The following is a 54167-nucleotide window of genomic DNA, read 5'->3' on the forward strand; positions in this document are numbered from 1 at the left end:
CGAACACCCAATGAGCGTTCGGGAAAGCCGCCACTGCCGACCTGACCCACGAGGGGTGGCGGCCGACGTCGACCACCACGTCGTACGCCGCCGCAGCGAGCTCGGCCGGCACCGGCTGCGACCGGTCCCACGCCACCAGCTCGGCGCCGTCGGGCACGGACCCGGACGTGCCGCGGTTGGCGCACGTCACCTCATGGCCGCGTCGCAGCGCCTCCTCCGCGACCGCCTTCGAGAGGAACACCGAGCCGCCGAGCACCAGGACCTTCATGACTCCACCTCGTCGTCGAGCCCGTGCTCGATCGCGTAGCGGGTCAGCTCGACCCGGTTGTGCATCTGCAGCTTGCGGAGCGTGTTCTGCACGTGGTTCTGCACGGTCCGGTGGGAGAGCACGAGCCGCTCGGCGATCTGGCGGTAGGACAGCCCCTTCGCGACCAGCTTGAGGATCTCGGTCTCGCGCTCCGTGAGCGCCGACTCCCCGGGCGGCGTGGGCGCCTCGGACATCCGCTGGAACTCGCCCAGCACCAGTCCTGCCAGGCCCGGGGTGAAGACGGGGTCGCCGTCGGCCACGCGGCGTACGGCGGCCAGCAGCTCGTCGCGCGACGCCGACTTCACCAGGTAGCCGGTCGCGCCTGCCTTCACCGCGGCCAGGACGTCGGCGTGCTCGCCGGACGCGGAGAGGATCAGCACCCGCACCGACGGGTCCTGGCGGACCATCTCGGCGGTGACCGCGACCCCGTCGGGCTCCGGGATCTGCAGGTCGAGCACCACGACCCGCGGCCGCACGGCGGGGAAGCGGGCCAGCGCCTCGCGCCCGTCGGACGCCACCGCGACCACGTCGAGCCCGGCCTCGATCAGGTCGCGCTCGACGGCGTCGCGCCACAGCGGGTGGTCGTCCACGACCATCACGCGGATCGTCATGACCCCGACCCTAGGCCCGACGTGCTCCGGGGCACGACGAACTCCCACTCGGTGCCGAAGGACCCGGTGGCCAGCTCGGCGGTGCCGCCGAGGTCGGCGATCCGGCCGCGGATCGACTCGCTCACGCCGAGCCGTCCCTGGGCGACCGCCTCCTCCAGCCGGCCGGCCGGGATGCCCGGACCGTCGTCGCGCACCGACAGCTCGACCCGGTCGGGGAAGTCCTGCAGGAGCACCCACGCCGGCGCGTCCTCACCGACGTGCGACCGGACGTTGTCGAGGCAGGCGCGGGCCACCGCCGCGAGCTCCAGGGCGGTGGCGGCCGGCAGCTCGACGGGCGTCGCCGGGGTGGCCACGGTGACCGACGCGCGCCGCTCCAGGCGGGCCAGCTCGGACGCCAGGTCGAGGGTCTCGCCCTCGTGGACGGTGGTGACGGCGTCCTGCGCCCGGATCAGCTCCCGCAGCACCCGCTCCTGCTCGCCCGCGAGCCGACCGAGCTCGGCCGCCTCCCCGCCGAGCTCGGGACCGCGTCGCTGGACGAGGGCGAGCACCTGCAGCACGCCGTCGTGCACGACCCGCGCGAGGCGTGCCCGCTCGGCCGCCATCGCGGTCTCGCGCTCGGCGACGTCGCGCTCGGTGGCCATCTGCTGCAGCGAGTCGCAGAGGAAGCCGACGGTCGCGCCGCCGACGACCAGCAGGAACGCGTTGCCGTAGTCGGACTGGCCGATGTGCTCCCGCAGGGAGAGGTCCGCCACGGCGAGCAGGACGCCGGCGATCAGTCCGCCCAGCGCGCGGTAGTGGATCGCCCAGGCGAACAGCGCGCCCATCACCCAGAAGCCGGGCAGGCTCGCGCTGAAGCCGTCGCCCTTCACCAACGGCGTCACCAGCAGCATCGCGACGGCGATGGCCAGGTCGGCTGCGAGGAGTCGGAAGGTACGCCGGCGCTTGTCGGCGTACGCCCAGATCGCGAAGCCGGTCCACAGCACCATCACGACGACACAGGCCGCCCCCGCGACCGGTCGCGTGAAGCTGTCGGCCCGGTAGAGGTTCAGGGCGACCGTGTTGACGAGCAGCACGCTGCGCAGGACCGCGAGCGCGCGGAACATCCGGTCCTTGATGGCGATCGACGCCGGCGACGTCCACGAGCTCACGGCCGCAGTGTCGCACCCCGTCCGACCGGGGCGCCGATCTGAGTACCCGTACCGATGGCCGGTCCCGGACCCGTCACCAGACTCCTCGGCATGGAAACCCACACTCCCTCGTCCAAGAACACCACCGCCTTCTTCGCCCAGTCGGCCCTCGCCTTCGGCATCGCGCTGCTGACCATGCTGGTCGCGATCTTCTACCTGCCGGCCGAACCGTGGCCCAAGGCGTTCCTCGCCCTCGGCACGCTCTTCCTCACGACCTCGTCGTTCGCGCTCGCCAAGTGCGTGCGCGACGCGCAGGAGAACCAGTACGTCGTGTCCCGGCTCGACCAGGCCCGCGTCGACCGGATCCTCGCCGACCACGACCCGTGGAAGGAAGCCAGCTGAGCCTCAGCCGCGGTCGGGCGTCGTGTCCGACATCAGCCAGTCGTCGAAGAACCCGGTGAGGTCCTCACCGGTCTGCTCCGACCACCAGGCCGTGATGTCGTCGTAGCCCGCGTTGCCGTAGGCGTGGCTGGCCGGCCACTCGCGGACCAGCCGCCAGAACTCGTCGTCGCCGATGCGCTTGCGCAGCTCGTCCCACATCACCGCCGGGATGTAGTAGACGTTGCCGCCCCCGAAGGACTCCGGGCGGTAGTCCGCCGGCGGGCCGTCCTGCGAGCGCAGCTGGTCGTCGTACGCCGCCCACTCGTCGACCATCGCGTCCAGCGACTGGTGCGTGGCCTCGGCCGTCCAGACGCCCTGGAGGTAGGTCGCCATCCCCTCGTTCATCCACACGTCGCGCCAGTCGGTCGGCGTGACCTCGTCGCCGTACCACTGGTGGGCGGCCTCGTGCACGAGCACCGCGGGTGACGTCGCGTAGCGGGTGTCGCCGAGGGTGATCATCGTCTGCGTCTCCATGCCGCTCTTCGAGTCGACGACGAGGTAGCCGAGGCTGTCGAAGGGGAACGGGCCGAGCTTGCTCTCGAGCCAGTCGACCGCCGCGGGTGCCTTGCGCATCCGGGCGACCAGGTCGGGTCGGCCGGTCGGCGTCCAGTAGGTCATCGGCAGGTCCGAGGCCGCGTGGTCCCTCGTCATCGTGAAGTCGCCGATCGCGATCGTGACGAGGTACGACGACGCCGGGTCGCTCAGCCGCCAGCGGGTGACCGTGGCGCCGTCCTTCTCGGTCCGCGAGAGCAGCGTCCCGTTGGCGACGCCGACCGCGGGCGGCACGCTCGTGATCCGGAACGAGTAGAGCGCCTTGTCGGACGGCTGGTCGTTGACGGCGTACCACGTGTAGGCGCCGTACGGCTCCTGCATGGTCCACACCTGACCGGACTTCGCGACCGTCCACCCGAGGTCCTCGATGTCGGAGCGCTCGGACGGCGCGTGGACGGGCTGCGGGGTGCCGGAGTAGCCGATCCGGACGGTGTAGCGCTCGTCCTCGCGGACCTGCTGGTGGACGACCAGGTCCTTGCCGTCGTGGTCGAAGGCGGTGCGGTCGCCGTCGACGGTCAGGTCGCCGACCTCCAGGGGCGCGCCGAGGTCGAGCTGGAACTGGTCCGCGTCGGACGTGGCCCGGAAGGTCATCGTCTCGGTCGCGGTGAGGGTCTGGCTCTCAGGACCCCACGCGAGGTCGAGGTGGTAGCGCAGCGCGTCGACGCCGGGGTCGCCGACGTCGGGGTAGACGCGGTCCTCGACGGGGTCGTCCGCTGCCGCGGCGGGAGCGGACGTCGGGGTGCTCGACGCCGAGACCGGCGAGCCCGCCGTCGGGCTCGGCTCGGGCTCGTCGGAGGTGGAGGTGCAGCCGGCGAGGAGCAGGACGCCGATCGCCAGCAGCGGGACTGCCGTCCGCCTCACTCCGAGCCCCGGAGCAGCGGCCGGGCCAGCTTGCGCCCGTGGTGGATCTGCGCCTTGACGGTGCCGAGAGGGATGCCGATCTGCTGGGCGATCTCCTCGTACGACAGGCCGTAGACGTCGCGCAGGAGGAGCGGCTCGACGAACTGCGGGTGCTCCTTCTCGATCGTCTCCATCGCCTCGAGCAGGTCGAGGCGGGTGCCGGCGATGACGCTGGTGGTGCGCGGGTCCGGGCGGTCTCCGAGCGGTCCGTGCTCCTGCGGGTCGGCTGCGACGGCCTGGTTCTTCATCCGGCGGTACGTCGAGCGTGCGGAGTTGACCGCCACCACGTGCATCCAGGTGGTGAAGCGGCCCCGGCCGCCCCAGCTGCCGATCTTGTTGGCGATGTTGATCAACGCCTCCTGGCAGGCGTCCTCCGCGTCGGGGAGGTGCGGCAGCACCCCACGGCAGACGTTGAGCGCGCGCGGGCGGATCGCCGCGAGCAGCGCCTCCAGCGCGTCGCGGTCGCCGTCCTGCGCACGCCGGGCGAGGTCGTCGATCTCGTCCGGCGTCAGTGCCTCGGTTGTCATGGCAGCACCCTTCCCCGTCGCCAAGACCCTAGTCAGGCGACGGGAAAGGGTGACCAAGGCGTTACTCGATGCGGCTACTTGATCTCCGACCGCATGACCAGCCGGACGCCGATGGCCAGCGGGATCACCAGCCACACGATGCTGGTCACGCCGAGCTGGGCCCACATCTCGCCGTCCATCACCCCGTTGAAGAGGTTGCCCTGGGCGTAGTTGAAGTCGACCCACGGCTGGAGCTTGTCGAACCAGTCCTGGCTTGCGGCCAGCAGCATCGCCAGCGGAGGCAGCACGAAGCCGTAGACGAAGTAGCCCACGATCGCGCCCGGCGAGTTGCGGAAGAGCAGGCCGAGCATGAAGCCGACCAGCATGCCGAGCACGTTGCCGAGCACGATGTAGAAGAGCTCGGCGCCGCTGATGTTCCAGATGGTGTCGGTGCCGGTGATCGCCGTGCCGACGATGTTGCCGAGCGCGCCGATCCCCGCGGCGAGCAGCATCGAGACGACGCCGATGCCGAGGGTGACGATCAGCTTGGCGGTGATCACCCGGCTGCGGTGGGGGACCAGGGTGAACGACGTGAGGCCGCTGCGCTGGCTCCACTCGCTGGTGATGGAGAGCACCGCGATCACGGGGAGGATGACGGCCATCGGGAAGCCGATCGCGCTGGCGAAGGCCTCGTAGTCGAGCTCGTCGGTCGGCGCGAACAGGATGGTCGCGATGGTGGCGATCAGCGCCAGGGCGCCGATGCTCACCATCAGCCAGAAGCCGGAGCGGGTGTCGAACGACTTGCGCAGCTCGACGGCCACGATCCGGGACATGGGGATGCGTGCGGGGGTGGGACGCGCCGTACGCACGACCTCGGTCTCTACTGCGACGGCAGTCATGCCGCTACTCCTTCTCGCTGGGTGTCTGCGGTGAGCTCGAGGAACATCTCCTCGAGGCCGGCGCCGTCGGCGGCGCGCAGCTCGGTGAGGGCCACGCCGGCGCTGAGCGCGACCTGGCCGACCACGTCGGCGTCGGCGTCGACGCGGATCGCGTCGGTCATGTGGGAGAACTCCAGGTCCGCGTCCACGAGGGCACGGGCCAGGGTGGGCACGTCGCGGGTGCGGACCAGGGTGCCCGCGGAGGCGAGCAGCTCGGCCTTGGTGCCCTGGGCGACGATCCGGCCGTTGCCGATCACGACCAGGTCGTCGGCGATGACCTCGATCTCGTGCAGCAGGTGGCTGCTGAGCAGGACGGTCCCGCCCTGGTCGGCGTAGCCGCGCAGCAGGTCGCGCATCCAGCGGATGCCGGCCGGGTCGAGCCCGTTGGCGGGCTCGTCGAGGATCAGGACCTCGGGGTCGCCGAGCAGCGCGGTCGCGATGCCGAGCCGCTGGCGCATGCCGAGGGAGTAGTTGCGCACCCGTCGGCTCGACTCGCTCGGGGTCAGGCTGACCCGCTCGAGCATCTCGTCGACCCGGCTCGCCGGCAGGCCCATGGTGCGCTGGGCGATGGTGAGGATCTCGCGGCCGGTGCGGCCGGCGTGCTGCGCCGAGGCGTCGAGCAGGACGCCGACCTCGAGGCCCGGGTTGGGCAGGTCGGCGAACCGGCGGCCGCTGACCTCGGCGTAGCCCGAGGAGGCCGGCGTGAGACCGACCATGATCCGCATGGAGGTGGACTTCCCGGCGCCGTTCGGGCCCAGGAAGCCGGTGACGCGGCCGGGCCGTGCCGTGAAGGAGACGTTGTCGACGGCGGTGAAGCCGCCGTACTTCTTGGTGAGGGACTCGACCTTGATCATGTCGATGAGCCTCGCGGCTCGGCCGGGGTCGGCACATCGGGGAAGTGCGTCGTCCCATCCCTGGTCCGACCCCGAGTCGTCTAGGGGTCGACCCCTGGCACCCTGATAATGGGCCGGTGCCCATGCCCTCCCGACTCGGTCGCTACGCCGTGCGCCGCCGGATCGGCTCCGGTGGGTTCGCGACCGTCTGGCTCGCGTACGACGAGCAGCTGGACTCGCCCGTGGCGGTCAAGGTGCTCGCGGACAACTGGACCGAGGACCAGCCGGTGCGGCAGCGGTTCCTGGAGGAGGGCCGGTTCCTCCGCAAGGTCGAGTCGCCGTACGTCGTCACGGTCTACGACGCGGGCGAGCTCGAGGACGGTCGCCCCTACCTGGTGATGTCGTACGCCGACCAGGGCACCCTCGCGGACCGGCTCGAGGTCGAGGGGGTGACCCCGTCGCAGGCGCTCGAGGTGGTGCGCCAGATCGGCACCGGTCTCCAGACGCTCCACGAGCGCGGCGTCCTGCACCGCGACATGAAGCCGGCCAACGTGCTCTTCCGGACCGTCGACGGGCAGGTCCGCGCCATGGTCGCCGACCTCGGTCTGGGCAAGTCGCTCGACATGTCGTCGCGGCTGACCATGATCGGCGGGACGCCGTCGTTCGTCGCGCCCGAGCAGGCCCAGGGCGAGCCGCTCGACCCGCGGGCCGACCTCTACTCGCTCGCGGCCATCACCTACCTGCTGCTCACCGGCACGGCGCCGTACTCCCACGCCTCGCTGACCGCCGCCGCGTCCCCGGGTCCGCCGCCGCCGCTGTCCTCGCCCGTCCGGGAGTTCCCGCCGGAGGTCGAGACGGTGGTCACCCGCGGGCTGGCCGTGGACCGCGAGGAGCGGTGGCCGGACATCGCGTCGTACGTCGCTGCCCTCACGGCCGCGCTCGGGCCGCTGGTCGGCCCGAACACCCAGCCGTGGCTCCCGATCGACCCGCAGCTGACCCAGCCCGGCGCGCGGCCGACGCCGCTCTCGTCCTACGACCCGCTGCCCGACCCGGTGCCGCCGAGGCGCACCCTGCGCCGCGTCCTGTGGAGCCTCGCGGCGCTGGTAGCCATCGTGGGCGGCGCGGGCGCCGGCTACGCCGTGGCGGCCCAGGAGCCGGACGACGTCGGGGTCTCCGACTCGACCGGGTCGCTCAGCGTCACCGTGCCCGAGACCTGGGACCGGTCGGTCGCGCCGGACCCGTGGCAGCCGCCCCGGCAGAAGTCCGACTTCCCGGCGCTGTCGGTCGGGACCAGCGACGACTGGGCGTCGGCCGACGACGGGCAGGGCGTGTTCCTCGGGATCCTGGCCGGCACGGACCTGCCCAACCAGGTGCCGCAGCACCCCGAGTGCACCGACGCCGGCGAGCCGGTCATGGTGTCCTCCGCAGAGGGTGCGTCGGTGACGGTCACCTACACCGGCTGCCCGGGTGGGCTCACGGTCGAGCGGGTCGTCCAGATCACCGAGAACCGGCTCCTGTGGGTGCAGGTCCGCAGCGCCAGCTCCGCCACGGCCAACCGGGTGCTCGACTCGGTGGAGACCCACGGCTACCGCTAGCCGTCAGGGTCCGGCCTCGGCCGCCAGTCGCGTCAGCAGGTCCTCGAGCCCGGCCCGGTCGCGCTCGCGGCCGATGACCGCGATCGACGCGTAGACGAGCTCCGAGTCCGGCGACCCGATGAACCGCTCGAGGTCGACACGCCGGTGGCCGCCGGCGACATAGGTCGACGTGAAGCCGTCCGCGTCGCGCGAGTCGATGTGCAGGTCGGCGACGTCGCCGGCGTTCTCGAGCGCGGTGATCCGCTGGTCGGTGGCGTTGGACACCGTCACGTAGCTGTTGCCGAGCAGCTTGACCCGGATGAAGTAGGTGTTGGGCACGAACTCCGGCGGCGCGTGCCAGTGCCACTCACTGGTCGTCGGGTTGGTGCGCACCCAGCCGCGCGGGATCGGCAGGTGGAAGTCGAAGGGCGGCGTGCCGACCACCGCCGGGTGCAGCGGCAGCCCCGGCTGCAGCGCCGGGAAGTCGGGGTCCGGCAGCACCGGCACGGGGGCCGCCGGATAGCTCGGCGAGACGGCGACGACGGGCCCGGCCGTGAAGGTCGTCGGCTCGCTGCGTCGGAGCACGCCGACGCCGTACCCCACGACGGCTGCGACCAGTGCCAGGGCGAGCACCAGCCCGGTCCAGCGCACCCTCATGAAGTACACGGTATCTGTGTCGATCCTGTGCCAGAGTGTGGCTGCTTGCGACACCTCGGGAGGTTCCATGAGCACCGGTCTCTTCGAGACCCACCGGCCGCGGCTGGACGCCGCGGTCTCCGCCAGCGCGTCGCGGACCTGGTACTCCGCCTTCGACGAGTCGCCGTCGCCGCGGGTCTACGGCGAGCAGGCCGCCGCCGAGGGCAGGGCGGCGTACGACGCGTGGCTGGGCGGCGCCTTCCCGCTGACCACGCCGGGAGCCGAGGGGACGGTCGCCACCGAGCGGTCGCCGTACGGCTTCGACCTCGACGTCGCCTACCCCCACGTCCGCAACGTCAGCGGCCTGATGGCGGCTGCCGAGTCGGGCATGCGGGCCTGGCGCGTCGCCGGGCCGGACGGGCGCACGGGTGTCTGCCTGGAGATCCTCGACCGCCTGCACGCCCGGGTCTTCGAGCTCGCCAACGCCGTCCAGCACACCAGCGGCCAGGCCTTCGTGATGGCCTTCCAGGCGGGTGGTGCCAACGCGCTCGACCGGGCGCTCGAGGCGATCGCCTACGCCTGGGTCGAGATGACCCGCACGCCAGAGACGGCGATCTGGGAGAAGCCGGCTCGCGGCGAGCCGCTGCGGATGGAGAAGACGTTCACCGTGATGCCGCGCGGGGTCGCGCTGGTGATCGGCTGCAACACGTTCCCGACCTGGAACTCCTGGCCCGGCCTGTTCGCCTCGCTCGTGACCGGCAACCCGGTCGTGGTCAAGCCGCACCCGAACGCCGTGCTGCCGCTCGCGATCACGGTCCAGGTCTGCCAGGAGGTGCTGGCCGAGCAGGGCTTCGAGCCCAACCTCGTGATGCTCGCGGCCGAGGCGCCCGGCGACCGGCTCGCGGCGGTGCTCGCGGTCCGGCCCGAGGTGCGCGTCATCGACTTCACCGGGGGCACGGCCTTCGGCGACTGGCTCGAGCAGCGGGCCCACCAGGCCGTGGTGTTCACCGAGAAGGCCGGCGTCAACTGCATCGTCGTCGACTCGACGTCCGACTTCGCCGGCATGTGCCAGAACATCGCCTTCTCGCTCGCGCTCTACACGGGCCAGATGTGCACCTCGCCGCAGGACATCTTCGTGCCGGCCTCGGGCGTCGAGACCGACGAGGGCCGCAAGGCGCCGGCTGACGTCGCGGCCGGCATCGCGGCCGCTCTCGACCGGCTGCTCGGCGACGACGCGCGGGCCGTCGAGATCCTCGGTGCGGTCGTCACCCCCGACGTACGCGCGCGGCTCGAGAAGGCCGCCACGGTCGGCGAGGTCCTGATCCCGAGCCGGGACATCGCGCACCCGGCGTACCCCGACGCGACCGTGCGCACCCCGCTCCTCGTCGGCCTCGACGCGGTCGACGCCGACACCTACGCCGCGGAGTGCTTCGGCCCGGTCTCCTACCTGATCCGGACCGCCGACATCGAGGAGGCGATCGCGCTCTTCGCGATCACCGTGGTGCGCCACGGTGCGATGACCGCCTCGGTCTACTCGACCTCCGAGGACGTGATCGAGCAGATGCGGTGGGCCGCGCTCGAGTCCGGCGTCGCGCTGTCGGAGAACCTCACGGGTGGGGTCTTCGTCAACCAGTCGGCGGCGTTCTCGGACTTCCACGGGACCGGGGCCAACCCGGCGGCCAACGCGACGTACACCGATGGTGCGTACGTCGCTTCGCGGTTCCGGGTTATCCAGTCACGTCGCCACATCTGAGCGATGATTCGAGCAGTTTCGGCGGGTCTGTCGATTTCGTAGCCCCTGATTCGTGGAACAGGTGACCGCACCTTCCACCGAGGAGATCGAGATGACTGATCGCAACCGCTGGCTCGCGCTCTACGTGCTGTGCCTGGGCGACCTGATGATCGTGCTCGACTCGAGCATCGTGAACGTCGCCCTGCCTTCGATCCAGGACGACCTGGGCTTCTCCCAGTCCGCGCTGGCGTGGGTGGTCAACGCCTACCTGCTGACCTTCGGCGGATTCCTGCTGCTGTCCGGGCGCCTCGGTGACCTGCTCGGCAACAAGCGGGTCTTCCTCGGCGGAGTCGTGGCCTTCACCACGGCATCGATCGCCTGCGGCCTGGCCCCGACGTCCGGGCTCCTGGTCGTCGGCCGCGCCGTGCAGGGCCTCGGCGGCGCCGCGGTCTCGGCGGTCGCGCTGTCCCTGATCATGGGGCTCTTCACCGAGCCGGGGGAGCGCGCGAAGGCGATGGGCTTCTTCGGCTTCGTGATGTCCGGCGGCGGGGCCGTCGGCGTGCTGCTCGGTGGTGTCCTCACCGGTCTCTTCTCGTGGCACTGGATCTTCCTGGTCAACGTGCCGGTCGGCATCGGGGTGCTGCTCGCCGCCCGCCGGATCCTGCCGTCCGACGACGTGGTCGGAGCCCGCGGCCGGGTCGACGTGCTCGGTGCCGTGCTGGTGACCGCTGCGCTGATGCTGTCGGTCTACGGGATCGTCCAGACCGACGCGTGGCTCATCGCCGGCAGCCTGGTGCTGCTCGCGGTCTTCGTGCTCTGGGAGTCGCGGGTCGCCGAGCCGCTCGTGCCGCTGCGCCTCTTCAAGCTCCGCAACGTCGTGGTCTCGCAGGTCGTCGGCGTGCTGTGGGCGGCCGCGATGTTCGCCTGGTTCTTCCTCGCGGCGCTGTACCTCCAGCAGGTGCTGGCGTACGACGCCCTCGAGGTCGGCCTCGCCTTCATCCCGACCAGCGTCGTGATGGCCTTCTGCTCGCTGCGCGTGTCCGACCGGCTGGTCATGCGTTTCGGCATCCGACCGCCCCTCGTGGTCGGGCTCTCGCTCGCCGCAGTCAGCCTCGGGCTCTTCTCCCGGGCGCCCGTCGACGGCACCTTCCTGATCGACGTCCTGCCCTCGATGCTGCTGCTCGGCGCCGGCGCGGGCATCGCCTTCAACCCGGTGCTCCTCGCTGCGATGGGCGACGTCGAGCCGCACGAGTCCGGTCTCGCGTCCGGCGTCGTCAACACGTCGTTCATGATGGGCGGCGCGCTCGGCCTGGCCGTCCTGGTCAGCCTGTCGACCTGGCGCACCGAGTCGCTCACCGACTCCGGAGGTGCACCGCTCGACGCGCTGAACGGCGGCTTCCAGCTGGCCTTCGCGGTGGGTGCGGCCGCAGCCCTGCTCGCAGCGGTCGTCGGCGGCACGCTGCTCCGCCCCAAGCCGATGGTGATGGACGCCCCCGATGCCGACCCCGAGGGGTCGGCGCCGCTAGCGTCTGCCGGGTGACGAGCCACCTGATCCGCAACGCCCGACTCGTCCCGCTCCACGAGGGGGACGAGGCACCCGACCACCCGGTCGACATCCTGGTCGAGCGCGGCACCGTGACCGCGGTCGGACCGGACCTCGACCGGCCCAACGGCGTCGACGAGTCCGACGCCGCGGGACGCTGGGTGATCCCGGGCCTGTGGGACCAGCACGTGCACATGGCGCAGTGGACGCTCAGCTCCGGACGTCTCGACCTCGCCCCGGCGCACTCGCCCGAGCAGGCGCTGGTGATGGTCGCCGAGCGGGTGGCGGAGTATCCCGACCTCCCGGTGATCGGCTGGGGCCACCGTTCCGCGGGGTGGGAGCGTGACGTCACCGTCTCCGAGCTCGACGCCGTGAGCGGGGGAACGCCCGTCGTGCTGATCAGCGGGGACGGGCACCACGCCTGGCTCAACACGCTCGCCCTCATGCACCTCGCGATGCCGGTGCGCGACTCGGTGGTCCGTGAGGCGGAGTGGTTCGCGGCCTACCCCCGTCTCTCCAGCCTGGTCGGCACCGACGGCACCTCGCCCGAGGCCTACCGGCGCACGCTCGACACCGCCGCGTCGCTGGGCATCGTCGGGCTGACCGACTTCGAGTTCGGCAGCGGTCCGCTCGACTGGGTCGAGCGCTGGGGTGAGGGCGCGGACGTGCTCCGGGTGCGCGCCGCGACGTACGAGATGCACCTCGCCGACGTCATCGCGCTGGGCCTCCGGACCGGCGACACGCTGCCCGGCTGCGACGAGCGGGCGACCATGGGCCCGCTGAAGATCATCAGCGACGGGTCGCTGAACACGCGCACCGCCTGGTGCTGCGAGCCGTACGGCGACGCGCACCGGCTGGAGTACCCGTCCGGTCAGCCCAACCTCTCGGGCGACGAGCTGCGGGAGCTGCTCCGGGTCGCCCACGAGGGCGGGCTCGAGATCGCCACCCACGCGATCGGCGACGCCGCGGTGGCCGAGGCGCTCACGTCGTACGCCGCGACCGGGGCACGGGGGTCGATCGAGCACGCGCAGATGGCCCGGCGCGAGGACGTGCGCCGGATGGCCGAGCTCGGCATCCGGGCCAGCGTGCAGCCCGCGCACCTCCTCGACGACCGCGACCTCACGGACAAGATCTGGGGCGAGCGGTCCGAGCGGTGCTTCGCGTTCCGCTGGATGCTCGACGACGGGGTGGAGCTGGCGCTCGGGTCGGACGCACCGGTGTCGCCGCTCGACCCCTGGCTGGCGATGGCCGCGGCCGTGCACCGCAGCGCCGACGAGCGCGGACCGTGGCACGGCGAGCAGGGCATCACCGTGCGCGAGGCGCTGGCCGCGTCCGTCGACGGGCAGCCGATGGTGGGCACCGGATCGCGCGGGGACCTGGTGCTCCTGGACCGCGACCCGTTGCTGCGCGACCTGGACGCCGCAGACACCTCGGTGCTGGGGACGGCGCTGCGCGAGATGCCGGTCGGCTTCACGCTGGTGGCCGGGATCCCGGCCCACTCGGCGCTGTAGGGCCTACTGGACCTGCGTCAGCAGCAGGTCGGCGACGGCCTGCTGCTCGACCGCGAACGGGTGGTAGGCGGCGGCCGCACCGGTCGTGAGCCGGCCGTTGATCCAGGGCTCGGAGCTGCAGATGTCGTGTCCGGCGCTCGGGCCCCAGAGGTCGAGGAACTCGGCGCCCGCGTCGGTCGCGCCGAGCCGGACGGCGTCCGAGAGCCCCTGGTTGACCTTCCGCACGAACGCGTAGTCGCCGGCGGCGAGGGGCAGCGCGTCACAGCTTCCCGACTCCGGCGCGATCTGGGGATAGCCGACCACGATGATCCGGGCATCGGGCGATCGCTCGCGCACCCCGCGGACGACGCCGGCGAGGTTGGCCCGGATGTCGGCGAGTGCGGGGTCGAGGACGTTCTCCCGCGCGGCCGCGTCGGCGCACGGTGACCCGGTCGGATCGCTCGACGCGAGCTGCGTGCAGCCGCCGAGCGTCGAGACGAAGAGCCCGTCGTCGTTGCCGCCGAGCCCGATGGTGACCAGGTCGGTGGTGGGCTTCAGCGCGTCGAACTGCGGGGGCACCGACCCGAACTGACCGGTCTGGCGGCCCGTCATGTCGGCCGTGCGCGCGCCGCTGCAGCTCACGTCGGTGAGCGTGGTGCCGGGCATCGCCTTCGTGAGCTGAGCGGGGTAGTTGACCCCCGACCGCAGGCAGATGGTGCTCGTGTCCGTGGGTGGCACGAGCGGCGCGGCCGTGTAGGAGTCGCCCAGCGCGACGTACGTGTCGTACGTCGTGGCTGCTGCGATCGGCGAGCCCGTCTCTCGCGCCGGCGTGGGCGTCGGCTGGTCGCTGCCACCGTCGCTCGAGCACCCGCCGAGCAGGGCCAGGGCAGCCAGGCAGGCGGCAGCGAGGATCCGAGACATCTCTCGACCGTACGTGGGTGCTGTACGAAGGGGGTATGACGAACGTCGCGGAGCCCGAGGACACCCAGGCGTCCGACTCACTGCTGACGGTGGTCGTGGCGCTGGTGGCCAACGGGCTGCTCGCCGCCGCGAAGACCGCCGCCGCGGTGATCACCGGCTCGGCCGCGATGGTCGCCGAGGCTGCGCACTCGTGGGCCGACACCGGCAACGAGGTCTTTCTGCTCATCGCGGAGCGCAAGGGCGACCGGCCCCGCGACGCGGAGCACCCGCGCGGCTACGGCCGGCAGACCTACATCTGGTCGCTGGTCGCGGCGTTCGGGCTCTTCTCCGCCGGCGCCGTGGTGTCGATCTGGCACGGCCTGACCTCGCTCGCCTCGGGCGAGGAGGACACCAGCTTCCTGGTCAACTACGTCGTGCTCGGCATCGCCTTCGTGCTCGAGGGCACGTCGTTCCTCCAGGCGTCGCGGCAGGTGCACGGGGCGGCCCAGCGCTTCGGCCTGCACCCGCTGCGCTTCGTCGCCCAGACGTCCAACCCGACCCTGCGCGCGGTCTTCTTCGAGGACTTCTCGGCGCTCCTCGGCATCCTCTTCGCCGGCGTCGGGATCGCGCTCCACCAGTTGACCGGCAACGCGGTCTTCGACGCCCTCGGCTCGATCGCCATCGGCGTGCTGCTGGCCTTCGTCGCCGTCTTCCTGATGCGTCGCAACATGGACTACCTGCTGGGGGAGGCGCCGACCCCGGAGACCCGCTCGCGGGTGATCGCCGGCATCCTCGAGCACCCGCAGATCGAGCGCCTGACCTACCTGCACATCGAGTACGTCGGCCCGCAGCGGCTCTTCATCGTCGCCGCGGTCGACCTGGTCGGCGACGACACCGAGTCGCACCTCGCCGTACGCCTGCGCGACGTGGAGACCGACATCGAGGAGCACCCGCTCATCGAGGACGCCGTGCTCACGCTGTCACTGCCGGACAAGCCGTCGCTGCGGCCCTGAGGCGTGGCCGCTGGAATACCCGGTGAACCGGGTGTTCCAGGACTTCTCGGCTGTTGCAACACCCCAGAAGTCCATGAGTACCCGGTGAACCGGGTATTCCAGCACGCACGAATTTCCCGGAAACGCTTGACGCGGAATAAGTAAGTGCGCTGAACTAACAAACGTGACGACGATCTCCTCCGTGGGCAAGCCCCTGCGGCCCCGCGGCAAGCTCCTCCAGGAGGACACCCGCCGCCACCACCGGTCGCTGCTGCTCCAGCAGCTGTTCCGGGAGGGATCCGCCAGCCGGGCCGACCTGGCCCGCACCACCGGGCTGACCCGCGTCACCGTCTCCGACCTGGTCAACGAGATGGTCGCCGAGGGTCTCGTCGAGGAGCTCGGTGCTCCCGCGGAGAGCCGGGTCGGCAAGCCGCCGATGCTGGTCGGGCTCGCGGTCGACTCGGCCCACATCATCGGCATCGACCTCTCGGCCACCGACCGGATGACCGGTGCGGTCATCAACCTCGCCGGCGTCGTCGTGGCCCGTCACGAGCTCGAGCTCGTCGGCGCCAAGGGCGCGGACGCGGTCGCCCTCGTGCACCGGCTCGCCTCCGAGCTGATCGCGATGACCGACCGCCCCGTCCTCGGTGTCGGCGTCGGCAGCCCCGGCGTCGTCGACGCCGCCGGCACCGTCATCGACGCCCCCAACCTGGCCTGGACCGACACCCCGCTGGCCCAGAGCCTGGCCGACGCCCTCGACCTCCCGGTCTTCGTCGCGAACGACGCCAACACCGCCGTCCTCGGCGAGCACACCTTCGGCCAGACCGGTGACGGCGGCCTGATGGTGCTCCGGGTCGGGACCGGTGTGGGTGCCGGCCTGGTGCTCGAGGGCTCGCTCCTCCACGGCCACCGCGGCGCGGCCGGCGAGATCGGCCACGTCGTCATCGACCCCGACGGCGAGCGCTGCGCGTGCTCCCGCCAGGGCTGCCTCGAGACGATCCTCGCCGTCCCCCACCTGCGCCGCCGCCTCGACGAGCCCGGCGCCGACCGCACTGAGATCCTGACCCGGGTCGGCGAGCAGCTCGGGGCTGCGCTCGCCCCGGTCGTCGGCACGCTCAACCTCCACGAGCTGGTGCTCAGCGGACCGCAGGAGCTGCTCGACGGCCCCCTGCGCGAGGCCGCCGACCGCAGCATCCGCGCCCGGACCATGGCGGTCAGCGCGGAGGGGCTCGTGGTGCGCACCTCCACCCTCGGAGAGGACGTCGTGCTCGTCGGAGCAGCCGTCCTCGTCCTCTCCGGTCAGCTCGGCGTGTCCTGACAAGCGTCTCGGAACCAGCACCACCCACCAACCCCAGCAAGTGAAGCTCGACGAGAGGAAACAGCGGTGCGCATCAAGAAGACTTTGGCGGTCCTGGCCGTCAGTGCCATGGCCGTGGCGACCCTGGCCGCCTGTGGCAGTGACAGCGACGGCGACAGCCCGTCGAGCGACAGCGGTCCGAAGACCGCCGACATCCGCGTCTGGCTCAACGGCACGGACACGCCCCAGGACGCCCGTGACTGGCTGAAGAAGACCTTCGAGGAGCAGAACCCCGGCTCCACGCTGACCATCGAGCAGCAGGAGTGGGACGGCCTCGTCGAGAAGCTGACCACGTCGCTCTCCAGCGAGTCCGAGACCCCCGACGTGGTCGAGATCGGCAACACGCAGGCCCCGACGTTCACCTCGGCCGGCGCGTTCTCCGACATGACCGACCAGCTGGGCGACCTCGGCGGCGACGACCTGCTCCAGGGCTTCGTCGACGGCGCCACGGTCGACGGCAAGACGTACGCCGTGCCGTACTACGCCGGCTCGAAGTACATCTTCTACCGCAAGGACCTCTTCAAGGACGCCGGCATCACCGCGGTGCCGACGACGATGGACGAGTTCATCGACGACGCGATCAAGCTCAAGCAGGCCAACCCCAAGCCGGCCAACTTCTCCGGCTTCTGGTTCCCCGGCCAGGACTGGCGCAACGGTGCCGCGTTCATCTGGGACGCCGGCGGCGACCTGGCGACCGACGCCGACGGCGAGTGGACGGGCTCCCTCGACTCGCCCGAGTCGATCCAGGGGCTCGAGACCGCGCAGAAGCTCTTCACCGAGGCCTCGGGTGCGGCCAAGGACGGCAACGAGGCCGACTCGTGGACGCCGTTCTGCGCCGGCGAGATCGGCATGGTCTCGGCCCCGGGCTGGATCAACGGCCTGATCAACGACCCGAAGACCGGGTGCCCCGACACCTACGGCAAGCAGATCGGCGTCTTCGCCCTGCCCGGCACCGACGGCCAGCCCGCCCCGGTCCTGCTCGGTGGCTCCGACATCGCGATCGCCGCGAAGTCGGCCAACCAGGAGCTCGCCTCGAAGGCCGTCGCCCTGATGCTCAGCGACGACTACCAGACCATCCTCGCGAAGAACGGCCTCACCCCGGCCAAGACGTCGCTGGCCCCGCTGCTCGGTGACGACGAGTTCGCCCAGGCGACCATCGCCGCCGCGTCCAACGCCAAGCTCACCCCGGCCGCGCCGGGCTGGGCCAACGTCGAGGGCTCGCGGGTGCTCGAGGACCTCTTCAGCGCGATCGCCCAGGGCGGTGACGTCGAGGAGCTGGCCAAGAAGGCCGACGACCAGATGAACTCCCAGCTCAACGGCTGAGGATTCATCCGCAGGACCAGCACGACACGGCCGGGGTGGTGCGAACCGCCACCCCGGCCGTGTCATGCCCAATGATCGAACCGAGAGGAGGAACCATGACCGACACGGCACCCCGTCCACGCCGTACGCCGCTGCCGTACGTGCTCCTGCTCCCGGCGGTCGCCGCCCTGGTCGTGGCCCTCGGCTACCCGCTCGTCCGGCAGGTGGTCCTGTCCTTCCAGGACTTCGGCCTCGCCCAGCAGTTCGGCCGGCCGCCGGAGTGGATCGGCGTCGACAACTACCGCGACCTGCTGACCGACCCCTACCTGTGGCGGGTCACCTTCCGCTCGCTGGTCTTCTGCGCCGTCAACGCCACCGTCACGATGGCGATCGGCGTCGGCCTCGCGCTGCTCATGCGCCACATGGCCAAGCCCGTGCGGATCCTGCTGCAGAGCGGCCTGCTGCTCGCGTGGGCGATGCCCGTGGTCGCGGCGCTGACCGTGTGGGAGTGGCTCTTCGACACGCAGTACGGCGTGGTCAACTACCTGCTCACCCAGCTCGGGGCGGACTACGAGGGCCACTCCTGGCTGCTCCAGCCGCTCTCCTTCTTCTTCGTGGCCACGGTGATCGTGGTGTGGATGAGCGTGCCGTTCGTGGCGTTCACCGTGTACGCCGCTCTCACCCAGGTGCCCGAGGAGCTGGTCGAGGCCGCCGAGATCGACGGAGCCGGACCCGCGCAGCGGCTGCGCCACATCGTGCTCCCGAGCATCCGGTCGGTGCTGCTCGTCGTCGGCCTGCTCCAGGTGATCTGGGACCTGCGGGTCTTCACGCAGATCTACATCCTCCAGCAGGCCGGTGGCAGCACCCACGACACCAACCTGCTCGGCACCTACATCTACCGGCTCGGCATCGGCGGCGGGAAGTTCGGCATGGCCGCGGCCGTCGCGATCTTCATGCTCGTGCTGACCGTCGTCCTCACCGCGCCGTACGTCCGCGCGATGCTCAAGCAGGAAGGGACCGACTGATGGCACGGCCCACTGCCCGTCCGCTGCGGGTCACCGCCAACGTGATCGGCGTCCTGGCCTTCCTGGTCGCGGCGTTCCCGGTCTACTGGATGGTCAACAGCTCCTTCCTCGACCGCAACGAGATCCGCAACCCGGTGCCGACCTGGGTGCCGTTCGGCGGCGACCTCGACAACTACCGCACCGTCTTCGAGACCGACCAGTTCGTCAACGCGCTGAAGATCAGCCTGATGGTGACCGTGCTGACGATCGTGGTCTCGCTGCTCTTCGCCTTCATCGCAGCGGTCGCGGTCTCGCGGTTCCGCTTCCGCGGCCGCGTCTCCTTCATCGTCGTGCTGCTGATCATCCAGATGATCCCGGTCGAGGGCCTCTTCATCTCCCAGTACAAGATGCTCGAGGCGATGGACCTCCTCAACACCGTCATCGGCCTCTCGCTCGTGTACGTCGCGGGCGTGCTGCCCTTCACGATCTGGACGTTGCGCGGCTTCGTGTCCGGCGTGCCCTACGAGCTCGAGGAGGCCGCGATGATCGACGGCTGCTCGCGCACGCAGGCCTTCTTCAAGATCACCTTCCCGCTGCTGGCGCCCGGCCTCGTCGCCACCGGTGTCTTCGGGTTCATCCAGGCCTGGAACGAGTTCACGCTCGCGCTGGTCGTGATGACCAAGGAGGACCACCGCACCCTGCCGCTGTGGCTCTCGACCTTCACCGACGTCAACCGCGGCACGGACTGGGGCGGGATCATGGCCGGCTCCACGCTGATCGCCATCCCCGTCGTCGTCTTCTTCCTCGTCGTCCAGGGCCGGATGGTCGCGGGCCTCACCGCGGGCGGGGTGAAGGGCTGATGACCTCGATCGAGGAGCTCGCGCTCCGCGTCCAGCTCCCGGCCTTCGCCGGCACGACGCTGCCCGGCGACTACGCCGCGCTGCTGGCCGAGGGCCTCGGCGGCATCTGCTACTTCGGCAGCAACACCGCGGACGGTCCGGGAGCGGTCGCCGCGCTCAGCGCCGCGATCCTGGCGGCCAACCCGCGCGCCGTGATCGCGGTCGACGAGGAGGGCGGTGACGTCACGCGCCTGCACGCGATGGACGGCAGCCCGGTCCTGGGACCCGCCGCCCTCGGTGCCGCCGACGACCTCGACCTGACCTACGAGACCGGCCGCCTGATCGGCGCCGAGCTCGCGGCAGCCGGCATCAACCTCGACCTCGGGCCGGTCGCCGACGTCAACACCAACCCCGACAACCCGGTGATCGGCACCCGCAGCTTCGGCACCGACCCCGAGCGGGTCGCCGAGCACGTCGCGGCCTGGGTGCACGGGCTCCAGGACGCCGGTGTGGCCGCGTGCGCCAAGCACTTCCCGGGCCACGGCGACACCGCACAGGACAGCCACCTCGCCCTCCCGGTCATCGACGTGGACCTCGACACCCTCGCCGCTCGGGAGCTGCTGCCCTTCGCGACCTCGGTGGAGGCGGGCATCGCCTCGGTGATGACGTCGCACATCGTGGTCTCCGCGATCGACCCGGAGCTCCCCGCCACGCTGAGCAAGCCGGTGCTCGACCTGCTCCGCGAGCGGCTGTCCTACGACGGCGTCATCGTCAGCGACGCCCTCGACATGGCGGGCGCGTCCGCCGGCCGGGGCATCCCCGAGGCCGCCGTGCTCTCTCTCGCCGCGGGCGCCGACCTGCTCTGCATCGGCCCCGACAAGCCGGTCGCGCTCGTCCGGGAGACCCAGGCCGCGATCGTCGACGCGGTCCGCACCGGCCGGCTGTCGGAGGAGCGGCTCCGCGAGGCCGGAGCCCGGATCGCCCAGCTGCGGGGTCTCGACAGTCGTCAGCTCGAGGGCGCCCGACGCTCGATCAGCGTCGAGGGCGAGCTGCCCGACCTGCGCGGCGCGGTCGTCGTCAGCGTGGCCACCGCGGCCAACATCGCCGTCGGCGAGGTCCCGTGGGGTCTGCTGCCCGACCGCGTCGTCGCTCCCGGCGAGCCGCTCACCTCCGACCGCCCGATCGTCCTGCAGGTGCGCGACGCCCACCGCCGGCCGGAGATCGACACGACCGGTGCCGCAGTCGTCGTCGAGTGGGGCTGGCCCGGTCCGTACGACGGATCCGCACCCCGGATCTGCACGCGCGGCTACTCTCGCCCCGGGGCGGCTGCCGTGACCGAGCTGCTCCGAGAGGCAGGGTGGGACCGGTGAAGCTCGGTCTGGACATCGGTGCGACCAAGACCCTCGGGCTGGTCCTCGACGACTCCGGGGCGATCTGTGCCGAGGTCCGTGAGCCGACCGAGCCCGGCGCCGACGGTGTCGTCCGCACCGCCGCACGCGTCGTCGAGGCGCTGCGTGTCGCCACCGAGGGCCCGCTGGACGGACCGGTCGGGATCGGCATCCCGGGCCTGGTCGACGTCGAGCGCGGCGCGGTCAAGCACGCGGTCAACCTCGGTCTCGACGGTGACTGGGTGCTGCTCGGCGACCTCCTCGGCGAGCGGCTCGGCGTTGACGTCGTGATCGAGAACGACGTCAACGCCGCCAGCCTCGGCGCCGTCGCCCTCAGCGGCCAGGACGACCTCGTCTACCTCAGCATCGGCACCGGTCTCGCGGCCGGGCTGGTCCTCGACGGCCGGCTCCGTCGGGGCGTCCACGGCGCGGCCGGGGAGATCGGGCACGTGCCCGTCGACCCGTCGGGAGCCCTGTGCCAGTGCGGGCAGCGCGGCTGCCTGGAGACCATCGCCTCGGGCTCGGCACTCGCAGCAGCGTGGCCGTCGGGCGACGTACCTCCCGCGCAGGCGATGTTCGCCGCCGCGCAGTCCGGTGACCCGAAGGCGATCGACGCACGCAGTCGCTTCGCCGCCGGCGTGGCCGAGGCGATCCGGGTGCTCTGCCTGGCCGTCGACCCGCGCACCGTCGTGCTCGGCGGCGGCGTCGCCCAGCTCGGCGAGCAGCTGCGCGTCGTGGTCGGCGCGGCCCTGGACGACCAGGCCGCGACCTCGCCGTTCCTCGCGTCGCTCGACCTCGCTGGCCGGCTCCGCGTCGTCCCGTCCGACTACCCGGTCGCTGCCGTGGGCGCGGCCCTGCTGCGACGATGAGGCGGCGCCGATGATCGTCTCCGGACTCGTCGACGCCCAGGTCAACGGCGCGGCCGGCATCGACCTCACCGCGGAGCCGCACCGGCTCTGGGACGTCGCAGCCGCGCTCCCGGCGTACGGCGTGGTCGCGTTCGTGCCGACCGTGATCACGTCCGACCCGGCGGCTCGCGACCAGGCCCTGGCCACGCTGGCCGCCGGTCCGCCTGCCGGGTGGAGCGGGGCCGAGCCGCTCGGGCTGCACTTCGAGGGGCCGATGATCGCGCCGACCCGCAAGGGCGCGCACCCCGAGCACTGGCTGCGTGCGCCGTCGCTCGACCTGGTCGACGGCTGGTCGCGGGAGGCCGGAGTGGTGATGGTGACGATCGCCCCCGAGCTGCCCGGTGCGCTCGAGGTCATCGAGCGGCTGGTGTCGCGGGGCGTCGTGGTGTCGGTCGGGCACACGGCCGCCGGGACCGCCGAGGTCGCTGCTGCTGTCGCGGCCGGTGCCCGCTGCGTGACCCACGTCGGCAACGCGATGGCGCCGCTGCTGCCGCGCGAGCCCGGGCCGGTCGGCGCCGCGCTCGGGGGAGATCTCGTGGCCGGGGTCATCGTCGACGGCCACCACCTCGACCCCTACTTCGTGCGGGCCGCCTGGCGGGCGCTGGGTCCGGACCGCTTCCTCTCCGTCTCCGACACGACCGCCGCCCTCGGGCTCCCCGACGGCGCGACCCGGCTCGGCGACCAGGACGTCGTCGTCGCCGACGGCACCGTCCGTCTGGCCGACGGCACGCTTGCCGGCTCCGCGGCCTCGCTGCTCGACTGCCTGCGGGTCCTGGTCGAGCAGACCGGCTGCTCGGTCGAGGACGCGCTCGCCACCGCGACCTCGACGCCGCTCACCCTGCTCGGTCTGCCGCCCCGTGAGGAGCGGATCGAGCTCACCGACGGCCTGAGGCTGGTGGGCTGATGGAGGTCGTCCCGCTCGCCACCGCCGCCGACATCGCGGTGCTCGCCGCCGACACGATCGAGGCCCAGGTCCGTACGAACCCGCGCACCGTCCTGGGTCTCGCGACCGGCTCGAGCCCGCTGCCGACGTACCAGGAGCTGATCCGGCGCCACCGCGAGGGCACGGCTCCGTCGTACGACGAGGTCCGCTGCTTCACGCTCGACGAGTACGTCGGGCTGCCCGCCGGTCACCCGGAGAGCTACCGGGAGACGATCTTCCGCGAGCTCACCGACGAGCTCGGCATCCCCCGCGACCGGGTCTCCAGCCCGGACGCGAGCGACCCGCAGCACGCCGGATCCCGTTACGAGGAAGCGATCCTGGCCGCCGGCGGGGTCGACCTGCAGGTGCTCGGCATCGGCGCCGACGGTCACCTCGCCTTCAACGAGCCCGGCTCGTCGCTCGCGTCGTCGACCCGGATCAAGACCCTCACCGAGCAGACCAGGCAGGACAACGCGCGCTTCTTCGGCTCGGTCGACGAGGTCCCGCGTCACGTCCTCACCCAGGGGCTCGGCACCATCCTGCGGGCGCGGCACCTGCTCCTCGTCGCCACCGGCGCCGCCAAGGCCGAGGCGATCGCCGCGGCCGTCGAGGGCCCGCTCTCGGCGTCCTGCCCCGCGTCCGTGCTCCAGCTCCACCCGCACGCGTCCGTGCTCCTCGACGAGGCCGCTGCCTCCGGTCTCGCCCGGGCCGCCCACGACCGTGAGGTCTACGCCGCCAAGCCGGAGTGGCAGGGACTCTGAGCCGATCTGGTAGGCAGGAGCCATGCGACGCATCGGCCTGATCGGCGGGATGAGCTGGGAGAGCTCGGCGCTGTTCTACGACCTGCTCAACAAGGGGGTCGTCGCACGACTCGGCGGACTGCACTCCGCGCGGGTGCTGATGAGCTCGGTCGACTTCGCCGAGATCGAGGAGCTCCAGCGCAGCGGTGACTGGGACCGGGCAGGCGAGCTGCTCGCCGACGAGGCCCGTCGGCTCGAGGCGGCCGGCGCCGAGCTGCTGGTGCTCTGCACCAACACCATGCACAAGGTCGCGCCGGCCATCGAGGCTGCGACCACCGTCCCCTTCCTGCACCTCGGCGACGTGACCGCCCACGCCGTCCGGGCGGCCGGGCTGAGCCGCGTCGGCCTGCTCGGCACTCGCTTCACGATGGAGCAGGACTTCTACGTCGACCGCGTCGCCAGCCACGGCATCGAGGTGCTGGTCCCGCCGCTCGAGGACCGCGACACCGTGCACCGGATCATCTACGAGGAGCTGGTGCTCGGGGTCGTGCTGGACGAGTCGCGTACGGCGTACCGCGACGTCATCGACCGCCTGGTCGCCGGCGGCGCCGAGGGGATCGTGCTCGGCTGCACCGAGATCGAGCTGCTGGTCGGCGCCGACGACAGCCCGGTGCCGGTCTTCCCGACCACCCAGCTGCACGTCGACGCCGCGCTCGACGCCGCCCTAGCCGACTGAGTCGCGCAGCCGCGCGCCGAGCGCGGCGACGGCGGTCGCCAGCTCGGGGGAGTCGACGACGGTGAAGGTCACCGGGATGACTGCCAGCTGGCGGGCGTACCAGTCCGGGTCCTCGGTCGTCGCGACCATCCGGGTGCGGTCGCCCTCGACGGGTTCGAGCCGGGCGAGGCTGCGTGGCACCCATCGCCGCACCCACTCCGGCGGCGCGTCGACGAGCACCTCGACCGGATGGCGCCAGCCCTGCGAGAAGTGCTCCTCGATCACGGCCAGCGCGTCGAGGTCGGCGGGCCGGGTGAACGTCTCGGGCAGCGACGCGACCTCCTCGACGCGGTCGATCCGCAGCACCCGCTGGGCGTCGCGGCTGCGCGACCAGCAGAGGAGGTACCAGTGGCTGTGGCGGAGCACGACCGCCCAGGGCTCGACCACCATCTCGGACGTGCCCTCGCCGACCCGGTAGGTGAGGTGCTGCACGCGACCGGCGTTGCACGCCGCCAGCAGGGGGTCGAGGTGCTCGTGGCGGGTCGCGTCACCGGTCGCCTCCGGGGCCGGTGGCGTGACCCGGTCGGGCAGGGCGCGCAGGATCTTGGCGAGGGCGCCGCCGACGACGTCGGCCGGGTCGGCCGCGCCGCGGTGGCCCTCGAGGGTGGCCATCACCAGGCCGGCCGCCTCGGCCGCGGTGAACATCAGCGGCGGGAGCCGCAGCCCCCTGCCGACCCGGTAGCCGCCGTACGGCCCGCTCACCGACTCGATCGGGAGGTCGGCCTCGCGCAGGATCGCGACGTACCTGCGAGCCGCGCGGCCGGTGACGCCGAGCGCGGCGCCGAGCTGGTCGGCGGTGATGCCCGGGCGCGCCTGGATCAGCTCGAGCGATTGCAACGCGCGAGCAGTCGGGGAAGTAGATCGTCCGGGAATGCTCCTAGTGTGCCGCACATGACGACTCTTCATCTCGCTCAGGAACCCCCGCTCGCTGGCGACGAGGTCGCCGCGATGATCGGCTCGCTCAACCGCATGCGCGGCTACCTGCTGTGGAAGTGCAGCGGCCTCGACGCCGACGGCATCCGGGCCACGATCCCGTCCTCGACGCTCTCGCTGGGCGGCCTGCTCAAGCACGCGGCCGTCGTCGAGGCGACCACGCTCTGCTGGAAGCTGCACGGCCGCCGACCGTTCCCGCCCTTCGACCAGGCCGACTGGGACGACGAGGACTGGCACCTCCGGGTCGAGGACGACGACACGCCCGCGTCGCTGGAGCGGCTCTTCGTCGAGTCGGTCGCGCAGGGGCAGGCGCTGCTCGACGAGGCGATCGCGAGCGGTGGCCTCGACTTCCAGGCAGACCTCCACGACGACGAGGGCCGCCACCCGAACGCTCGCAGGCTGGTCTACGACCTCATCGAGGAGTACGGCCGGCACGTCGGCCACGCCGACCTCATCCGGGAGTCCGTCGACGGGCTCGTGGGCGAGGACCCGGCACCGGGCAGCTTCCCGGGCGTGTACGAGGTCTAACCCAGCGCCACCGTCAGGGCGAGCACCGTCTCGGGGTCGTCGAGGCGGTCGCCGTACAGCTCGCGCAGCTGCCCCATCCGGTAGCGCACGGTCTGCGGGTGCACGAAGAGCGACTCGGCGACGTCCTCGCGGCGACCCTGGTGGAGCAGCCAGGAGCGGAGGGTGTCGGTGAGCTTCTCGGCGGTGCCGGGGCGCAGGTCGGCGAGCGGCGCGAGCAGCTGGGTGCGCAGGTCGTCGCGCGCGTCCTCGTCGGCGCTCAGGACGAGAGCGACCAGGTGGGCCTCGGTGTCGAGCTCGATGCCGGCGGCCCGCGCGCGCAGGGCCCGGTCGTACGACGAGCGCACGTCGAGCCACGGACGCGCCGGCCCGGCGAGCGACCCCCGGTCGGCCAGCACCCGGATCAGGGCAGCCCGGCGACGACCGTGGGCGTCGGGCACGAGCAGCAGCACCCCCTCGTCGAGGTCGGGTGCGTCGGCCGCCTGGAGGGTGCCGGGGCCGACGGCGCTCAGCACCTGTCGCACCTGGGACTCGGGGACCAGCACCGCGGTCAGCGTGCGCGGCGGCTCCCAGTCGGCCCGCTCGGCTGCGGCCACGACCTGGTCGACCGGCGAGCCCCGGAGCAGGTGGTGGGCGACGCGCTCGAGCATCCGCGCGCGGACCCGGCCCGTCGTGGCGAGCTCGTCGGTGTGGCCGGCGACGGCCGCCGCCGACTGCTCGTCGATGTAGGCGAAGACCAGCTCCGCGAAGTCTGCGAGCACCTCGGCGCTCAGCCCGTTGCGGACCGCGGTGGTGGAGAGCTCGCGCCAGGCGACCCGGGCGCCGATGCGGTACGCCGAGAGCAGCGCGTCGGTGGTCCGGCCGCTGCGAGCCTCGCCGCGCCCGAGCTGGTAGGAGCCCTCGACCGCCGGTGCCGAGCTGAGGTCGATCGCGCGACCGTGGCCGGCCAGCGTCAGGAAGCCGCCCAGCGCGAGCTCCACCGCGTTGCTGATCGTCTCGCCCATCGGTCCGGAGAAGGCGTCGCGATAGCTCGGCACCTCGTCGACGATCGCGGCGACCACGTCGTCGGCGAGCGTCGAGAGCTGGGCGTGCATCGCCTCGACCGCGGCGGGCGGCAGCTCGTGGTCGAGGCCGGTGGTGCGCCGCACTGACTCCATTTTGTCTCCTGCGAACAAATGTGACGCAGATCTTCACGTCTGGCGGTCATGATATTACGCCGGAGGCGCAGCACACTGAAGTGCATGAGCATCGCCATCCCCTCTCGGGGCGCCCGGTCGCAGGGCCGCACGCTGCGCGAGCGGCTGCGCAGCCTCGCCGACGCCGCGGTCACCCCCTTGGACCTCGACGACGTCCTCGACGTCTTCCACCCGTTGCGCTCCGGCGCCGAGCTGCGCGGCAAGATCGTCGACGTCCGCCCGGAGACCCTCGAGGCGACCACGATCGTGATCAAGCCCGGTCGCGACTGGGCCGGCCACGTGCCCGGTCAGTACGTCCGGATCGGGGTCGACGTCGACGGCGTCCGCCTCTGGCGCACCTACTCGCTCACCCACGGCCCCCGGCCCGACGGCCACATCAGCCTGACCGTGAAGGCGATCCCCGGCGGCGTCGTCTCCAACTACCTCGTCCACCGCGCCCGCGCCGGCCAGATGATCCAGCTCGCGCAGGCCCAGGGCGAGTTCGTGCTGCCGATGCCGGTCCCCGGCAAGCTCCTGCTCGTCACCGCCGGCTCCGGCATCACGCCGGTGATCGGCATGCTGCGCAACCTCTTCTCGCGGGCCACCCCGGTCACCACCGACATCGTGCTGCTCCACTCCGCGCTCTCGCGCTCCGAGGTCATCTTCGGCGCCGAGCTGCGCAGGTACGCCGACGAGGGCCGGATCCGCCTCGTCGAGCTGCACACCGACGTCCACGGCCTGCTCGAGATGGACGAACTCGACGAGATCGTCCCCGACCTGGCCGAGCGCACGTCGTACGCCTGCGGGCCGGCCGGCCTGCTCGACGCCCTCGAGGCCCACTACGACGCCCGCGGCCTGACCCTCAACACCGAGCGGTTCCGCCCGGTCACCGTCGAGGCCGGCGAGGGGGGCACCGTCTCGTTCGAGTCGGGCACCACCCTCGAGGTCGACGGCGCCACCCCGATCCTCGACGCCGCCGAGAGCGCCGGCGTCCTGATGCCCAGCGGCTGCCGGATGGGCATCTGCATGGGCTGCGTGCTGCCGCTGCGCTCCGGCGCCGTCCGCGACCTGCGCAACGGTGCGCTGACCGTCGCGGTGCCCGGCGAGACCGGCCCCGGCGGCGTCCCCATCCAGACCTGCGTCAACGCGGCCGCCGGCCCGTGCCACCTCGACCACTGAATCTCGATACGCCGCTCGTTCCTCGCGGCTACTCGATCACCGAAAGAGGATGAGATGACTGTCATCACGAAGAAGCCCGTCAACCCGACCGCGCACCTGACCCCCGAGGACATCGAGCAGCTCGGTATCGAGCTCGACGCGATCCGCCAGGACGTCATCGACACCCGGGGCGAGAAGGACGCGGCGTACATCCGCAACATCGTCACCGTGCAGCGTCGCCTCGAGCTCGCCTCGCGCGCCGTCCTGCTCGGCTCGGCGCTGCCGCCGCTGTGGCTGCTCGGCACCGCCGGCCTGTCGGTCGCCAAGATCCTCGAGAACATGGAGATCGGCCACAACGTCATGCACGGCCAGTGGGACTGGATGCGTGACCCGAAGATCCACTCGACCACGTGGGAGTGGGACAACGCCTCGACGGCCGAGGGCTGGAAGCACTCGCACAACGAGATCCACCACACCTACACGAACATCGTCGGCAAGGACAACGACCTCGGCTACGGCATCATGCGCGTCGACGAGGACCAGCGCTGGCACCCGATGTACCTCGCGCAGCCGCTGTGGAACTTCATCAACGCCTGCTTCTTCGAGTACGGCATCGCGGCGTACGACCTCGAGCTCGGCAAGAACCTGGCGGTCCCGAAGGAGAAGCGCAGCGAGACCTTCAAGGCCAACGCTCGCAAGACGCTCAACAAGATCCGCAAGCAGGCGACCAAGGACTACGTCGTCAACCCGGCGCTCGCCATCCCGTTCGGCGGGTTCCTGCCGACGCTGGCCGCCAACTTCACCGCCAACCTGGTGCGCAACGTCTGGTCCCACTCCGTGATCATGTGCGGTCACTTCCCCGAGGGCGTCGAGACCTTCGAGCGGAAGTCGATCCCCGAGAACGAGACCCGCGGCGAGTGGTACCTCCGCCAGATGCTCGGCTCGGCCAACATCTCCGGCTCCAAGGCGATGCACCTGATGAGCGGCAACCTGTCCCACCAGATCGAGCACCACCTCTTCCCCGACCTCCCGTCCAACCGGTACGCCGAGGTCGCCCCGAAGGTGCAGGCGCTGTTCGAGAAGTACGACCTCAACTACCACACCGCGCCGATGCCGCAGCAGGTCTACTCGGCCTGGCACCGCGTCGTCCGGCTCTCGCTGCCCAACGGCTGGCTCGCGACGACCAACGTCAAGAACCTGCCGGAGCAGACCAAGCTGCTCTGGGCGATGAGCACCAAGGGCCCGAAGATCCGCCGGGCCGCCGCCGCCCGCCTGCAGCAGCAGGCGCGCCGGATGACGACGGCGGCCTGACCTCAGCGACCGATCGCGTCGAGCTCGGCGAGGTCCTCCGCGGACAGCGACAGCCCGGCGCCGGCGACGTTCTCGCGCAGGTGGGCGACCGACGAGGTGCCCGGGATCAGCAGGATGTTCGGCGAGCGCTGGAGCAGCCAGGCCAGGGCGACCGCCATCGGCGTCGCCTCCAGCCGGGCGGCGACGGCCGAGAGCGCTGACGACTGCAGCGGGCTGAAGCCGCCGAGCGGGAAGTACGGCACGTAGGCGATGCCCTGCTCGGCCAACGAGTCGACGAGGTCGTCGTCCGCGCGACGCGCGACGTTGTAGAGGTTCTGCACGCACACGATCGGCGCGAGGGCCTGGGCCTCGGCGACCTGCTCGGCGTTGACGGTCGAGAGACCGAGGTGGCGGATCAGCCCCTCCTGCTGCATCTCCACGAGGGCGGTGAAGGGCTCCTCGAGCGAGCCGGGCTCCGGTCCCTCGACCGCGCCGAGCCGCAGGTTGACGACGTCGAGGGTGTCGACGCCGAGGTTCTCGAGGTTGTCGAGCACGCCCTGCCGCAGCTCCTGCGGGGACCGGGCGTGCGGCCAGCCGCCCTCGGCGTCGCGACGGGCACCGACCTTCGTGACGAGGGTGAGGCCGTCGGCGTACGGGTGCAGCGCCTCCTTGATCAGCCGGTTGGTGACGTGCGGGCCGTAGAAGTCGCTGGTGTCGATGTGGGTGATCCCGAGCTCGACGACCTCGCGGAGGACCGCGAGCGCGCCGTCGTGGTCGGCGGGCGGTCCGAAGACGCCGGGTCCGGCGAGCTGCATGGCGCCGTACCCGACCCGGGTGACGGTGAGGTCGCCCATCGTCCAGGTGCCGCCGGGAAGAGTCGTGGAAGTAGTCATGGCTCCAGCGTGCGTCGCGCGAGCGAGGGCACCCAGACCCCTGTCGCTCCTGGGAATGACAGGACCAGGGACGTCCCGGCGGGCGAGGCTACGGTGGAGGGATGACCGAGGAGAACCGGCTGGGGGAGTACCTCCGCGCCCGCCGCGAGCAGGTGACCCCGGCCGACGTCGCGCTCCCGGTCCACGGCGTACGACGGGTGCCCGGACTGCGCCGTGAGGAGGTCGCGATGCTCGCCGGGATCAGCTCCGACTACTACCTCCGGCTCGAGCAGGGGCGCGACCGCAACCCGTCGGTCCAGGTGCTCGAGTCGATCGCCCAGGTGCTCCAGCTGGACGCGACGGCCACCGACTACCTCCTGCGTCTCGGCGCACCGAAGCCGCGTGCCCGTGCCCGTCGTCCGCGCCCGGAGACCGTCCCGCCCGCGACCGCCGAGCTGCTGACCGTGATCGGGCTGCCCGCGTTCGTCGAGGGCCGCTACCTCGACGTGCTCGCGGCCAACCCCCTGGTCACCGCGCTGTCGCCCAACGTCCGCGTCGGCGAGAACCGGCTGCGCTCGATGTTCCTCGACCAGGCCGAGCGCGACCTGCACCCGGACTGGGCGCGCACCGTGCCTCGCCTGGTCGCAGGCTTCCGCAACCGCATCGGTGACCGCGTCGACGACCCCCGCGTCGTCCAGCTGGTCGGTGAGCTGTCGCTCGGCAGCGAGGAGTTCCGGCAGGGCTGGGCGCGCCACGACGTCAAGCCGATCCAGAGCCGCACGATCCGGATGGACCACCCCCAGGTCGGCGAGCTCGAGCTCGCCCTGTCGAAGCTGGCGATCGAGGGCACCGACGGTCAGATGCTCGTCATCTACCACGCGACGCCCGGCAGCGACGCGGCCGACAAGCTCGCCCTGTTGACGTCGCTGGCGGCGGGCGAGGCCGCCGTGGCGACACCCGCGCGTCAGGAGACGCCGGGCCGGTAGGTCGTCTGGCTGTGCGGGTCCTTGCCGAAGGCGATGACCTTGGCCGGGCGTACGACGTAGACCCACGGACTGGTGCCGTCACCTCCGGTGAAGCCGTCGTCGTCGGCCTCCCAGGCCCAGTCCTGGCCGTACTTCAGCAGCCACGCGTCGGCCAGCGGCCAGAGCCGCTCGCGTCCGGTGACCCGCGCGGCCGCGCCCTCGACGACCACGTCGGTCCCGGACCGCCACCCGTTGGTGCCGGTCGTGACCGTGACCAGCGGGGAGTGCTCGAGGTTGACGTGCTTCTGCTCGCGGGTGCCCGTGCAGAACGCGAAAGCACGCTCGTGCCAGACCCCGACCAGCGGCGTCGTGTGGGGTCGGCCGTCGGCGCGGACCGTGGTCAGCCAGTAGAGCTCGGCGCCGTGCAGGAGCTGCTCCACCTCGGCCCAGGTCGGCGCGGTGGCCGCTGGGTCGCCGAAGCGGACGTCGATGGATCCGGTCGTCATGACACTTCGACCGCCCCGGGTCGTCGTACTCATCGCTGGAGCGGGGAGGATGTGCTCATGCGTTTCACCGAGCACGAGCTGACGGCGGCCCTCACCGGCGTGGCCAAGAACGTCCTGGCCGTGCAGGACAAGCAGGTGCGCAAGGGCAGGGTGAGCGTCGACGAGGCGTGGGACGCGCTGACCCGGTTCGAGCGGTTCCAGATGCTCGACGGTCTCGGCGACCAGCTGCTGGCGACGCTGGTCGCGCTGCCGGACGTCGAGGTCGCGACCGGCTCGCGGCCGACCTACACCGACGCGCAGATCACGGCCACCGTCGAGGAGCAGCTCGGCGACGCGTCCGGTCTGCGCCGCAGGGCCCTGCTCAGCGCCCGGGTGGCCCTGATCAAGCTCGCCCTCGAGTGCCTGCCTCCGCGCCAGGACCCCGATGCGCTGACCGTGCCCGACCACCTCTGACGACTACGGTCGGGACATGTTCTCGTCCGTGGCCGCGACCGCCGCTGAGGTCGCCGAGCCGATGCCGGGCGACGACCTGGTCCCTGGTGCCGACGTCGTCATGGACCGGGCGTTCTCCGTGGCCGCGCCGGTGGAGGACCTGTGGCCGTGGTTCGTGCAGCTCGGCAAGAACCGCGCCGGCTGGTACCTCCCGCGCGCGGTCGAGCGCCTCGTCCCCCGCCGCCGACGCGGGCTCCGCACCATCGACCCCGACCTGCAGCAGCTCGAGGTCGGGCACGTCATCGACGACTGGGGCGGACGCGACGCGACCTTCGAGGTCGCCGTCCTCGAGCCGCCGACGACGATCGTCCACACCTCGACCCGGGGTCACGTCCGACTCAGCTGGGCGATCGTGCTGCGGCCTCAGGACGCAGGGACGCGGGTCCGGCTGCGGCTGCGCCTGTCCGGCGTACGACGACCGTGGCTGGCCACGACGTTCGGCGAGCCGTTCGACGCGTTGACCGTCGCCGGGCTGGCGGCCGGCCTGCGCGAACGTCAGTCGCCGAGGTAGGGCTCAGCTGGCCAGCAACCGCCGACCGGTCACGTGGTCCGTCTCGATGACGACGTGGAGTGCGTGCGCGCCGGAGGGCCAGGTCTCCGCGCCGGGCCAGGTGCGCGGCAGTCGGGTGGCGTCGTAGACGACCCGCGCGGTGCCGCGCACCAGCACGCTCCACCCGGACCGGGTGAAGTCGTCGACGTCGCCGACCTGGAAGGCGACGGGCAGGTCGTCGATCTCGCGGGCGAACGACGAGTGGGCCGTCGTGCGGAACCAGACCTCGGTGCCGTCCACGGCGAAGTTCACCGGCAGCACGGTCGGCCCCTCGGGCCCGGTCCACGCGACACGTCCGACGGCGCGGGCCGCCAGGAGCCGCCAGCACTCCTCGGCCGGGAGGTCGATGAGGCCGCCGTGCGACCAGGCGAGCTCGTCTGCAGCCATGGCGCTCACCACCCCCCGCCGGCGTGCACCGGCACCAGGGCGACCGGGCAGGTCGCGTGCTCGAGGACCGACACGGACACCGAGCCGCCCAGCAGCGTGCCGAGCGTGGCGTGCTCGCCGGCGTGGTCGACGCCCAGCACGACCAGGTCCATCCGTTGGGCCGCCCGCGCGAGGCTGCTGTCCGCCGGTCCGCGTGCCAGCTCGACGCGCGCGCGGACGTCGGGGTACTTCTCGCCGAGCCCGCTCATCGTCTCCGACACGACGAGTCGCAGCTCGTCGTCGGAGTCCGGAAGCAGGTCGCGGGAGCAGTGCAGGACCGTCAACGGCAGCCGTCGCAGAGACGCCTGCAGGTAGGCGAACTCCAGCGGGACCAGGGAGTGCTCGGTGCCGTCGACACCGGCGAGCACTCCGTGACGCACGATCCCCCGGTGGCCGGGCCGGACGACGACCGTCGGGCAGGACGCGTGCCGGGTGACGGCGACGCTGACCGACCCGAGCACCAGGCTGGTCACCGGGCCGCGTCCCCGCGATCCGACGACCAGCAGGGCGGCCCGCTCGGCGAGGTCGAGCAGCACCGTCCTCGGGTCCGTCATGGCGGTCACCTCGTACACCGCGACATGCGGTGCTCGCTCGTGGATCCGCGCCCAGGCCTCGTCGAGGACGGCGCGCACGTCGTGCCCGCCATCCAGGTCGGCGTGCGCCAGGGTCAGCGGCCGCTGCTCGAGCCGGGCTTGTTCGATCGCCCAGTCGAGGGCCAGTGCGGCGGACGGCGAGCCGTCCACCCCGACGACGACGGTCCCCGACGGAATCACTGTGGTCTCCATGTCCCTCACCGTCGCCCCGGCTGGGCGGCGCCGGTAGCGCCGAAGGCCTCAGATGTCGGGACCAACGGCCCTGAGCGACGAGCCGCGGGCTGCGCAGGATGGGGAGAGGTGAACAAACCGAGGAGGACACAGTGCACGAGTCGATCGACCTCTCGCTGGACGAGTGTCGGCAGCTGGTCGCCGCCGGCGTCGGCGGGCGCATCGCGCTCTCCTCGCCGAACGGCCCGCACATCGTGCCCATCAACTACGCGGTGGTCGACGACGCGATCATCGTGCGGACCTCGCCGTACAGCGTGCTCGGGACCTACGGCCGCGGCAACATGTTGGCCTTCGAGGTCGACCAGTTCGACTACCAGCGCCAGCGTGGCTGGAGCGTGGTCGCCCGCGGTCGTGGCGAGGCTGTCGTGGACCGTGACGAGCTCGACCACATCCGCAGCAGGTGGGAGCCACGGCCCTGGGCGGCCTCGGCCGCGCGCGGGCTGCACCTCCGTCTGCGGTGGACCGAGCTGACCGGTCGTCGGATCGGCGCCGGCTGGGACATCCGGGACTCGCTCCCGATCCGCCGCATGGTCTGACGCGGTCGTGCACACTGGCCGCGTGCAAGCCGACCAGCCCGAGGACCTGCCCGCCTCGTCCCGAGCACTCCTCGAGGCGGTCACCGCGATCTCCTCCGACCTCGACCTGCACTCCGTGCTGACCCGGATCGTCGAGGCGGCCACCCAGCTCACGCAGGCGCGGTACGGCGCACTCGGGGTCGTGGGCGACGACTCGTTGCTGATCGAGTTCGTCACGACCGGGCTCGATGACGCGGAGCGGGCGGCGATCGGCGAGCTCCCGCACGGTCGCGGCATCCTCGGGCTGCTCATCCACGAACCGGAGCCGATCCGGCTCGACGACCTGACCCAGCACCCCCAGTCGACCGGCTTCCCGCCCCACCACCCGCGGATGGGGTCCTTTCTCGGCGTACCGGTCCGGATCCGCGGCACCGTCTTCGGCAACCTCTACCTGACGGAGAAGGCGGACGCCCGGTCGTTCACCCGCGAGGACCAGCTCCTCGTCGAGTCACTGGCGACCGCGGCCGGCTTCGTGATCGACAACGCGCGCAGCTACGGGCTCAGCGAACGACGCCGCCAGTGGCTCGAGGCGTCCGCCGAGCTCTCCGACGTGCTGCAGCCACCGATCGAGCTCGACCGGGCGCTGTCGGAGGTCGGCCGCGCGGCTCGGGCGTTCTCGGGGGCGGTCGCGACCGCCGTCCTCCGGCTCGAGAACGGCTCCCGGGTGCACACCATCGCCGCTGAACCGGAGCTCCTCGCCGAGGTCGAGTCGGCCCTGGCCGTCCTCGACGACGAGCCGTGGCCGCAGTCCGACTCCGCTCCGGTCGACCTCCGGCTCGGCGGTCTCGACGCCACCCTGGTGCCGCTGCGGACCCACCTGATCGGCAGCGGGCTGCTCGTCGTGATGTTCGACCGCGCCGCGCCGCCGCTCGACTACGACGAACGGGTGCTGCTCGCGTCCTTCGCCGACCAGGCCGGCCTGGCCATCGACCGGGCCCAGGCGATCGAGGACCGCGCCGAGCTCGCGGTGACCTCCGATCGCGAGCGGATCGCCCGCGACCTCCACGACCAGGTGATCCAGCGGCTCTTCGCGACCGGCCTGCAGCTGCAGGGCGCGGGCGCGCTCGTCACCGACCCGGTCCTGGCGGACCGTCTCAACCAGGCGGTCGAGGCGCTGGACCTGACCATCAAGGACATCCGCGGCACGATCTTCGAGCTCCAGCGCCGTGACAGCGGTCCGTCGCTCCGCGCCGACATCCGCCAGCTCGTCCGCGAGTACGCCCCGCTCCTGCGGTCGGCGCCGGTGGTGCACACGGAGGGCCCGGTCGACACCGTCGTGCTGGCGGAGGTCCGCGACCAGCTGCTGCCCGTGCTGCGCGAGGCGCTCTCCAACCTCGCCCGGCACGCGAACGCCGAGCACGCCGAGGTCTCGCTGGTCGTCGACGAGCGCGAGGTGCGGCTGACCGTGCTCGACGACGGTGTCGGTGTCGGCGACCTCGCGCCCGAGAGCGGGCTCCGCAACGCCCGGCGGCGTGCGTCGGCACTCGGTGGGTCGCTGGAGCTGAGCCAGCGGGAACCCCGCGGCACGTCGCTCGTGTGGCGGGTCCCGCTCCGCTAGAGCTCGCCCGCGGACGACCTCAGCGCTGCAGGAGCTTGCTCGCCAGGACGGCGGCCTGGGTCCGTCGCTCGAGACCGAGCTTCGCGAGGATGCTCGAGACGTAGTTCTTGACCGTCTTCTCGGCCAGGAACATCTGCTCGCCGATCTGCCGGTTGGTCATGCCCTCCGCGATGTAGCCGAGCAGCTTGAGCTCCTGCTCGGTCAGCTGCGAGAGCTCAGGTGCCAGCGTCGGTGGGTGACGGACCCGCTCGAGGACCCGAGCGGTCAGGGTCGGGTCGATCAGCGAGTTGCCGGCAGCCACCTCACGGACGGCGTTGACCAGGTCCGAGCCCTTGATCTCCTTGAGCACGTAGCCGGCGGCGCCGGCCATGATCGCGGCGAAGAGCGCCTCGTCGTCGTCGTACGACGTGAGGATCAGTGCACCGATCGAGGGATCGACGGCGCGCACCTCGCGGCAGACCTCGATGCCCGAGCCGTCGGGCAGTCGTGCGTCGAGCACCGCCACGTCGGGGCGCAGCGCCGGGATGCGGTGCATGGCGTCGACGGCCGAACCGGACTCGCCGACGACCTCGATGTCGCCGGCGCTCTCGAGCAGTGCTCGCAGACCCTGACGGACGACCTCGTGGTCGTCGAGCAGGTAGACCCGGATCGTGGGGGCGTCATCGGTCATGTCCCCGTTCTACCAGCGACACCGAGGCCATGGGGGCGCGTCGTCGAGGTCGGGCCGAAGGTCCCGTGGGTCCGTGACCGACGGCACCCGGGCCGGGGGAGTCCGACCCTGCCCGTGGCGTGGGCCCGCTCCTAGCGTCGGAGACAACAACTTCCCACGAAGACGGCGGGACCCCCGCCCCCACCAAGGAGTCACCGATGCGCACAGCATTCGACAAGTTGATCTCGTGGACGGGTCTGGCCGTGGCCGCCGTCCTCATCGTCGCCGGAGGTCTGCTCACCTGGGCGAACACCTTCATCGGCGACCAGGTCCACGACCAGCTCTCCATGCAGGGCATCACGATGCCCGAGGGCGACGCGCTCAGCGCCCTGCCCCAGTCCGACCAGGAAGCCCTCAAGCCCTACGCCGGAAGCCCCCTGGACACCGGCCCCGAGGCCAAGGCGTACGCCGACCACTACATCCTCGTCCACATGAACGAGGCCAGTGACGGCCAGACCTACGCCGAGGTCAGCGGACAGTACGTCTCGATGACCCCGGAGCAGCAGGCGTCCGACGAGGGCCAGGCGCTCGGCGGGCTCCGCCAGACGCTCTTCATGGGCAACACCCTGCGCGGTCTGCTCCTCTACGGCTACGCCTTCGCGACCATCGGCACCATCGCGGGGATCGCCGCCATCGCGGCCTTCGTGGGTGCAGGGGCGCTGCTGGTCCTCTTCGCGCTCGGCATCTGGCACGCCAGGCGGGCCGCCTCGTCGGCCGAGGTCGGCGCCGGCGCAGGAGTGCCTCAGCTGGTCTGACCCCCCCAGCCGTGTCCCCGGGATCCGCGCGGATCCCGGGGACTCGTGCGTCCGCGTCAGCCCAGGTAGCGGACGTCGACCTCGTCCTCGACCACGGTGGCGCCGTCGAGGTGCACGTGGAACGCCTGCGCCTCCGCCCGCTCCGAGACCCCCTCGACCAGCTCGCCGTCGCGGAAGACCAGCGCGCAGTCGTCCTGGATCGCGAAGCCCCCGTCGAGCGCGCCGGAGCCGACCAGCTCGAGGTAGGTCGGGCGCCGGTCGACCTCGCCGTCGTAGTGCGGGCAGCCGCTGCCGGACAGGAAGCCCAGCCCGTCGGGCAGGGCGGCGAGCGGGCCGTAGGAGTCGGTGACCGAGCCCTCGAACCAGCAGTTCATCCCGGCGCTGACACCACCCAGGACGATGCCGTCCTCGAGGGCCTCGGCGAGGATCTCGTCGAGTCCGTGCAGCCGCCACAGCGCGAGCAGGTTGGCGGTGCTGCCGCCACCGACGTAGACGACGTCGTGCTCGAGCACGAACGTGCGCAGGTCGGCGCCCTCGAGCTCGCCGAGGTTGAAGAGACGCAACGAGCTGGTCTCGGCGCGCTCGGCGAACGACTCGACGAAGCGGTCGACGTACGTCTCCGGGTCACCGCTCGCGGTCGGTACGAAGAGCACCTTCGGCAGGTCGCCCACCCCCCGTCGACGGGTCGCGAGCGACAGCAGGTGGTCGTCGAGCAGGGTGTGGTCCGGCCCCATCGAGAAGCCACCGCCACCCATCGCCATGATCGTCCCGGAGCGAGTCATGTGCAGATGGTGCCAGTCGCTCGGCTAGTCGCCCAGCGCGGCACCCACCACGTCGCGGGCCTCCTCCTGCACCTGCGCGAGGTGCTCCGGTCCGCGGAAGGACTCGGCGTAGATCTTGTAGACGTCCTCGGTGCCCGACGGCCGGGCGGCGAACCACGCGGACTCCGTCGTCACCTTGAGCCCGCCGATCTTCGCCCCGTTGCCGGGAGCCTCGGTGAGCTTGGCGGTGATCTCCTCGCCGGCCAGCGTCGTCGCCGACACGTCGTCGGGGGAGAGCGCCGCCAGCGCGGCCTTCTGCTCGCGGGTGGCGGCCGCGTCGATGCGTGCGTACGCCGGCTCACCGTGCTCGGCGACCAGCTCGGCGTAGTGGGCACTGGGCGACCGCCCGGTCTTCGCGAGGATCTCCGAGGCAAGCAGCGCCAGGATGAGCCCGTCCTTGTCGGTGGTCCAGGCCGAGCCGTCCATCCGCAGGAACGACGCGCCCGCGGACTCCTCGCCGCCGAAGCCGAAGGACCCGTCGATCAGGCCGGGCACGAACCACTTGAACCCGACCGGCACCTCCACGAGCTCGCGGCCGATCGAGGCCGCGACCTTGTCGATCATCGACGACGACACCAGGGTCTTGCCGATCCGTGCACCCTCGGGCCAACCCGGCCGGGCGCCGCCGAAGAGGTAGCCGATCGCGACGGCCAGGTAGTGGTTGGGGTTCATCAGCCCGGCGTCCGGCGTGACGATGCCGTGCCGGTCGGAGTCGGCGTCGTTGCCAGTCGCGATGTCGTACGTGTCCTTCTGCGCGATCAGGGAGGCCATCGCGTCGGGCGACGAGCAGTCCATCCGGATCTTGCCGTCCCAGTCGAGCGTCATGAAGCGCCAGGTCGCGTCGACGAGCGGGTTCACGACCGTGAGGTCGATCCCGTGGCGGTCGGCGATCTCGCCCCAGTAGGCCACCGACGCGCCGCCCAGCGGGTCCGCGCCGATCCGGACGCCGGCCTCCTTGATCGCCGCGAGGTCGACGACGTTCGGCAGGTCGTCGACGTACGTCCCCAGGAAGTCGTACGGCGAGGCTGCGGCCCGCGCACGCGCGAAGGGGACTCGCTTCACGCCGGCCAGGCCGGCCCTGATCAGGTCGTTGGCCCGCTGGGCGATCACCGACGTCGCGTCGGAGTCGGCCGGTCCGCCGTGCGGCGGGTTGTACTTGAAGCCGCCGTCGTACGGCGGGTTGTGCGACGGGGTGACCACGATGCCGTCGGCCGTCCCGCCGCCGAGGTTGGCGCGGATGATCGCGTGCGAGACCGCCGGGGTCGGCGTGTAGCCGTCGCGCGAGTCGACCAGCACGGTCACGTCGTTGGCGACCAGCACCTCGAGCGCGGTGGCCCACGCGGGCTCCGACAGCCCGTGGGTGTCGCGGCCGATGAAGAGCGGACCGTCGTACCCCTGCTCGCGCCGGTAGTCGACGATCGCCTGCGTGGTCGCCAGGATGTGCGTCTCGTTGAAAGCGGTCCTGAGCGACGACCCGCGGTGGCCGCTGGTGCCGAAGGCGACCTGCTGGTCGATGTCGTCGGGGTCCGGGACGCCCGTGTAGTAGGCGGTCACCAGATGGGCGACGTCGACGAGGTCGGAGGGCTCGGCCGGCTGTCCTGCGCGGGGATCGCTCATGCGCCCATCATGCCTGCGGGGCGAACCGGGCCATCGCACGCTGGCGGCTGATGCCCAGCGCCTGGCCGATCTCGGTCCACGACGTACCGCGCGAGCGCAGCAGCTGGACCCACTCGGTGAGGAAGTCCTGGGCCTGCATGGCGGTCTTCGCGATCAGCCACAGCTGGCCGAGCAGCTGGGGGTCCGACATCGAGTCCCATGGCAGCGACTCATGGGCACGGCCCCGCGCGCTCTCGACCATGGCGGCGAAGTCGACGACGCAGTCGCCGCAGATGAAGCCGCCCAAGCCACCGAACAGGGGCGGGTCGTAGCTGCCCTGCGCGCCGCAGAACGAGCAGTGCTTCTTGGTCGGGTCTTGATCCACCGCGACATCATGCAGCAGTGAGGTCGAGTGCGTGGGCGCAACGGAGATGGTTCCGGAGGCTGGCCGCCCTCGCCGCCGCGGTGGCCGTCTCCGTGCTGATGCTGGTGCTCATGGACTCCCAGGTGCGTACGCCGGTGGGCGCGGCCGGCGCCGGACGCGGGTCCTTCCCCGTGGTCGAGGTGGCCGGGCTCGGCAGTGACGGCAGCGGGTTCCGCGCCCTGACCGCGCGGCTGCAGGCCGAGGGCGTGACGGTGCTCGACCTCGACCCGGACCAGGCAGGCACGCAGCCGCTCGTCTACCGGCCGGACGACGACGAGGACGTCGCCGACCTGGCCGTGCGGGTGGTCGCGCCTGCGATCGACGCCGCCCTGGCCCGGGCCGGCCTCGATCCGGACCAGGAGGTCGACGTCGTCGCGCACTCGACCGGCGGGCTGCTGGTGCGCTACCTGGTCGAGCACCCGGTCCCGACCTCCGGCGCGAGCTGGGCGGAGCGCGTCGACGACCTGGTGATGGTGGGCGTGCCCAACCACGGCAGCGACGTCGTCTACTGGGAGACCCGGCGCGGCCCGCTGCGTGCGCTCGGCGCGGACATGCGGCCCGGCTCCGACCTGCTCACCGGCCTGGGCACGACCGAGCCACCCGGCGAGGTCTACACCGCGATCGGCGGCGACCCGTGGCTCTTCCGGTGGTACCGCCACGGCGACCACGGCTTCGACGACCAGGTGCCGACCGAGTCGGTCTTCATGGACGGCGCCGCCCTCGACACCTTCGCGTCCTTCCACGGCCGGATCCTCGACAACGACGACGCGCTCGACCTCATCACCGCGACCCTGCGGGCCGGCGACCCGGCCCACTGATGGCCGGCATCGGTCGTCACAGGCTCGAGGCGCTGAGCGTGAACCCCGCAGCGACGAGCACCCCGATGCCGGACACCAGGCAGAGGGCGAGGGTCCCGCAGACCCGGCCGGTGCGGGTGTCCTCGCGGTAGGCGAGCCCGATCGCCATCAGGAGGCAGAGGGCGACGCCGTACGTCGCGGGGACGGCGACCGCCAGAGCGTCCTCGCGGCCGCCGAAGCAGAAGCTGTCGGGGTCGCAGGTGGTGTGGGCGAGCGCGATCGCCACGACCACCAGCAGGCCGCTCACCGGCAGGCACAGCATCAGGCCGACGACCGATCCGACACGACGCAGCTGCGGGCTCGCGCTGATCGGCCGCCAGACGAGGCCGGACCACGCGACCAGCACGCCGAGCAGGAACGCCCCGAGGAACCAGCCCCGCGTCGCCCAGTCCCATCGGTCGCGCGGAGACGGGCAGAAGACGGGGTCGGCGGCGCAGTGCACCGGCTCCGGCGGATGGAGCTGGAGGCCGACGACGAAGATCAGCAGCGACCCGACGGCGATGGCGATGCCGGCGGCGCAGACGAGGAGTGCGGGGTTGCGATGGGTCGGACGCGGGCTGTCGGCGGTCATGCGTCGACGGTGTCAGCGCGGGTGGTCCTGCGCGTGAGCCCCGCTACTCATCTCGCTCACGGAGGGGCGCCGGGACGTCGGCGCTCCACCGCGCGCGACGCTCGGCGTCGGACTGCTCCCACCAGGGCGTGCCGCGCTCACCGAGCGCGACCTTCGCCGCCTGGACGCCGGCTCGCGTGGTGGGCTCGTCGTCGGTGCCACGCGTGCGGCGTACGTCGCGCCGCCAGCCCATCAGGATCCTGGTGAGCTCGGCCCGCCGCTCCTCGGGGATCGCCGGATCGGTGGCGCGCCAGCGGCGGCCGTCGACCACGATGTAGCGACCGTCCGGGGTGGTCTCGGGCTCGCTCACCCGTCCAGCACGTCACGCCACGAGTGCTGCGGCTCGTAGCCGAGCAGGTCGCGGGCCTTGTCGATCGCGTAGAACGTCTCGTCCGGGCCCATCTCGCGGCGCAGCTCCACCCCGTCGTAGAAGCGCTCCCGGACCTCCTGCGTGGTCGCGGCGACGGACATGTCGGCGTTCGCGACGTTGAAGACCTCGTAGCCGAGACCGTCGGTCTCGAGGCAGCGCGCCACCATCTGGCCCAGGTCCCGGGTGTCGATGTAGGCGAAGACGTTGCGTCGTCGCAGCGACGGGTCCTCGAGGAAGGGCGGGAAGAGGTCGGCGTACTCGTCGGGCTCGATGACGTTGTTGATGCGCAGGCCGTAGATGTCGGCCCCGGTGCGGGCCTGGAACGACCTCGCGGTGACCTCGTTGGCGACCTTGGACATCGCGTACGAGTCCTCGGGGACGGTCGGGTGCTCCTCGTCGACCGGCACGTAGAGCGGTCGCCGCTCGCCCTGCGCGAAGCAGATGCCGTACGTCGTCTCCGAGGACGCGAAGACGATCTTGCGGACGCCGAGCCGGGTCGCTGCCTCCAGCACGTTGTAGGTGCTGAGCACGTTGGCCGCGTACGTCGTCGCGTCCGACCTGAGCAGGATCGCCGGGACGGCGGCGAAGTGCACCACCGCGTCGTACGACGGCTTCTCGGGCAGGTCCAGCTCGGCGGCCGTCGCGAGTCCCGCCAGGGCGGAGTAGGTCTCGCCGGCGTCGGTCAGGTCGACGCGGAGGTCGGCGACGTCGGGGTGCCTCAGCGGGACGAGGTCGGCGTTGGTGACGTGGTGGCCCAGGGAGGCGAGGTGGGGAGCGACGTGCTTGCCCGCCTTGCCACTGCCTCCCGTGAAGAAGATGCGCATGGGGAGCCGGTACCCGCTAACGGCGTCGGTCACCCGTCCCTAGCTGGCCAGCGAGCCGGAGAAGATCTGCCAGGCCAGCGCGCTCTTCGCGACCAGGCTCAGCACCAGGTAGGTCTTCTCGCCGAACGCGTAGCTCTTCCAGCGGCCGACCTCCTGGTACTGCAGCCACTGGTTCGCCGCGAAGCTCATGAACAGCACGAAGAGCGACACGAAGATGCCGTAGACGAAGCCGGGGACCGCGGAGCCGGCGCCGACGAAGTTGATCACGATGGCCACCCACGGGGCGGCACCGGCGATGGTGCCGAACCAGAAGGGGAGCATCGTCGTGGTGGTGCGGCCCGGCGGGTTGCTCACCTCCTGGATCCAGCCGAAGAGGATCATCGCGACGTTGGCTCCGATGATCGCGACGACGGCGGTGATGCCGGTGATCCCGCTGTAGAAGCCGATCAGCAGGACCATGATCGTGGCGCTGACGGAGTACTCGATCCAGCGGAACCGGTTGAGGCCGGCCGCCAGCTCGCGCTCGTAGCGTGCCCTGAACACGGTCGCGGTCAGCAGGTGGTCAGCGGCTGCGAGGCAGAGGAAGACCGCGATCGCGGCTCCGACCGGCACGTCGAAGAGGGCGCTCGGAGCGGTGGCCTCGCTGCCGGGCGGCCCGTCGGGGAACTGCGAGGTGACGGTGATGGCGAAGTCGCTGGCCAGGAGGAGGACGGCGACCGCCTGTGCCGCGTGGAGGACCGCCAGTCCGAGGTTCCAGCGCCGCAGGTCGCGCAGGCGTACGTCGTCGACGCCGGTCGCGGTGGTCATGCCGCACCGAACTGGTCGACGTAGGTCAGCACCCGGCCGAGCATGGCGCTGACGGCTCCCAGGTCTGCGGTCGCCGGACGAGGTCGGTCGGCCAGGTCGTAGAGAGCGGGCGTCGCATCGCCCGCCCCGGCGCGCACGGCCACGGTGGCGCAGACCCGGGCGGCGTCGCGGACCGCGACCGGGTCGACCGTGAGGATCGACTCGAAGAGCCGCTCCCGGTCGGGCACGTCGTGCTGGCCGGGCAGCTCCCACGCGGTCAGGGCTGCCGGGAGCTCCCCCGAGTCGCAGACGACCGCCCACTCGCGCGCGAGGGGTTCGCTGGGGGGCAGGGGCACCAGGACCGGTCCGGGTCGCGAGTCGGTCCCGACGACCTGCGCGCCGTCGAGATCGGGGAACTCGGCGAAGGCGAAGGCGGACCGGGAGACCAGCGCCAGCTCGTTCCACCGCGCCTGGGCGGCGGCGAAGTAGCGGTCCTGCTGGAACGCGCCGAAGAGGATCGCCTGCTCGGCCTTGGCGCAGAACTCGTCCTCGATCGCCCACGACAGGGCGAGGAGGGTGCGCTTGTGCAGCCGCTGCACCGGCAGGTGCGGGTGCTTGCGGCGCAGCTCGGCGTAGACGGAGGGGAGGCCGGGCGCGGCCTGGGCGAGGGCATCTGCGATCGCCACGTCGAGACGGACGCCGGCGTCGCGGCGGCGTACGACGTGGGCGACGGCGTCGACGTCGGCCTCGAGGTAGCGCCGGTGCCCGCTGTCGAGTCGCTGGGGGCGCGGGAACCCGTGGCGCTGCTCCCACATCCGCAGGGTGGCCGGGCTGAGGCCGGTGCGCTCGGCGAGGGCGCCGATGGTGAGGAGCGGATCGGCTCCCACCTCTTGCGCAAAAGTCGACTCTGTGTTCATGCTGGCCACCCTAAACCTAAACATCTTGTTTAGGAATACCGGCACCCGGAGGTAGTGATGACCGTCGACAGCAGCAGTGAAGAGGTCCTGGACTGGACCGACCTGGGGCAGCGCATGTGGAGCTTCCTCACCGGACGTGAGGCAGCCATCCACTACAGCTTCGAGGAGATGGCGGTCGAGGTCCCGCGGGACACCGGCCCCGACGCGCCGCGCGCGACCTGGAAGCTCAACGGCACCCTGACCGTCACCACCTCCGAGTCCAGCTCCGAGTCCGCCTCCGAGCCCTCGGCCGCACCCCGGGTGGGGTGAGCAGGCCATGTCGCTGGTGGTCGGGGCCGACCTGAGGGTCGACCTCGAGCTCCCGGACGGCGGGACCGTCCGGGCCCGCCTGCACGGCGCCCACAGCCGGCTCCTGCTCGAGGTCGACGACGCGGGTGCGTTCGCCGGCTCGCAGGACGCTTCGGCCGTGCGGGCGCTCGCCGAGGGCCTGGCGCGGCGCGGCATCGTGGTCCGCGTGGTCAGCGGGGGCCGCCACCTCGTCTCCCTCGGCGCCGTCAGCTCCCCGTGGTGGCAGCGTCGGGTCACCGGGTCGCGCCGCATCCGGATCGGCAGCATCCGAGGCGCCTTCACCTCGGCGCGGTCTCGTGCGCGTCGTACCGAGGGCGTGCTGCCGGGTGTCGCTCTGGCCCCGCCGACCACGCTCTGGCCGCTGACCCCCACCCTCCGCCGGTCGGTCCGGCGACCCGTCACCACCACGCACGACCCGGCTCGCGGCGGCTCACCGAGGCTGGTCCTGGCCAAGGAGGACGTGTGGGAGGGAGAGCTCCCCGCGGTCTACCGACTCGCCGAGCGGACGACGATCGGATCCGACCCGCGGGCCGACATCTGCCTGCCCGGCCTGGCGCCCTGGCACGCCGTGGTCGAGCACGACGACCTCGACGAGTACGTCGTGTCAGCGGTCGCGGGTGTCACCCGTGTCCACGGCGCCGCCGTGGACCGCCAGATCCTGCGCACCGGGACCCGGCTGGAGGTGGGGTCGCACTGCCTGGCGTTCTTCCGGGAGGAGTACGCCGACCACGGTCGTCCGTACGGCGGCCGGATCGGGGGCGAGGCCGGACACCAGATCCCGCAGCCGCCCCGCACCGCCGTCTGAGGCACGCCACGGCCCCGACGTGCGCATGGGGTCATGGCGTCCGGGATACCGCCCCGACGTCCTGCTGCCTCGTTGACCGGAGCTGAACCCGTTGCTCTCCCTCACCTACGTCAGCTCCACGAAGGAGCTCCTCACGGTGCCCGAGCTCGTCGAGCTGCTGGAGTCGATCCGCCCCAAGAACGACCAGCTCGAGCTCACCGGGATGCTGCTCTACAGCGGCGGCAACGTGATCCAGACCCTGGAAGGCCCGGACGACGCCGTGCAGTCGGTCTTCGCGTCGATCCAGAAGGACCCGCGGCACGCCGGGGTCGTGGTCGTGCGCCGCGAGCAGATCGAGGCGCGCGCGTTCCCGGAGTGGTCGATGGCGTTCCGCAACCTCGGTGAGCGCGAGGTGCACGACGTCCCCGACAGCCTCCTCGAGCTCTTCCGGTCGGCGACGGGCTAGCGGGTCAGCTCCAGCTCCCCGCGCAGGTCACCGAGCCCGCGGGCGACGTAGAGCCTGCCGCTGGTGAGCGGCCGCCATCCGGAATCGGTCCAGGTACGACAGGCGCGGGGGTCCCCGTGGATCCTGACGGTCGCGCCCTGGCCGGCCGGCACGTCGACCGAGGTCCAGCCGATCAGGCGGATCGGCTGGTCGTCCTCGTCCGGCTGGAGGTAGAGCTGCACGACCTCGCGCGAGTCGCGGGCCGCGACGTTGACGAGCGACACCTGCACGATCGGCGCGGGCGACGGGGCGACCAGCGAGACCTCGCCGTACTCCCACTCGCCGTAGCCCAGCCCGTGCCCGAACCAGTACGCCGGAGCCGGCGCGCGTCGCGCGGCGTGGCCGCGGTAGCCGACATGGACGCCCTCCTCGTAGACGAGCCTGCCGTCGGTGGGCACGACGTCCCACGCGGGCGACCCGCCGTCCGCGGCCGGGAAGGTGGTGACCAACCGGCCGGTCGGCTCGATGGTGCCGAGCAGCGCAGCAGCGACGGCGTGGCCGCCCTCCTGCCCGGGCAGCCCGGCCCACAGGATCGCGTCGACCTCGTCGCGCCACGGCATCAGCACCGGGGTGGCGGCGTTGACGACGACGACCGTGCGGGTCGCGGCTGCGGCGACCGCCGCGACCAGCTCGTCCTGCCGGCCGGGGAGTGCGAGCGTGGACTTGTCGAAGGCCTCGGTCTCCTGCTCTTCGGTGAGCCCGACCACGACGACCGCGACCTCGGCACCGCGAGCCGCCTCGGCCGCGGCCGCGATGGCCTCGTCGTCGGTCGGGGGCGTGGGTTCGGCGACCAGGCCGAGCCCGGCCCATCCCGCCAGGGTCAGGTCGGCCACCAGCTTGGTCGGCCCGTCGAGCACGACGTCCGTCTGCCAGCCGGGCGGGCGCAGGAAGTCGCCACCGATGTCGTCGGACTCCGACTCGAGGTGGACGTCGTACGTCGTGCCGTCGACCCTGACGGTCCCGTCGCCGACCCCGAGCACGCCGACCCGCATCGCACCACCCGGCACGATCGCGGACATCACGACCCGGGCGACCGGCTCCGCGAGCTCCTGGTCGGGCATGAAGCCGACCGTCCTGGCCTCGGCCGAGACGGAGTCGGCGAGCAGCGCCCCGGAGGCGCCGTACATCCGCACCCGCATGCCGGGCTCGCCCGTCTTCGGGACCGTGAACATCCCCGGCAGGGCGGCCCGCGGGCGCGCCCGGACCGCCACGCCGTCCATGAGCATCACGCCGTCGACCACCTCGACGAGGCCGTCGGCGATGCTCACCTGGTGCGGCGCGCGCACCGCCGCGGAGCCGCCGCCCATGCAGGTGGTCTCGATCGCCGGGCGCCCGATCAGGGCCACGGACGTCTCCGGCGCGAGCGGCAGCACGCCGTCGTTGGTCAGTACCGTCATGCCCGAGGCAGCCAGGCGGGTCAGCTGCTCACGTCGTACGTCGCCGCCGGGCGCGGGCAGGTCGGTCCGCCAGGTGCGGCCGTCGCCGGTCGCGCCGACGCGATCGGCCAGCCGCAGCAGCCGTTCGAGATGGTCGTCGACGACCGACTCGTCGACCTCGCCGGAGCGCACGGCCTCGACGAGGGCCGGCCCCCACGGGCCGTCCGGTCCGGGCATCACGAGGTCGAGGCCTCCGTTGGCGGCAGGCCCGGCGGTCCTGGTCGCGAACCAGTCGGACATCACCAGCCCGCGCCAGCCCCACTCGCCCTTGAGGATCCCGTTGACGATCGGGCCGTGCTCGGTCGCCGGGATCCCGTTGACGTCGTTGTAGGCCGCCATCACCGACCACGCGTCGGCGTCCTCGACGGCGATCTCGAACGGCAGCAGGTAGAGCTCGCGCAGCGTCCGCTCGTCCACGACGCTGTCGACCCCGTGCCGCTCGGTCTCGGCCTCGTTGGCGACGAGGTGCTTCACACAGGCGCCGATGCCCTGCGACTGCAGGCCAGAGACGTACGCCGCAGCCAGGTGGCCGGTCAGCAGCGGGTCCTCGGAGTAGGCCTCGAACAGTCGGCCGCCGAGCGGGCTGCGGTGCAGGTTGACCGTCGGCCCGAGGACGACGTGGATGTGCTGCCGCTCGGCCTCCTCGGCCAGCAGGCTGCCGACCTCGGCTGCGGTCTCCATGCTCCAGGACGACGCGAGCAGCGTGGCGTTGGGGAAGAGGCAGGTGATCGGACCGCCGGTGAAGTCGAGACCGCGCACCCCGGTCGGGCCGTCGGAGAACGCCATCGGGTGCAGCCCGAGCCGCTCCTCGCCCCGGAGGGTGAACATGGTGGCTCCGGTCAGCAGGCGGACCTTGGCCTCGAGGTCGAGCGGTGCGTCGTCCATGACGTCACCCTGCCACGCTGTACGGAGATTCAGACGTCGGCGACGAGCGGGGCCACCTCGGTGCCGAGCAGCTCGATGCCGCGGAGCAGGTCGTCGTGGGCGAGGCGCGGGTTCGTCATCTGGAGCGACAGCCGGTCGACGCCGCCGAGCTGGTCAGAAACGCGCCGGATCTTGTCGGCCACCGTCTGGGGATCGCCCAGGAAGAAGGCGCCGTTGGGACCGGAGGTGGCGTCGAACTGCTCCCGGTTGGGCGTCCGGAACCCCCGCTCGCGCGAGACCTTCGTGAACATCTCGAGCCAGCCGGGGTAGATCGTGTCCGCAGCCGCCCGGGTGCTCTCGGCGACGAAGCCGAAGACGTGGAGGCCGACCTGCAGCCGCTCCGGAGGGTGCCCGGCCTCCGCGCCGGCCCGGCGGTAGAGGTCGACGAGCGGCGCGAACTGGCGCGGCTCACCGCCGATGATCGCGACCATCAGCGGTAGGCCGAGCACGCCCGCTCGCACGAACGACTCCGGCGTACCTCCGACCCCGACCCAGATCGGCAGCGGGTCCTGGACCGGTCTCGGGTAGATGCGCTGGCGGACCAGGGGCGGCCGGTGCCGGCCGGACCAGGTGACCTCGACGTCGTCGCGGATCCGCAGGAGCAGGTCGAGCTTCTCGCTGAAGAGGGAGTCGTAGTCGGCGAGGTCGAGCCCGAAGAGCGGGAAGGCCTCGGTGAAGGAGCCCCGGCCCACGACCAGGTCGATCCGGCCCTTCGAGATCAGGTCCAGGGTCGCGAACTGCTGGAAGAGGCGCACCGGGTCGACCGCGCTCAGCACCGCGACGGCGCTGCCGAGGCGGATCCGTTCGGTCCGCGCGGCGGCCGCGGCCAGGATCACCGGCGGCGCGGAGTCGTAGTACTCGCTGCGGTGGTGCTCGCCGATCCCGAACGAGTAGAGCCCGCTCCGGTCGGCGAGCGCGATCTCCTCGAGGAGGTGCTCCATGCGCTCCGCGGGTCCGACCACGTGTCCGGTGGTCGGGTCGGTGACGGTGGAGACGAAGCTGTCGACGCCCAGGTGCATGTCTGGAATCCAACCACCTGCCTGGGTGCCGGGCTCTCTCAGACGTGCTGGTGTCCCGGCCGATCCTCAGATCGGGCTCACAGGCGCCGATGACGGGAATGACACTCATCCCGGTTAGCGTGGCGGGGCGTCGTCTTTTGCCCGATGGATCGTTGGGTGACTCGTGACGTCGCATCCACCAGGCCGACCACCGGTCGCCAGTCAGGTTCACATGCCCCTTCCCGACAGATGTCCCGCTCTCGTGGTCGCCGAGCCGCGGCACTGCCCGAGCCTGCGGGCCGTGGTCGGTCGCGTCGGGCTGAGCCTGCTGATCGCGTGTGCGATCCCGGCGAGCCTCTTCTACGCCTGCTTCCGCGTCGGCGGCGTCTGGACGGCCATCTTCGTCGCGCTCGGCTGGTCGTACGGCGCCATCGCGTGGCGGGCCGCCACCGGTCGGCGACCCTCGGGACTGCTCTTCCTGACCGCGCTGGCTCTCACAGGTCGGACGCTGATCGCGCTCCTGACCGACAGCACGTTCCTCTACTTCCTCCAGCCGGTCATCACCGACGGGGTGTTCGCCGCGGTGTTCCTGCTGTCGCTGGCGACGGCCCGGCCGATGGTCGCTCGGTTGGCGGGCGACTTCTACCCGATGGACGACGAGCTCTCGATCCGCCCACGCATCCAGAAGCTCTTCTGGATGCTGACCCTGATGTGGGGCCTGCTCTGCGCCGGCAAGGCCACGATGACGCTGTGGCTGCTGCTCTCGCAGTCGCTCGAGACGTTCGTGCTCGTGAAGAGCATCTCGGTGCTCGCGATCAACGGTGCCGCCATCATGGCGACGATCGCGCTCGCGGCCGCCGTCGGCCGCAAGGAGGGACTGCTCGGCCCGGTCGTCGCCGAGCCCGTCCCGGTCGTCGTCTGACCTTCAGCCCGTGGGTTGAGGAAGGCGCGCAGCGCCTGTCTCGAAACCCCGGCAACCAACGCGCTACGTCGGCTGCGGGGGTTTCGAGACGGTTCCTAGCGGAACCTCCTCAACCAGCGGGCGGTCAGCCGAGCCCGGAAACCATCGCGCTACGTCGGCTGCGGGGGTTTCGAGACGGTTCCTAGCGGAACCTCCTCAACCAACGGGCGGTTCAGCCGAGCCCTGAAACCAACGCGCTACGTCGGCTGCGGGGGTATCGAGACGATTCCTGGCGGAACCTCCTCAACCAGCGGGCGGTTCAGCCGAGCCCGGCGACCAACGCGCTACGTCGGCTGCGGGGGTTTCGAGACGGTTCCCAGCGGAACCTCCTCAACCAACGGGCGGCTCAGCGAGCTGCTGAGCCGGTCCAACCCAGCGAGGGGTGACTTCGACGATCGCCGACGCGCCGCAGCCGCGAGCCTTAGCCTCTTCCTGACAACGGGGTCAACCAGCAGACCGGCGCTTGGGGGAGTGCGGCCAGATGGCTGAGTACGACGTGCCGCCCGCGGCCGACCACGTGGTCCTCGACCTGCGTGCAGTCGAGGACTACATCCGCGACTCCAAGCTCGCCCTGGTCAACGCCGTCGCGTACGTGGTCCTCGTCGGCGTGTACGCCGTCATGCGGTTCGTCCTCGACGTGCCGTACCTCCGCGCCGCGATCGGCCTCTACCTCGCGCTCGCCATCGCGGCGGTCGTGGTCAAGAGGGTGCTGACCGGCCGACGGGACCTCACGCTCCGGTTCTCGGCAGCCGCACTCGCCGGTCTCGGCGCCTCGGTGCTGGTCCTCGTCGGCCTGGTGCAGCTCAACCGGGGCACGGTCTTCGCCGAGGTCGCTGCGGGCCTGGTCGGCTTCACCGTCACCCACGTGCTGGACCGGATCGCAGTCGCCCGTGCGTGACGTCGTCCGGGCCGTCCGCGGCGAGAGGCTTCCCCCGACGGTGAGGCGCCTGTTGCGCTGGTCGTCGGTCCGCTGGGCGATCCGGATCGGCGGCGCCCTGCTCGCCGTGGTCCTGGTCGGTGAGCTGGCCATCTCGTCGGCGAGCGGCGGCCGGGAGCCGGCGGCAGGATCACCGCCGACCCGTGCACAGCTCGACACCGCGATCTCCGGTGCCGAGCACTACCTCGACGGCCTCTACCGCGAGCTCCCCGACGGTCGCGCGGTCGTGTCGGAGTACTACGGGCTCCCGATCCGGGTGCGGTTCTCTTCCCTCGGCGTGTGGATGCGACCCGGCGACCCCGGGCTGACGATCCTCAGCGGCGAGCAGAGCCGGCTGCGCGAGTCCTACCTCTTCGAGTACGACGTCGCCGGGCTGTCCGCGCCGGTGCAGCTGCTCGTCGTCATCCGGTGGAGCAGTCCGACCGGCACCGCATCCGTCACGGCGTCCCAGGTCGGCGGCGACGCCGTCGAGCCGACGGAGGTGTGGCTGGGCGATCGTCAGCTCGCCGGCTGGGACGCGCACGACGCGCTGCGCGAGGCGACGCTCCGGATCGGCCCTGCGGACTACGCCGGCCTCAAGAGCCTGCGCTACACGATCCGGCACGTCACGATGATGTCCGTCTCGGAGTACCGCTACCGCGGCCAGATCGCGCGGGCCGACCGGCTCGCCGCGGTCGTCGACGACACCGGCTACGACGTCGACGCCGACGTCTACTCGCCCGTGTGGGGGTTGGGTCTCGACCAGTCCGACGACTACATGTTCGCGACCGAGGTCTACCGCGACTGCACGGACCCCAAGGTCGCCGAGTCGATGCCGGAATCGACGACGTTCTACCCCTACCAGTCGAAGGTGTGCACGATCCCGACCTGGGGCTACGTCGCGATGTCGCGCGAGGACCCGCTCGTGCCGCTCGCCCAGGCGCTGCACATCATGGAGAAGCACGGCGACCCGGACCGCTCCTACTCCGACGGCGAGCACCTGCACGTCACGGCCAGCAGGTTGGCCGGCGACCTGGAGAAGCGGTTCCGCGACCAGCACGGCATCCCCGAGTGCCTCCCGGGATCCTGCGACAGCGCCTCGACCTCGACGCTGCGCACCGTGCTCTTCGGGATGCTCGAGACCGACCTCGGGTTCCGACGCGGCGACGAGATCTCGCGGACGTACGCCGATGCCGTCGCCGCTGCCGTGCTCGACGACCAGGTCGGTCCTGACGGGCTGATCCCGACCACGACGCTGGGCACGCTCTACCGGCCCGACCAGGTCGGCGGCTTCTACACCCACGTGAGCGGGGACGAGTCCGGCGAGCCGTCGTCGTTCACCCGACGGCAGATGAGCAGCCTGGCGTCCGCGCTCGACATCCGTCCGGAGTACGCCGGCGAGATCGCCACGAACGCCGAGACCACGCTGGCGACGTACGCGTTCCTGGTGCGCTACCGCTGCGCGCGCTACGGCACGGGGTGCGCCAGCTGGCCGGGTCCTGCCGGCATCACAGCCCGTCAGGGGTAGGTGATCCCGGTGACCCGCTCGCTGATATCCCACAGCTGACGCTGCGCGGCCTCGTCGTACGACAGCTTGTTGCTGGTGACGACGACGGGTCGACCGCCCCACTCCAGGAGGCCGCTCGGCCCGCAGTAGGTGCCGCCGGGGAGGTCGCCGGTCGCCGCCATCAGCGTCGGCATCGCGCCCTCGAGCGGGGTGTTGGGCGACACGACCTTGATCGCGGCGTCCAGGATCGAGGCGATGCCGCCGCTGGACCGGCCGTACTGCCCGTTGGCCGCCAGGTGCGTCGACGCGAAGCCCGGGTGGGCGGCCAGCGCCTTCACCGGCAGCCCGGCCCCGCGCAGACGCCGGTCGAGCTCGTAGGTGAAGAGGAGGTTGGCGAGCTTGGTCTGGCCGTACGTCGACCACCGCTCGTAGCGACCCTGCTGCTCGTGGGGATCGCCCAGCGGCGCCTTGCGCGCGATCCGGTGCATCTGCGACGAGACCGCGATGACGGTGGCGTCACCGCTCGCGGCGAGCTGCGGCAGCAGCAGGCCGGTGAGGAGGAACGGCCCGAAGTGGTTGGTCGCCATCTGCTGCTCGAGCCCGTCGGCGGTCCGGTGGTAGGGCGTGCCCATGACGCCCGCGTTGTTGACGAGCACGTCGACAGGGCCGAGCTCACCAGCGGCGTCGGCCGCGCGGCGTACCGACGAGAGGTCCGCCAGGTCGACGACCAGCTGCTCCAGGGCCGCGCCCGGGACCTCCGCGGCGATGGCCTGCTCGGTGAGGTCGAGCTTCTCCTGGCTGCGCCCGGCGAGGACGACGCGCGCCCCGCGGCGGGCCAGCTCCAGGGCGGTCTGGTGTCCCAGCCCGCCGACGGTCGTACCGGTGACGAGCACCGTGCGTCCCGCCTGGTCCGGGATGTCGTCGAGCGACCAGGTCGAGCGGCTCACGGCGTG

At 71.9% G+C, this 54167-nt stretch carries 59 protein-coding genes (2 of these 59 running past the window's edge); 31 read left to right on the forward strand and 28 right to left on the reverse strand.

The window, feature by feature from the left end:
* The 3 genes in view from ABLE68_RS09605 to macS are tightly spaced (each overlapping or abutting the next) and all read right to left on the reverse strand, a layout consistent with a single transcriptional unit that may run on beyond the window.
* A protein-coding gene (locus ABLE68_RS09605; RefSeq protein ID WP_348871097.1) for an NAD-dependent epimerase/dehydratase family protein crosses the window boundary here: on the reverse strand, positions 1-268 show its 5' end (the start). 752 nt of this gene lie to the left of the window's left edge; only the first 268 of its 1020 coding nucleotides appear in the window; its start codon is at positions 266-268; the stop codon falls past the left edge of the window.
* Entirely contained in the window at positions 265-918 is a 654-nt protein-coding gene (locus ABLE68_RS09610) for a response regulator (RefSeq protein ID WP_348871098.1), read from the reverse strand. The genes ABLE68_RS09605 and ABLE68_RS09610 overlap by 4 nt, the downstream gene beginning before the upstream one ends.
* On the reverse strand, positions 915-2066 hold the full coding sequence (macS, locus tag ABLE68_RS09615; protein WP_348871099.1) for a MacS family sensor histidine kinase: 1152 nt from the start codon (positions 2064-2066) through the stop codon (positions 915-917). Before macS ends, ABLE68_RS09610 begins: the two co-directional genes overlap by 4 nt.
* Before the next feature lie 90 nt (positions 2067-2156).
* Between macS and ABLE68_RS09620 the strand changes: the two genes are divergently transcribed.
* Positions 2157-2447 (forward strand): YiaA/YiaB family inner membrane protein, encoded by a 291-nt coding sequence (locus tag ABLE68_RS09620; protein ID WP_348871100.1) that lies wholly within the window; start codon positions 2157-2159, stop codon positions 2445-2447.
* A gap of 3 nt (positions 2448-2450) precedes the next feature.
* Here the strand turns inward: ABLE68_RS09620 and ABLE68_RS09625 are convergent, their stop codons facing one another.
* The 4 genes from ABLE68_RS09625 to ABLE68_RS09640 all read right to left on the reverse strand — a co-directional run bounded on the left by ABLE68_RS09625 (position 2451) and on the right by ABLE68_RS09640 (position 6236).
* Positions 2451-3899 carry a M1 family aminopeptidase gene (locus tag ABLE68_RS09625; protein ID WP_348871101.1) on the reverse strand — a complete coding sequence of 483 codons (1449 nt, stop codon included), beginning with the start codon at positions 3897-3899 and terminating at the stop codon, positions 2451-2453.
* Complete coding sequence (locus tag ABLE68_RS09630) at positions 3896-4465, reverse strand: RNA polymerase sigma factor (RefSeq protein WP_348871102.1); 570 nt, start codon at positions 4463-4465, stop codon at positions 3896-3898. The genes ABLE68_RS09625 and ABLE68_RS09630 overlap by 4 nt, the downstream gene beginning before the upstream one ends.
* A 74-nt stretch (positions 4466-4539) precedes the next feature.
* Positions 4540-5343, reverse strand: coding sequence for an ABC transporter permease (locus tag ABLE68_RS09635; RefSeq protein WP_348871103.1), 804 nt, complete (start codon positions 5341-5343; stop codon positions 4540-4542).
* Positions 5340-6236: an ABC transporter ATP-binding protein gene (locus ABLE68_RS09640; protein WP_348871104.1), complete on the reverse strand. Its 897-nt coding sequence runs from the start codon at positions 6234-6236 to the stop codon at positions 5340-5342. Before ABLE68_RS09640 ends, ABLE68_RS09635 begins: the two co-directional genes overlap by 4 nt.
* Before the next feature lie 122 nt (positions 6237-6358).
* On the opposite strand from ABLE68_RS09640, the gene ABLE68_RS09645 reads away from it, so the two are divergent.
* The gene (locus tag ABLE68_RS09645) at positions 6359-7810 is read left to right on the forward strand and encodes a serine/threonine-protein kinase (protein ID WP_348873253.1); all 1452 of its coding nucleotides are present in this window, start codon (positions 6359-6361) and stop codon (positions 7808-7810) included.
* Positions 7811-7813: 3 nt separating this feature from the next.
* Here the strand turns inward: ABLE68_RS09645 and ABLE68_RS09650 are convergent, their stop codons facing one another.
* On the reverse strand, positions 7814-8446 hold the full coding sequence (locus ABLE68_RS09650; protein ID WP_348871105.1) for a hypothetical protein: 633 nt from the start codon (positions 8444-8446) through the stop codon (positions 7814-7816).
* A gap of 67 nt (positions 8447-8513) precedes the next feature.
* Here ABLE68_RS09650 and paaN point away from each other — a divergent pair, with 67 nt between their 5' ends.
* From paaN to ABLE68_RS09665, 3 genes are all read left to right on the forward strand, one after another.
* Entirely contained in the window at positions 8514-10178 is a 1665-nt protein-coding gene (gene paaN / locus ABLE68_RS09655; RefSeq protein WP_348871106.1) for a phenylacetic acid degradation protein PaaN, read from the forward strand.
* Between the two features lie 91 nt (positions 10179-10269).
* Entirely contained in the window at positions 10270-11697 is a 1428-nt protein-coding gene (locus tag ABLE68_RS09660; protein WP_348871107.1) for a DHA2 family efflux MFS transporter permease subunit, read from the forward strand.
* Positions 11694-13211, forward strand: a complete 1518-nt coding sequence (locus ABLE68_RS09665; RefSeq protein ID WP_348871108.1) for an amidohydrolase — start codon at positions 11694-11696, stop codon at positions 13209-13211. The genes ABLE68_RS09660 and ABLE68_RS09665 overlap by 4 nt, the downstream gene beginning before the upstream one ends.
* Positions 13212-13214: 3 nt before the next feature.
* Here ABLE68_RS09665 and ABLE68_RS09670 read toward each other — a convergent pair whose 3' ends face one another.
* Positions 13215-14111 carry an SGNH/GDSL hydrolase family protein gene (locus ABLE68_RS09670; RefSeq protein WP_348871109.1) on the reverse strand — a complete coding sequence of 299 codons (897 nt, stop codon included), beginning with the start codon at positions 14109-14111 and terminating at the stop codon, positions 13215-13217.
* 35 nt (positions 14112-14146) lie between these two features.
* On the opposite strand from ABLE68_RS09670, the gene ABLE68_RS09675 reads away from it, so the two are divergent.
* The 10 genes from ABLE68_RS09675 (at position 14147) to ABLE68_RS09720 (ending at position 24278) form a co-directional block, all read left to right on the forward strand.
* Positions 14147-15103 (forward strand): cation diffusion facilitator family transporter, encoded by a 957-nt coding sequence (locus ABLE68_RS09675; protein ID WP_348871110.1) that lies wholly within the window; start codon positions 14147-14149, stop codon positions 15101-15103.
* A gap of 181 nt (positions 15104-15284) precedes the next feature.
* A complete protein-coding gene (locus ABLE68_RS09680) occupies positions 15285-16400 on the forward strand; it encodes an ROK family transcriptional regulator (RefSeq protein ID WP_348871111.1) in 1116 nt (371 codons plus the stop codon).
* Between the two features lie 66 nt (positions 16401-16466).
* The gene (locus tag ABLE68_RS09685) at positions 16467-17762 is read left to right on the forward strand and encodes an extracellular solute-binding protein (protein ID WP_348871112.1); all 1296 of its coding nucleotides are present in this window, start codon (positions 16467-16469) and stop codon (positions 17760-17762) included.
* A 95-nt stretch (positions 17763-17857) separates the two neighbouring features.
* Positions 17858-18766 (forward strand): carbohydrate ABC transporter permease, encoded by a 909-nt coding sequence (locus ABLE68_RS09690; RefSeq protein ID WP_348871113.1) that lies wholly within the window; start codon positions 17858-17860, stop codon positions 18764-18766.
* Positions 18766-19605: a carbohydrate ABC transporter permease gene (locus tag ABLE68_RS09695; RefSeq protein ID WP_348871114.1), complete on the forward strand. Its 840-nt coding sequence runs from the start codon at positions 18766-18768 to the stop codon at positions 19603-19605. Before ABLE68_RS09690 ends, ABLE68_RS09695 begins: the two co-directional genes overlap by 1 nt.
* On the forward strand, positions 19605-20954 hold the full coding sequence (locus tag ABLE68_RS09700) for a glycoside hydrolase family 3 protein (protein ID WP_348871115.1): 1350 nt from the start codon (positions 19605-19607) through the stop codon (positions 20952-20954). The genes ABLE68_RS09695 and ABLE68_RS09700 overlap by 1 nt, the downstream gene beginning before the upstream one ends.
* On the forward strand, positions 20951-21841 hold the full coding sequence (locus ABLE68_RS09705; RefSeq protein ID WP_348871116.1) for an ROK family protein: 891 nt from the start codon (positions 20951-20953) through the stop codon (positions 21839-21841). The genes ABLE68_RS09700 and ABLE68_RS09705 overlap by 4 nt, the downstream gene beginning before the upstream one ends.
* A gap of 10 nt (positions 21842-21851) precedes the next feature.
* The gene (locus ABLE68_RS09710) at positions 21852-22784 is read left to right on the forward strand and encodes an N-acetylglucosamine-6-phosphate deacetylase (protein WP_348871117.1); all 933 of its coding nucleotides are present in this window, start codon (positions 21852-21854) and stop codon (positions 22782-22784) included.
* Complete coding sequence (nagB, locus tag ABLE68_RS09715) at positions 22784-23563, forward strand: glucosamine-6-phosphate deaminase (RefSeq protein WP_348871118.1); 780 nt, start codon at positions 22784-22786, stop codon at positions 23561-23563. The genes ABLE68_RS09710 and nagB overlap by 1 nt, the downstream gene beginning before the upstream one ends.
* A gap of 22 nt (positions 23564-23585) precedes the next feature.
* Entirely contained in the window at positions 23586-24278 is a 693-nt protein-coding gene (locus ABLE68_RS09720) for an aspartate/glutamate racemase family protein (protein WP_348871119.1), read from the forward strand.
* Here the strand turns inward: ABLE68_RS09720 and ABLE68_RS09725 are convergent.
* On the reverse strand, positions 24267-25154 hold the full coding sequence (locus tag ABLE68_RS09725; RefSeq protein WP_348871120.1) for a helix-turn-helix transcriptional regulator: 888 nt from the start codon (positions 25152-25154) through the stop codon (positions 24267-24269). The two genes, ABLE68_RS09720 and ABLE68_RS09725, sit on opposite strands and share 12 nt — an antisense overlap.
* A 54-nt stretch (positions 25155-25208) precedes the next feature.
* Here ABLE68_RS09725 and ABLE68_RS09730 point away from each other — a divergent pair, with 54 nt between their 5' ends.
* On the forward strand, positions 25209-25778 hold the full coding sequence (locus tag ABLE68_RS09730) for a mycothiol transferase (protein ID WP_348871121.1): 570 nt from the start codon (positions 25209-25211) through the stop codon (positions 25776-25778).
* Here the strand turns inward: ABLE68_RS09730 and ABLE68_RS09735 are convergent.
* Positions 25775-26932 (reverse strand): PucR family transcriptional regulator, encoded by a 1158-nt coding sequence (locus ABLE68_RS09735; RefSeq protein WP_348871122.1) that lies wholly within the window; start codon positions 26930-26932, stop codon positions 25775-25777. The two genes, ABLE68_RS09730 and ABLE68_RS09735, sit on opposite strands and share 4 nt — an antisense overlap.
* A gap of 84 nt (positions 26933-27016) precedes the next feature.
* Between ABLE68_RS09735 and ABLE68_RS09740 the strand changes: the two genes are divergently transcribed.
* Together ABLE68_RS09740 and ABLE68_RS09745 are read left to right on the forward strand one after the other, a co-directional pair.
* Positions 27017-28129, forward strand: a complete 1113-nt coding sequence (locus ABLE68_RS09740; protein ID WP_348871123.1) for a ferredoxin reductase — start codon at positions 27017-27019, stop codon at positions 28127-28129.
* A gap of 54 nt (positions 28130-28183) precedes the next feature.
* Positions 28184-29419: a fatty acid desaturase family protein gene (locus ABLE68_RS09745; RefSeq protein WP_348871124.1), complete on the forward strand. Its 1236-nt coding sequence runs from the start codon at positions 28184-28186 to the stop codon at positions 29417-29419.
* Positions 29420-29421: 2 nt separating this feature from the next.
* Here ABLE68_RS09745 and ABLE68_RS09750 read toward each other — a convergent pair whose 3' ends face one another.
* Positions 29422-30291 carry an aldo/keto reductase family oxidoreductase gene (locus ABLE68_RS09750; protein ID WP_348871125.1) on the reverse strand — a complete coding sequence of 290 codons (870 nt, stop codon included), beginning with the start codon at positions 30289-30291 and terminating at the stop codon, positions 29422-29424.
* Between the two features lie 101 nt (positions 30292-30392).
* On the opposite strand from ABLE68_RS09750, the gene ABLE68_RS09755 reads away from it, so the two are divergent.
* Positions 30393-31256 carry a helix-turn-helix domain-containing protein gene (locus tag ABLE68_RS09755; RefSeq protein WP_348871126.1) on the forward strand — a complete coding sequence of 288 codons (864 nt, stop codon included), beginning with the start codon at positions 30393-30395 and terminating at the stop codon, positions 31254-31256.
* Here the strand turns inward: ABLE68_RS09755 and ABLE68_RS09760 are convergent.
* Positions 31235-31741, reverse strand: a complete 507-nt coding sequence (locus tag ABLE68_RS09760; RefSeq protein WP_348871127.1) for a pyridoxamine 5'-phosphate oxidase family protein — start codon at positions 31739-31741, stop codon at positions 31235-31237. The genes ABLE68_RS09755 and ABLE68_RS09760 overlap by 22 nt on opposite strands.
* A gap of 57 nt (positions 31742-31798) precedes the next feature.
* Between ABLE68_RS09760 and ABLE68_RS09765 the strand changes: the two genes are divergently transcribed.
* Positions 31799-32194, forward strand: a complete 396-nt coding sequence (locus tag ABLE68_RS09765) for a hypothetical protein (RefSeq protein ID WP_348871128.1) — start codon at positions 31799-31801, stop codon at positions 32192-32194.
* A gap of 16 nt (positions 32195-32210) precedes the next feature.
* The gene (locus tag ABLE68_RS09770; protein WP_348871129.1) at positions 32211-32744 is read left to right on the forward strand and encodes a hypothetical protein; all 534 of its coding nucleotides are present in this window, start codon (positions 32211-32213) and stop codon (positions 32742-32744) included.
* 3 nt (positions 32745-32747) lie between these two features.
* On the opposite strand, the gene ABLE68_RS09775 is transcribed toward ABLE68_RS09770, so the two are convergent.
* Positions 32748-33170: a pyridoxamine 5'-phosphate oxidase family protein gene (locus ABLE68_RS09775; protein ID WP_348871130.1), complete on the reverse strand. Its 423-nt coding sequence runs from the start codon at positions 33168-33170 to the stop codon at positions 32748-32750.
* A gap of 5 nt (positions 33171-33175) precedes the next feature.
* Positions 33176-33994, reverse strand: coding sequence for a universal stress protein (locus ABLE68_RS09780; RefSeq protein WP_348871131.1), 819 nt, complete (start codon positions 33992-33994; stop codon positions 33176-33178).
* Positions 33995-34125: 131 nt separating this feature from the next.
* Here ABLE68_RS09780 and ABLE68_RS09785 point away from each other — a divergent pair, with 131 nt between their 5' ends.
* Positions 34126-34569 carry a pyridoxamine 5'-phosphate oxidase family protein gene (locus ABLE68_RS09785; RefSeq protein ID WP_348871132.1) on the forward strand — a complete coding sequence of 148 codons (444 nt, stop codon included), beginning with the start codon at positions 34126-34128 and terminating at the stop codon, positions 34567-34569.
* Between the two features lie 22 nt (positions 34570-34591).
* Positions 34592-36166 (forward strand): GAF domain-containing sensor histidine kinase, encoded by a 1575-nt coding sequence (locus tag ABLE68_RS09790; RefSeq protein ID WP_348871133.1) that lies wholly within the window; start codon positions 34592-34594, stop codon positions 36164-36166.
* A 19-nt stretch (positions 36167-36185) separates the two neighbouring features.
* Here the strand turns inward: ABLE68_RS09790 and ABLE68_RS09795 are convergent, their stop codons facing one another.
* A complete protein-coding gene (locus ABLE68_RS09795; RefSeq protein ID WP_348871134.1) occupies positions 36186-36836 on the reverse strand; it encodes a response regulator in 651 nt (216 codons plus the stop codon).
* A 197-nt stretch (positions 36837-37033) separates the two neighbouring features.
* Between ABLE68_RS09795 and ABLE68_RS09800 the strand changes: the two genes are divergently transcribed.
* A complete protein-coding gene (locus ABLE68_RS09800; RefSeq protein ID WP_348871135.1) occupies positions 37034-37630 on the forward strand; it encodes a hypothetical protein in 597 nt (198 codons plus the stop codon).
* A 56-nt stretch (positions 37631-37686) separates the two neighbouring features.
* Here ABLE68_RS09800 and ABLE68_RS09805 read toward each other — a convergent pair whose 3' ends face one another.
* Genes ABLE68_RS09805 through ABLE68_RS09815 form a run of 3 tightly spaced genes read right to left on the reverse strand, consistent with a single transcriptional unit; the run spans position 37687 to position 40432 of the window.
* The gene (locus ABLE68_RS09805; RefSeq protein WP_348871136.1) at positions 37687-38412 is read right to left on the reverse strand and encodes a Type 1 glutamine amidotransferase-like domain-containing protein; all 726 of its coding nucleotides are present in this window, start codon (positions 38410-38412) and stop codon (positions 37687-37689) included.
* A gap of 24 nt (positions 38413-38436) precedes the next feature.
* Positions 38437-40068: a phosphoglucomutase (alpha-D-glucose-1,6-bisphosphate-dependent) gene (gene pgm / locus ABLE68_RS09810; RefSeq protein WP_348871137.1), complete on the reverse strand. Its 1632-nt coding sequence runs from the start codon at positions 40066-40068 to the stop codon at positions 38437-38439.
* A gap of 7 nt (positions 40069-40075) precedes the next feature.
* A complete protein-coding gene (locus ABLE68_RS09815) occupies positions 40076-40432 on the reverse strand; it encodes a ClpX C4-type zinc finger protein (RefSeq protein WP_348871138.1) in 357 nt (118 codons plus the stop codon).
* Between the two features lie 17 nt (positions 40433-40449).
* Between ABLE68_RS09815 and ABLE68_RS09820 the strand changes: the two genes are divergently transcribed.
* Positions 40450-41289 carry an esterase/lipase family protein gene (locus ABLE68_RS09820; protein ID WP_348871139.1) on the forward strand — a complete coding sequence of 280 codons (840 nt, stop codon included), beginning with the start codon at positions 40450-40452 and terminating at the stop codon, positions 41287-41289.
* A gap of 16 nt (positions 41290-41305) precedes the next feature.
* Here the strand turns inward: ABLE68_RS09820 and ABLE68_RS09825 are convergent, their stop codons facing one another.
* Genes ABLE68_RS09825 through ABLE68_RS09845 form a run of 5 tightly spaced genes read right to left on the reverse strand, consistent with a single transcriptional unit; the run spans position 41306 to position 44835 of the window.
* The gene (locus tag ABLE68_RS09825) at positions 41306-41899 is read right to left on the reverse strand and encodes a hypothetical protein (RefSeq protein WP_348871140.1); all 594 of its coding nucleotides are present in this window, start codon (positions 41897-41899) and stop codon (positions 41306-41308) included.
* Between the two features lie 43 nt (positions 41900-41942).
* Positions 41943-42248, reverse strand: a complete 306-nt coding sequence (locus ABLE68_RS09830) for a hypothetical protein (RefSeq protein WP_348871141.1) — start codon at positions 42246-42248, stop codon at positions 41943-41945.
* On the reverse strand, positions 42245-43132 hold the full coding sequence (locus ABLE68_RS09835) for an NAD-dependent epimerase/dehydratase family protein (RefSeq protein ID WP_348871142.1): 888 nt from the start codon (positions 43130-43132) through the stop codon (positions 42245-42247). The genes ABLE68_RS09830 and ABLE68_RS09835 overlap by 4 nt, the downstream gene beginning before the upstream one ends.
* A 39-nt stretch (positions 43133-43171) precedes the next feature.
* Positions 43172-43939, reverse strand: coding sequence for a heliorhodopsin HeR (gene heR, locus ABLE68_RS09840; RefSeq protein WP_348871143.1), 768 nt, complete (start codon positions 43937-43939; stop codon positions 43172-43174).
* Entirely contained in the window at positions 43936-44835 is a 900-nt protein-coding gene (locus ABLE68_RS09845; RefSeq protein WP_348871144.1) for a DICT sensory domain-containing protein, read from the reverse strand. Before ABLE68_RS09845 ends, heR begins: the two co-directional genes overlap by 4 nt.
* Positions 44836-44892: 57 nt before the next feature.
* Here ABLE68_RS09845 and ABLE68_RS09850 point away from each other — a divergent pair, with 57 nt between their 5' ends.
* The 3 genes from ABLE68_RS09850 (at position 44893) to ABLE68_RS09860 (ending at position 46433) form a co-directional block, all read left to right on the forward strand.
* Positions 44893-45144, forward strand: coding sequence for a hypothetical protein (locus ABLE68_RS09850; protein ID WP_348871145.1), 252 nt, complete (start codon positions 44893-44895; stop codon positions 45142-45144).
* A 7-nt stretch (positions 45145-45151) separates the two neighbouring features.
* Positions 45152-45988, forward strand: a complete 837-nt coding sequence (locus ABLE68_RS09855) for an FHA domain-containing protein (RefSeq protein WP_348871146.1) — start codon at positions 45152-45154, stop codon at positions 45986-45988.
* Between the two features lie 91 nt (positions 45989-46079).
* Positions 46080-46433: a BLUF domain-containing protein gene (locus ABLE68_RS09860; RefSeq protein WP_348871147.1), complete on the forward strand. Its 354-nt coding sequence runs from the start codon at positions 46080-46082 to the stop codon at positions 46431-46433.
* On the opposite strand, the gene ABLE68_RS09865 is transcribed toward ABLE68_RS09860, so the two are convergent.
* Together ABLE68_RS09865 and ABLE68_RS09870 are read right to left on the reverse strand one after the other, a co-directional pair.
* Positions 46430-48793, reverse strand: coding sequence for a glycoside hydrolase family 3 protein (locus ABLE68_RS09865; RefSeq protein WP_348871148.1), 2364 nt, complete (start codon positions 48791-48793; stop codon positions 46430-46432). The two genes, ABLE68_RS09860 and ABLE68_RS09865, sit on opposite strands and share 4 nt — an antisense overlap.
* Before the next feature lie 29 nt (positions 48794-48822).
* The gene (locus ABLE68_RS09870) at positions 48823-49851 is read right to left on the reverse strand and encodes an LLM class flavin-dependent oxidoreductase (protein WP_348871149.1); all 1029 of its coding nucleotides are present in this window, start codon (positions 49849-49851) and stop codon (positions 48823-48825) included.
* 211 nt (positions 49852-50062) lie between these two features.
* On the opposite strand from ABLE68_RS09870, the gene ABLE68_RS09875 reads away from it, so the two are divergent.
* The 3 genes from ABLE68_RS09875 (at position 50063) to ABLE68_RS09885 (ending at position 53235) form a co-directional block, all read left to right on the forward strand.
* Positions 50063-50752 carry a VC0807 family protein gene (locus ABLE68_RS09875; protein ID WP_348871150.1) on the forward strand — a complete coding sequence of 230 codons (690 nt, stop codon included), beginning with the start codon at positions 50063-50065 and terminating at the stop codon, positions 50750-50752.
* Between the two features lie 520 nt (positions 50753-51272).
* A complete protein-coding gene (locus tag ABLE68_RS09880; RefSeq protein WP_348871151.1) occupies positions 51273-51689 on the forward strand; it encodes a hypothetical protein in 417 nt (138 codons plus the stop codon).
* Positions 51682-53235 (forward strand): hypothetical protein, encoded by a 1554-nt coding sequence (locus ABLE68_RS09885; RefSeq protein ID WP_348871152.1) that lies wholly within the window; start codon positions 51682-51684, stop codon positions 53233-53235. Before ABLE68_RS09880 ends, ABLE68_RS09885 begins: the two co-directional genes overlap by 8 nt.
* Here ABLE68_RS09885 and ABLE68_RS09890 read toward each other — a convergent pair.
* Together ABLE68_RS09890 and ABLE68_RS09895 are read right to left on the reverse strand one after the other, a co-directional pair.
* On the reverse strand, positions 53226-54161 hold the full coding sequence (locus ABLE68_RS09890) for an oxidoreductase (protein ID WP_348871153.1): 936 nt from the start codon (positions 54159-54161) through the stop codon (positions 53226-53228). The two genes, ABLE68_RS09885 and ABLE68_RS09890, sit on opposite strands and share 10 nt — an antisense overlap.
* Positions 54158-54167, reverse strand: the end of a protein-coding gene (locus tag ABLE68_RS09895) for a maleylpyruvate isomerase family mycothiol-dependent enzyme (protein WP_348871154.1). 806 nt of this gene lie beyond the right edge of the window; the window shows 10 of its 816 coding nt (coding positions 807-816); its start codon lies off the right edge, out of view; the stop codon is at positions 54158-54160. The genes ABLE68_RS09890 and ABLE68_RS09895 overlap by 4 nt, the downstream gene beginning before the upstream one ends.

Source organism: Nocardioides pollutisoli (assembly GCF_040045055.1).
GTDB classification, from domain to species: domain Bacteria; phylum Actinomycetota; class Actinomycetes; order Propionibacteriales; family Nocardioidaceae; genus Nocardioides; species Nocardioides tweenelious.

What these genes read in the sequence shown, in the direction of transcription:
- ABLE68_RS09740 (WP_348871123.1), top strand. Translation starts at nt 27,017, where the DNA reads ATGAGCATCGCCATCCCCTCTCGGGGCGCCCGGTCGCAGGGCCGCACG.
- ABLE68_RS09800 (WP_348871135.1), top strand. Translation starts at nt 37,034, where the DNA reads ATGCGCACAGCATTCGACAAGTTGATCTCGTGGACGGGTCTGGCCGTG.
- ABLE68_RS09630 (WP_348871102.1), bottom strand. Translation starts at nt 4,465, where the DNA reads ATGACAACCGAGGCACTGACGCCGGACGAGATCGACGACCTCGCCCGG.
- ABLE68_RS09720 (WP_348871119.1), top strand. Translation starts at nt 23,586, where the DNA reads ATGCGACGCATCGGCCTGATCGGCGGGATGAGCTGGGAGAGCTCGGCG.
- ABLE68_RS09765 (WP_348871128.1), top strand. Translation starts at nt 31,799, where the DNA reads ATGCGTTTCACCGAGCACGAGCTGACGGCGGCCCTCACCGGCGTGGCC.
- ABLE68_RS09880 (WP_348871151.1), top strand. Translation starts at nt 51,273, where the DNA reads ATGGCTGAGTACGACGTGCCGCCCGCGGCCGACCACGTGGTCCTCGAC.
- ABLE68_RS09690 (WP_348871113.1), top strand. Translation starts at nt 17,858, where the DNA reads ATGACCGACACGGCACCCCGTCCACGCCGTACGCCGCTGCCGTACGTG.
- ABLE68_RS09875 (WP_348871150.1), top strand. Translation starts at nt 50,063, where the DNA reads ATGCCCCTTCCCGACAGATGTCCCGCTCTCGTGGTCGCCGAGCCGCGG.
- ABLE68_RS09845 (WP_348871144.1), bottom strand. Translation starts at nt 44,835, where the DNA reads ATGAACACAGAGTCGACTTTTGCGCAAGAGGTGGGAGCCGATCCGCTC.
- ABLE68_RS09735 (WP_348871122.1), bottom strand. Translation starts at nt 26,932, where the DNA reads ATGGAGTCAGTGCGGCGCACCACCGGCCTCGACCACGAGCTGCCGCCC.
- ABLE68_RS09850 (WP_348871145.1), top strand. Translation starts at nt 44,893, where the DNA reads ATGACCGTCGACAGCAGCAGTGAAGAGGTCCTGGACTGGACCGACCTG.
- ABLE68_RS09645 (WP_348873253.1), top strand. Translation starts at nt 6,359, where the DNA reads ATGCCCTCCCGACTCGGTCGCTACGCCGTGCGCCGCCGGATCGGCTCC.
- ABLE68_RS09835 (WP_348871142.1), bottom strand. Translation starts at nt 43,132, where the DNA reads ATGCGCATCTTCTTCACGGGAGGCAGTGGCAAGGCGGGCAAGCACGTC.
- ABLE68_RS09610 (WP_348871098.1), bottom strand. Translation starts at nt 918, where the DNA reads ATGACGATCCGCGTGATGGTCGTGGACGACCACCCGCTGTGGCGCGAC.
- ABLE68_RS09780 (WP_348871131.1), bottom strand. Translation starts at nt 33,994, where the DNA reads ATGGAGACCACAGTGATTCCGTCGGGGACCGTCGTCGTCGGGGTGGAC.
- ABLE68_RS09795 (WP_348871134.1), bottom strand. Translation starts at nt 36,836, where the DNA reads ATGACCGATGACGCCCCCACGATCCGGGTCTACCTGCTCGACGACCAC.
- ABLE68_RS09755 (WP_348871126.1), top strand. Translation starts at nt 30,393, where the DNA reads ATGACCGAGGAGAACCGGCTGGGGGAGTACCTCCGCGCCCGCCGCGAG.
- nagB (WP_348871118.1), top strand. Translation starts at nt 22,784, where the DNA reads ATGGAGGTCGTCCCGCTCGCCACCGCCGCCGACATCGCGGTGCTCGCC.
- ABLE68_RS09635 (WP_348871103.1), bottom strand. Translation starts at nt 5,343, where the DNA reads ATGACTGCCGTCGCAGTAGAGACCGAGGTCGTGCGTACGGCGCGTCCC.
- ABLE68_RS09745 (WP_348871124.1), top strand. Translation starts at nt 28,184, where the DNA reads ATGACTGTCATCACGAAGAAGCCCGTCAACCCGACCGCGCACCTGACC.
- ABLE68_RS09870 (WP_348871149.1), bottom strand. Translation starts at nt 49,851, where the DNA reads ATGCACCTGGGCGTCGACAGCTTCGTCTCCACCGTCACCGACCCGACC.
- ABLE68_RS09660 (WP_348871107.1), top strand. Translation starts at nt 10,270, where the DNA reads ATGACTGATCGCAACCGCTGGCTCGCGCTCTACGTGCTGTGCCTGGGC.
- ABLE68_RS09775 (WP_348871130.1), bottom strand. Translation starts at nt 33,170, where the DNA reads ATGGCTGCAGACGAGCTCGCCTGGTCGCACGGCGGCCTCATCGACCTC.
- ABLE68_RS09855 (WP_348871146.1), top strand. Translation starts at nt 45,152, where the DNA reads ATGTCGCTGGTGGTCGGGGCCGACCTGAGGGTCGACCTCGAGCTCCCG.
- pgm (WP_348871137.1), bottom strand. Translation starts at nt 40,068, where the DNA reads ATGAGCGATCCCCGCGCAGGACAGCCGGCCGAGCCCTCCGACCTCGTC.
- ABLE68_RS09750 (WP_348871125.1), bottom strand. Translation starts at nt 30,291, where the DNA reads ATGACTACTTCCACGACTCTTCCCGGCGGCACCTGGACGATGGGCGAC.
- ABLE68_RS09865 (WP_348871148.1), bottom strand. Translation starts at nt 48,793, where the DNA reads ATGGACGACGCACCGCTCGACCTCGAGGCCAAGGTCCGCCTGCTGACC.
- ABLE68_RS09805 (WP_348871136.1), bottom strand. Translation starts at nt 38,412, where the DNA reads ATGACTCGCTCCGGGACGATCATGGCGATGGGTGGCGGTGGCTTCTCG.
- ABLE68_RS09700 (WP_348871115.1), top strand. Translation starts at nt 19,605, where the DNA reads ATGACCTCGATCGAGGAGCTCGCGCTCCGCGTCCAGCTCCCGGCCTTC.
- heR (WP_348871143.1), bottom strand. Translation starts at nt 43,939, where the DNA reads ATGACCACCGCGACCGGCGTCGACGACGTACGCCTGCGCGACCTGCGG.
- ABLE68_RS09730 (WP_348871121.1), top strand. Translation starts at nt 25,209, where the DNA reads ATGACGACTCTTCATCTCGCTCAGGAACCCCCGCTCGCTGGCGACGAG.
- ABLE68_RS09710 (WP_348871117.1), top strand. Translation starts at nt 21,852, where the DNA reads ATGATCGTCTCCGGACTCGTCGACGCCCAGGTCAACGGCGCGGCCGGC.
- ABLE68_RS09670 (WP_348871109.1), bottom strand. Translation starts at nt 14,111, where the DNA reads ATGTCTCGGATCCTCGCTGCCGCCTGCCTGGCTGCCCTGGCCCTGCTC.
- ABLE68_RS09650 (WP_348871105.1), bottom strand. Translation starts at nt 8,446, where the DNA reads ATGAGGGTGCGCTGGACCGGGCTGGTGCTCGCCCTGGCACTGGTCGCA.
- ABLE68_RS09640 (WP_348871104.1), bottom strand. Translation starts at nt 6,236, where the DNA reads ATGATCAAGGTCGAGTCCCTCACCAAGAAGTACGGCGGCTTCACCGCC.
- ABLE68_RS09770 (WP_348871129.1), top strand. Translation starts at nt 32,211, where the DNA reads ATGTTCTCGTCCGTGGCCGCGACCGCCGCTGAGGTCGCCGAGCCGATG.
- ABLE68_RS09760 (WP_348871127.1), bottom strand. Translation starts at nt 31,741, where the DNA reads ATGACGACCGGATCCATCGACGTCCGCTTCGGCGACCCAGCGGCCACC.
- paaN (WP_348871106.1), top strand. Translation starts at nt 8,514, where the DNA reads ATGAGCACCGGTCTCTTCGAGACCCACCGGCCGCGGCTGGACGCCGCG.
- ABLE68_RS09825 (WP_348871140.1), bottom strand. Translation starts at nt 41,899, where the DNA reads ATGACCGCCGACAGCCCGCGTCCGACCCATCGCAACCCCGCACTCCTC.
- ABLE68_RS09695 (WP_348871114.1), top strand. Translation starts at nt 18,766, where the DNA reads ATGGCACGGCCCACTGCCCGTCCGCTGCGGGTCACCGCCAACGTGATC.
- ABLE68_RS09675 (WP_348871110.1), top strand. Translation starts at nt 14,147, where the DNA reads ATGACGAACGTCGCGGAGCCCGAGGACACCCAGGCGTCCGACTCACTG.
- ABLE68_RS09620 (WP_348871100.1), top strand. Translation starts at nt 2,157, where the DNA reads ATGGAAACCCACACTCCCTCGTCCAAGAACACCACCGCCTTCTTCGCC.